Source organism: Agrobacterium vitis, from assembly GCF_037039395.1.
GTDB classification, from domain to species: Bacteria; Pseudomonadota; Alphaproteobacteria; order Rhizobiales; family Rhizobiaceae; genus Allorhizobium; species Allorhizobium vitis_E.
The window spans coordinates 170856-228526 of the sequence record NZ_CP146242.1; the positions used below are offsets into that span (position 1 = coordinate 170856).

Consider the following 57671-nt stretch of genomic DNA (forward strand, 5'->3'; position numbering starts at 1 on the left):
GGTCTTGAATTTGAAGAATCGCTGGCAGGCGAGTGCTGCAACGGCACCGCCCATGGTAAATCGGTCACCAATCGGTACGATGCCGATATCGGGCTGATGCAATTCGTTGATCAGCGCCATATCCGAGAAAATATCGGTATCGCCCATATGCAGCAGGGACGCTTCATCTTGGAAATGCAGCATCAACCCATTGGCATTGCCGAGCGCATGCGACACGCCATCCTCGGTGATCTGCGCGGAGGAATGTAGCGCATTGGTGAAGGTCGCGGTAAAGCCGCCGAGATCGATCGTGCCGCCCGTATTGCCCATTTCGATTTTGGACACACCCTTGGCGCCAAGCCAGGCAGCCAGATCGGCATTGGCCAGCACGGTTGCGCCGGTATCCTTGGCAATTGCCACCGTATCGCCGACATGGTCGCCATGACCGTGGGTCAGAAGAATATGAGTGACGCCCTTGGTCATATCCTTCATATCCAACCCGGAAAAGCTGGCATTGTGGGTGAGGAAAGGGTCGATCAGAATGGTGGCCTTGGCGGTTTCTAGACGAAAAGCCGAATGGCCGAGCCAGGTGAGTTTCATGGAATATCCTCTATGGATGAATGAAAATGGTTTGCCCGCCAAGACATATGGCATAAGCAGCGCAAGAAAAGACCAAATGGTGCGGATGCGTCCGCATCGGCATCATTTGGCATGAACACACTATTCACAGTTTGAGAAACAGTTATGGCGACCCTGGACATCGAAGAACTGGCGCAAAGCCTGCAACCAGGTCAAGCCGTGGCGGGGCTTGATCTCGGCACCAAGACCATCGGCCTTGCCATGTCGGATCTCGGGCGACGCTTCGCCTCACCGCGCACGGTGATCAAGCGGACGAAATTTACCAAAGATGCCGAGGTTCTGCTGGCTTTTGCCGCGAAGGAAAAAGTCGCCGCCTTCGTCATCGGCCTGCCAATCAACATGGATGGCTCTTCCGGGCCGCGTGTTCAGGCCACCCGCGCCTTTGTGCGCGCCATGGCCGAGAAAACCGACATTCCCTTCGTATACTGGGATGAGCGGCTATCGACGGTTGCGGCAACGCGGGCGCTGCTGGAAATGGACGTGTCGCGAGCCAAGCGTGCCGAACGGATTGATTCGGCCGCCGCCAGCTTCATTCTTCAAGGGGCGCTGGACAGGCTGTCCGGCCTTGCATCTCCGCTCTGAAGCTGGCGCGCTTTCCACCAGGCGGCAATCTGCTTGCGGCGGCGAAAAGCCACCAGGCTGAACAGGACAGTGCTATCGACGACGATGGCACGCATGACCAGCGGCGGAATGCTTTCCGGCGCGATGCCCAGAACATTGCCATAGATGGTAAAGACCAGATCATGGGTCTGGCGGGTCAGCATGAAAAAGCCGAAGCTCATGTCGTTGAGCGACAGATAATACCAGCTTCCCAAAAGCAGGATTGGCCCGGCCCAGAAAATCAGCAGGTATTTCATGCCAGCCTCCCCTTGACCGAGAGGGAGTGGGCCGAGACGGATTGACGCGACAGGAGATGGACGAAAAGATCATCCGGCGCCTTCAGCACCAGCCAATTGATCGCCGCCATGACAGACAGCACCAATGCCGGCACCGCAATATTCAATGCCAAAACGGCAAAAAACGCCATCATGACGCCCAGTGCCACATATTTCCGAAGGCCAGTCATCATTACCCGCCCCTATTGGTTGCATTCACCAGCAGAGTTAACGGTTAATGAATGCCGCACAACGTAAACCTTTTATTAAGGTTAATTTTTGGAGGTGGGGCTGTGGATAGATTTCTTGCGGACGAAAATCCAATCTCAAAAGCGCTTTTTCAGAAAATATTGCCCATGGGCTTTTTCGCCTGCCTCAAGCTCGCCGAACAACTTAAATCCAAGTTTTTCATAGAACGGACGGGCCTGAAAATCGAAAGTCTCCAGCCAGAGTCCTTCGCTTTCGTGGCGGCGGGCAATCAATTCGGCCTCTTCCATTAATCGGCGGCCCAAACCCTTTCCGCGGCAGACCTCGGGAACGATGAGAAGTTCCACAAAGGTCCATCCGTGATCCGTACGGCCATATAGGCCGCCGATGATTTCATCGCTTTCCGCGCTACGCAGAAGAATGGCGAATTCGATATAGACGACATGCCGGGCAGCAGCATTGTTATAAACCAGCAGTTTATCGAGAATCGATGCCTTTTGTTGCGAGGTTACGCCCTCTTCTACAATCTCAATGCGGGGCATCGACATCAGCGGCCTCTTTCAGAGTGGCACGGTAGAGGGTTTCTGTATTTTCCCTCAATCCACCGCCGGATACAGCAAATCGATCAGATACCGGCTGTCGAATCGGGCATCCAGCACGCCGTAGGTATTACGCCAGCCGCCTGTCAGGCGCGTCTCAAGAAAGGCGTCAGCAATCTTGCCTGCACCCATGCGGTAAAGCTCGGCGGCGGCGGCGGCGAGCGCCATTTGCTCGACCAGCAGGCGGGCAGCACCTTCGTCGCGTTCGCAGAGCGCCATGGCGGCGCGCAGCACTTCGACGGTCTTGCGGCCTGATGGGCCGAGGTCGCGTTCCAGCTCGGCAAACACCATTTCGAACAGGTCTTTGCCACGGGCCAGCACGCGCAACACGTCCAGCGCCATGACATTGCCGGAGCCTTCCCAGATGGCGTTAACAGGGGCCTCGCGGTAATGGCGGGCAATGGCGCGTTCTTCCACATAGCCACTGCCGCCGATGCATTCCATCGCTTCATAGATCAGCGGCGGTGCCATCTTGCAGACCCAGTATTTCACCACCGGCGTCATTACTCGTGCGTAAGCCGCATCGGCGGGATTGTCACGGGCACGGTCGAAGGCCTCGGCCAGCCGGAACGACAGCGCCGTAGCCGCCGCCACATCCAGTGCCATATCGGCCAGAACGCGGGTCATGATCGGCTGGTCCACCAGCTTCTTGCCGAATACGGAGCGGCCCCGCACATGGTGGACAGCCTCTGCCATCGAAGCGCGCATGATACCCGCAGAGGCCAGCGCGCAATCGAGCCGGGTCAGCGTTACCATTTCCAGGATGGTACGAATGCCGCCGCCCTGCTCGCCCAGCAGGAAGCCGAAAGCATCGGTAAATTCGACCTCCGACGAGGCATTGGACCGATTGCCGATCTTGTCCTTCAGCCGCTGGAACTGCAAGCCGTTGGCCGAACCGTCTTCCAATAGACGTGGCACCAGGAAACAGCCGACGCCCTCAGGCATCTGCGCCAGCATGACGAAACCATCGCTCATCGGCGCAGACATGAACCATTTGTGGCCAGACAGTCGGTAGATCCCCTCACCCACCCGTGTGGCGGTGGAGATATTGGCGCGCACATCGGTGCCGCCCTGCTTTTCCGTCATGCCCATGCCAATGGTAATGGCGGATTTCTGCATGGCGGGGCGGTTTGAACTGTCATATTTACGCGAAAGAATCTTCGGCGCCCATTCTTTCTGCACCCGGGGCGACCCCATCAGGGCGGCAACCGAGGCACTCGTCATGGTCAGCGGGCAGAGATGGCCGCATTCCAGCTGGGCGGTGAGGTAGAATCGCACGGCGCGGGCCTTGTGATCCTGGCCGCGTGCATCCGCTAAATTTTCCCAGACGGAGGAATGCAGGCCGGTCGCCATGGAGCGGCGCATCAGCGCATGCCAGGCCGGATGAAACTCCACCACATCAAGCCGCTCGCCGCGTGGCCCGTGGGTGCGCAGTTCCGGCGGATTGTGGTTGGCCATGCGGGCCAGTTCCTGCGCCTCATGCGAGGTCACATAGCGGCCAAGCGTATCATATTCATCGCGCAGGTTACGGCTGAGGCCATTGGTAATATCGACCACCAGCGGATCGGTGCGAAAGGCGTTCACGCCGGACCAGGGCCTTGGCTGATTGAGTTCCAGCAATTTGTCTTCCGTACGGCTCATCCGCGTTCCAATTTTTATCTTTAGTCTTACAGCAATGCCGCAAATCGATCTTTGTCGATGGTCTTTAACACGTTTGCGCGGATTTGCGACAGCATGGGTCCGGCCAACCGACCAAAACGGGGGACAAAGGCTTGCACGTCTCAAGCAGGCTTGCTCCTGATCATCGCAGTCTTTATAGACCGCGCGATCCCTTCGGAGTCCCTGGTTTCATCGTGAAACCGAAAAATTCTGAAGTCTTTTATTGTCGTTTGTCTTTCGGAAAACCGGTTGCCACTTTTCCCTGACAAACTCTAGGAGAACATGCGCATGGTCTTCTTTCCCCATCGCCATCTGATTGGCATCAAGGGCCTTACCGAATCCGATATTACCTATTTGCTCGATAAAGCTGACGAAGCGGTAAAAATCAGCCGCCAGCGCGAGAAAAAGACCTCGACCCTCCGCGGTCTGACCCAGATCAATCTGTTTTTCGAGGCCTCCACCCGCACCCAGTCATCCTTTGAGCTGGCGGGCAAGCGGCTGGGCGCCGATGTGATGAATATGTCGGTCGGCAACTCGTCGGTCAAGAAAGGCGAAACGCTGATCGATACGGCGATGACGCTGAATGCCATGCATCCGGACGTGCTGGTGGTGCGCCATGCCTCGGCCGGTGCCGCAGCCCTTCTGTCACAAAAGGTCGCCTGCGCGGTGATCAATGCCGGCGACGGCCAGCATGAGCATCCAACCCAGGCGCTGCTCGACGCGCTGACCATCCGGCGCGCCAAGGGCAAGCTGTCGCGGATCCTCGTCGCAATCTGCGGCGACGTCCTGCATTCGCGCGTGGCACGCTCCAATATTCTCCTGCTCAATGCCATGGGCGCGCGGGTCAGGGTCGTGGCGCCCGCCACGCTGCTGCCGTCGGGCATTGCCGATATGAGCGTCGAAGTCTTCCACGATATGAAGGAAGGCCTGAAGGATGCCGATGTCGTGATGATGCTGCGCTTGCAGCGGGAGCGCATGGCAGGGTCGTTTGTCCCCTCAATCCGCGAATATTTCCACTTCTACGGGCTTGATGCCGAAAAGCTGAAAGCCGCCAAGGAAGACGCCCTGGTCATGCATCCCGGCCCGATGAACCGGGGGGTGGAAATCGCCTCCGATGTGGCCGATGGGCCGCAAAGCGTGATCGAAAGCCAGGTCGAGATGGGTGTCGCCGTGCGCATGGCCGTGATGGAATCGCTGCTGATCTCTGACAATAACGGCCCGCGTAGCGAAGGAGTTGGCGCATGAACAAGCCGCTTGTCTTCAACAATGCCCGCATTCTAGACCCGTCGCGTTCGCTGGATGAGGTTGGCAGCATTATTGTCGGTGCCGATGGCCGCATTCTGGCTGCCGGTGCCGATGCCCGCAATCAGGGCGCACCTGAGGGTGCCGAGGTCAGGGACTGCAAAGGACTGGTCGCGGCACCGGGTCTGGTGGATGCGCAGGTGTTTGTCGGCGAACCCGGCGGTGAACACCGCGAAACACTGGCCTCCGCTGGCAAGGCCGCAGCGGCTGGCGGCGTGACCTCCTTCGTGATGATGCCGGATACCGATCCTGTCATCGATGACATTGCCCTGGTGGAATTCATCAAGAACGCGGCGCGGGAAAAATCGCCGGTCAATATCTATCCGGCAGCGGCCCTGACCCGTCGGTTGCGCGGCGAGGAAATGACTGAATTCGGCCTGTTGCAACAGGCAGGCGCCGTCTGCTTCACCAATGGCCGCCATGGGCTGGACGATACGCTGGTGCTGCGCCGGGCGATGACCTATGCGCGGGAATTCGGCGCGGTTATTTCGCTGGAACTGCACGAAAAATACCTCGGCAATGGCGTGATGAACGAGGGCCTGTTCGCCAGTTGGCTGGGCTTGTCCGGCGTGCCGAAGGAAGCCGAAATCATTCCGCTGGAACGCGATCTGCGCATCGCCGGGCTGACGCGGGCAAAATATCATGCCGCCAAGATTTCGGTGCCGGGCTCGGTGGAGGCCATCAAGCTTGCCCGCTCACGCGGCGCGAACGTCACCTGCGGCATTTCCATCAACAATCTGTCGCTGAACGAAAACGATATCGGCGAATACCGGACTTTCTTCAAGCTGGCGCCGCCGCTGCGGGCCGAGGATGATCGGGTGGCGATGGTCGAGGCCTTGGCAAGCGGCGATATCGACATCATCGTTTCAGCCCATGATCCGCAGGATGTCGATACCAAGCGCCTGCCATTTGCCGATGCCGCCGATGGCGCGGTCGGCCTGGAAACCTTGCTGGCAGCGGCTCTCAGGCTGCATCATGCCGGTCAGGTGCCGCTGATGCGGCTGATCGATGCGATGTCCACCCGGCCTGCCGAAATTTTCGGGCTGGATGCTGGCACATTGAAGCCCGGCGCAAAGGCCGATATCGTGCTCATCGATCTGGACGAGCCATGGTTGGTTGCCAAGGAGACGCTGTTATCGCGCTCCAAGAATACACCTTTTGAAGACGCCCGCTTCTCCGGCCGCGCTGTCGCCACCTATGTGGCAGGCCGTCCGGTGTTTTCTCTGTCTTGAACATATAGGAGCCGGCCATGCCCAGCCTCGATTACAGCCAGGTGACGATCACCGCCCTTATCGCCTCGCTGGCGATCGGCTATCTGCTCGGCTCCATCCCTTTCGGACTGATCCTGACCCGGATGGCGGGCCTGGGTGACGTGCGCAATATCGGTTCCGGCAATATCGGCGCCACCAATGTTCTGCGCACCGGCAATAAAAAGCTGGCAGCGGCCACCCTGCTGCTCGACGCGCTGAAGGCAACGGCTGCGGCGCTGATCGCCCAGAAACTGTTCGGCTCTGATACGGTGCATTTGCCGGGCCTGCTTGGTGGCTTTGCCGCCTTTATCGGCCATCTGTTCCCGGTTTGGCTGGGCTTCAAGGGCGGCAAGGGCGTGGCGACCTATATCGGCACGTTGCTCGGCATTTTCCCGTTGATGGTGCTGGTCTTTGCCATCGTCTGGCTATCGATTGCTTTCCTCAGCCGCTATTCCTCGCTATCAGCACTGGTTGCAACTCTTGTTATTCCGGTTGCATTGTGGATACTCGGTCAGCCGGAAGCTGCCATGATCACCTCTGCAATGACTGTGATCACCTGGGGCAAGCACAAGGCGAATATTGAAAGACTTATTTCAGGCACCGAGAGCAAGATCGGTAAAAAAGGATAGTACACCATGTCGGCAGGCGGTTCTGGACGCTCGGGGATCGCCCTGACGGAAAAACAAAGAACCGCCTGGCTGAGGTTAATCCGCTCCGACAATGTCGGCCCGGCCACCTTTCGCGATCTGATCAACAATTTCGGCACCGCCGAACGCGCCCTGGACATGCTGCCGGAATTGTCGCAGCGCGGCGGCGCCACTCGCTCCATCCGCATCGCCACGATTGCCGAGGCCGAACGCGAGCTGGAATTTGCCCGCAAATTCGGCGCGCGATTCGTCGGGATCGGCGAGCCGGACTATCCCCCTGCGCTGCGCCAGATCGACGCGGCACCGCCGCTTCTGGCCATGAAAGGCCAGGGCAGCACCGCCATCCGCCCCTCGATCGGCATCGTCGGCTCACGTAATGCTTCGATCAGTGGCGTGAAAATGGCAGCACTGCTGGCGCGCGACTGCGGCACAACCGGCTACACCATCACATCAGGCCTGGCGCGCGGCATCGATGCGGGCGCGCATCGGGCCAGCCTCGACACCGGCACGATGGCAGCTCTGGCCGGTGGGCTCGACCGACCCTATCCGCCTGAGAATGTCGATCTGCTGAAAGACATCTGGGATGGCAAGGGTGTGGCGATCAGCGAAATGCCGTTTGGATGGGAGCCCCGCGCCCGTGACTTCCCAAGACGCAACCGGCTGATTGCCGGCACGTCACTTGGGGTTGTGGTCATCGAAGCCGCCAGCCGCTCCGGCTCACTGATTACCGCGCGGCTGGCCGCCGATTTCGGACGGCTGGTGTTTGCCGTGCCGGGCTCTCCGCTCGATCCGCGCTGTCATGGTACCAATGGACTGTTGAAAAACGGTGCGACGATCACCACCGAGGCCCGGGATATTCTCGAGGCTCTATCCCCACTCAGCAGTATTGACTTGTTTTCCCAGCCGCAGGTGGAAGAGCCGGTCTATGAAGAAAGCGAGACCTTCAACCAGCCGCCGGGCGAACAGGATCGCAGCCGGATCATCGATGCGCTGGGCATAACGCCGGTCGAGGTCGATGATATCATTCGCCACACGCAATTGCCGCCATCGGCCGTCTATCTGGTGATGCTGGAACTGGATATCGCCGGTCGCCTGCACCGTCATCCCGGGGGGCTGGTTTCGATTGCGCCGCTGGATTAAAGTTGGTCTGCGCGCATTTTCGGCAAAAGCGTCTAGCGATCTTGCGTCTGGAAATGCGTGAAAACGAAAGAAGCGATGGCCTGTCTGATTCAATCTAAACCGGACAGACTGTCAATCTGAAGACTCGACGAGGCTCACACATCCGTGCCTTGAACGATTTTCAAAGCGATCTTTTGGCGTTTGAGATCATTCTTGGCGCTTTATGGCGGCGTTGAAGGTCGCCGGCCTCTTCAAAGGCCATCTCGATCAGGTAGCACAGCATCTGTGCCCCCTCCTTTTCGGCAACCAGCCGCAATTCGCCCAGCATCTGGCGCACATAGGCTATGCTTTCCCGGCTATGAAGTTCCGCTGCGCCACTGCCCGTCATTACGTGTTCCCGTCGTGGAAATACAACCTGAATATGTATAATTACTACCTATGCAACACAGGATACAGAAATGATTTATGATTGCAATACCATTTTCATAAACTTTTGGTTGTGTAAACGTGTAATGGATAAAATGCATGAGGGGACTTGACCCCGGCGCAATCCCTGTCCATGTCGAACCATCGATGCTTGAACCCTCGCCAGAATCGACGCCATATGCAACAAACGGGGCCATGTTCAGAGAAACAGAATGAATGTAGTCGTTGTCGAATCCCCTGCCAAAGCCAAGACGATCAACAAGTATCTCGGACCGGGATATAAGGTGCTCGCCTCCTTCGGCCATGTCCGCGACCTGCCTGCCAAGGACGGCTCGGTCCTGCCGGATCAGGATTTCGAAATGCTATGGGAAGTGGACACCGCCTCTGCCAAACGCATGAAGGACATTGCCGATGCGATGAAGGGGGCCGACGCCCTGTTTCTCGCAACCGACCCGGATCGTGAGGGTGAAGCGATTTCCTGGCATGTGCTGGATCTCCTGAAAAAGAAGAAGGTGATCGGCGACAAGCCGGTGAAGCGCGTGGTTTTCAACGCCATCACCAAGAAGGCCGTGCTCGACGCCATGGCCGCCCCGCGCGATATCGATGGCGATCTGGTCGATGCCTATCTGGCGCGCCGTGCCATGGACTATCTGGTTGGCTTCAACCTGTCGCCCGTCCTGTGGCGCAAGCTGCCCGGTGCCCGTTCGGCAGGCCGGGTGCAATCGGTTGCGCTGCGGCTGGTTTGCGACCGGGAAAACGAGATCGAACGCTTCGTCTCGGAAGAATACTGGAACCTGTCGGCGCTTCTGAAAACCCCACGCGGCGATGAATTCCTGGCCCGTCTGGTGTCTGCCGATGGCAAGCGCCTGCAAGCACGCAGCGTCGGCAATGGCGAAATGGCCAACCGGCTGAAAGACCTGCTCGACGGCGCAAACTATGTGGTGGAATCGATTGAGGCAAAGCCCGTCAAGCGCAACCCCTCACCACCCTTTACAACCTCTACGCTGCAACAGGCCGCCTCCTCCAAGCTCGGTTTTTCCGCATCGCGCACCATGCAGGTGGCCCAGAAGCTTTATGAAGGTGTTGATATTGGCGGCGAGACCGTCGGTCTGATCACCTATATGCGTACCGATGGCGTGCAGATGGCCCCGGAAGCCATTGAGGCCGCCCGCGCCGCGATTACCGAGCAATTCGGCCCGCGCTACATGCCGGAAAAGCCGCGCTTCTACTCCACCAAGGCGAAAAACGCCCAGGAAGCGCATGAAGCCATCCGTCCGACCGATTTCAACCGGACACCGGATCAGGTCCGCCGTTATCTCGACGCCGACCAGTTGCGCCTTTACGATCTGGTCTGGAAGCGCGGCATTGCCAGCCAGATGGCGTCTGCCGAAATCGAGCGGACCACCGCTGAAATCCTCGCCGACAAGGCCGGTGAAAAGGCCGGCCTGCGCGCCGTTGGCTCGGTCATCCGCTTCGACGGCTTTATCGCCGCCTATACTGATCACCGCGAAGAAGGTGAAAAGAGCGAGGACGACGATGAAGATGGCCGCCTGCCGGAGATCAACGCCCGTGAGGCGCTGGCCAAGCAAAAGGTCAATGCCACCCAGCATTTCACCGAGCCGCCACCGCGTTATTCAGAAGCGACCCTGATCAAGAAGATGGAAGAGCTTGGTATTGGCCGGCCTTCCACCTATGCCGCAACGCTGAAGACGCTCAGCGACCGCGAATATGTGACCATCGACAAGCGCAAGCTGATCCCCGAAGCCAAGGGCCGATTGGTGACGGCATTCCTGGAAAGCTTCTTCACCCGCTATGTCGAATATGATTTCACCGCCGATCTTGAAGAAAAGCTCGACAAGATTTCTGCCGGTGAACTGAACTGGAAAGACGTGCTGCGCGAGTTCTGGCAGAATTTCTTTGCCCAGATCGAAGGCACCAAGGAATTGCGCGTCACCAACGTGCTCGATGCCCTGAACGAGGCCTTGGCACCGCTGGTGTTCCCGAAGCGCGAAGATGGCTCGGACCCGCGCATCTGCCAGGTCTGCGGCACCGGCAATCTATCGCTGAAGCTCGGTAAATACGGTGCCTTCGTCGGCTGCTCCAATTATCCGGAATGCAATTTCACCCGCCAATTGTCAGCCGATGGTGGCACGGAAGCGGAAGCCGTCGGCAATGAGCCGAAAGCGCTGGGTGAAGATCCGACAACCGGTGAACAAATCACGCTGCGTTCGGGCCGTTTCGGCCCTTACGTCCAGCGCGGCGATGGCAAGGAAGCCAAGCGCTCGTCCCTGCCCAAGGGCTGGTCGCCGACCGACGTGGATTTCGATAAGGCACTGTCACTGCTGTCACTGCCGCGTGAAGTCGGTCTTCACCCGGAAACCGGCAAGATGATCACGGCAGGGCTTGGCCGATACGGACCTTTCGTGCTGCATGATGGCACCTATGCCAATCTCGACGGTATCGAGGACGTGCTGACCATCGGCCTCAACCGTGCCGTCACCGTTCTGGCTGAAAAGCAGGCCAACCCCGGTGGCCGTGGCCGCGCAGCACCTGCCGCCCTGAAAGAGATCGGCGATCATCCCGATGGCGGCGCAATCACCGTACGCGATGGCCGCTATGGTCCCTACGTGAATTGGGGTAAGATCAACGCGACCATTCCCAAAGGCATGGACCCGCAGGCCGTAACCATGGAAGAGGCGATTGCCCTGATCGTCGAGCGCGCCGCCAAGGAAGGCAGCGGCAAGACCAAGGCGAAACCTGCCGCGAAATCCGCGAGCGCAAAGAAGGCGCCTGCAAAAAAACCGGCTGCGAAAGCTGCCAAGGCCGATGCGGATGACGCAGCCGACGCCAAACCAAAGAAAGCAGCTGCCAAGCCGAAGGCGACGAAGCCCAAGGCAAAGCCCGCCACAAAAACAGAGAAAGCCTGACCTTGAGCAAATCCCCGCGACCCGACACCCGCAGCCTCACCAACAGAACGCGGAAAGCGGAGCTTGCGGCGCAAAAGGCAGCGGATAAGAACGAAACTGTCATCATTCACGGGGCGGTACCGCCCCGCGAAATCCTGATGCAGTTCATCACCGATAATCCCGACCGGGCCTCCAAGCGTGAAATTGCCAAGGCTTTCGGCCTGAAAGGCGAGGCCCGTGTCGAGCTGAAGGAAGCCTTGCGGGCGCTGGAAGAAGACGGACTGGTCAACAAGACCCGCAAGTCGCTGAGCCGCCCCGGTGCGCTGCCGCCCGTGACCCTTCTCGACATCACCACCCGCGACAAGGACGGCGACCTGATCGGGCGCCCCGCCGAATGGCCGGATGAACTGGGCGCCGCGCCTGCGGTCTCCATTCGTCAATCCAGCGCGGACCGTGCCAAGGGCAAGACGCCCGTCGGCGGGCTTGGCGACCGGGTTTTGGCGAAGATTTTCCCATCCAAGGACCGCGCCGGTCCGGCCTATACTGCCCGGATCATCAAGGTGATCGACAAGCGGCGTGGCGCGCTTTTGGGCGTTTACCGCGAAATGGCCGGAGATGGCGGCGGCAGGCTGATGCCGATTGAGCGGCGCGGCGAGGAAATGGTCATCGAAGCGTCAGATGTTGGTGATGCCCGTGACGGCGATCTGGTCGAGGTCGAAGTCGGGCGGCTCTCCAGCCGTCTGGGTCTTGCCCGCGCCAAGGTGCTGTCGGTGATCGGCTCGGTGGCCTCGGAAAAAGCGATCTCGATGATCGCCATCTACGCCCATGGCATTCCGCATATCTTCCCGCAATCGGTGCTGGACGAGGCCGATGCCGCCAAACCGGCCAGCATGGCGCATCGGGAGGATTGGCGCAGCTTGCCGCTGGTCACCATCGACCCGCATGACGCCAAGGACCATGACGACGCAGTCCACGCCGAACCGGACCCCTCGCCCGACAATCCGGGCGGCGTGATCGTCACCGTGGCGATTGCCGATGTGTCCTATTATATCCGCAGTAAGTCGGCGCTGGACCGTGAGGCGCTAAAGCGCGGCAATTCGGTCTATTTCCCCGACCGGGTCGTGCCGATGCTGCCAGAGCGGATTTCCAACGATCTCTGCTCGCTGCGCGAGGGTGTTGACCGGCCAGCACTGGCCGTGCGCATGGTCTTTTCCCATGAAGGTCGCAAGGCGGGCCATACCTTTCATCGCATCATGATGAAGAGCGCCGCCAAATTGTCCTACCAGCAGGCGCAGGCCGCCATTGACGGCAACCCGGACGACAAGGCCGGACCATTGCTGGAGCCGATCCTGAAGCCACTCTGGGCCGCCTATGCGATCCTGAAGCGTGGCCGCGACCGCCGTCAGCCGCTGGAACTGGACATGCCGGAGCGCAAAATCATCCTCAAAGCCGATGGCACGGTGGATCGGGTCTTCGTGCCCGAACGGCTGGACGCCCATAAGCTGATCGAGGAAATGATGATCCAGGCCAATGTGGCCGCCGCCGAGACGCTGGAAAAGAAAAAACAGCCGCTGGTCTACCGCATCCACGACACCCCGACATTGGCCAAGCAGGAAGTGCTGCGCGAGTTCCTGGCCACTATCGGCTTTTCGCTGGCCAAGGGCGGCAATCTGCGCTCCAATTCGTTCAATGGCATCCTCGCCAAGGCGCAGGACACGCCGCACCAGACCATCGTCAATGAAATGGTGCTGCGTTCGCAGAGCCAGGCGGTCTATAGCCCCGAGAATATCGGCCATTTCGGCTTGAACCTGCTGAAATACGCGCATTTCACCTCCCCCATCCGCCGCTACGCCGACCTGATCGTGCATCGGGCGCTGGTCGGCACGCTGGGGCTTGGCGAAGGCGGCATTACAACCGATGAAGAAGCGGCGCTGGCTGATGTCGCCGCCGAAATCTCCACCTTCGAGCGCCGCGCCATGGCGGCCGAGCGCGACACGATCAACCGGCTGATCGCTCACCATCTGGCAACACGGATCGGCGACGAATTCGACGGGCAGGTTTCCGGCGTCACCAAATCCGGCCTGTTTATCTCACTGCCGCAATATGGCGCCGATGGCTTCATTCCGGTCTCAACGCTTGGCCGCGACTATTTCATCTATGACGAGGCACATCAGGCACTGACCGGCGAAAAGACCGGGCTTGGCTATCAATTGGGCGACAGCGTCAGCGTCAAGCTGGTGGAAGCCGTACCGCTTGCCGGTGCCTTGCGGTTTGAGATTCTCAGCGAAGGCAAGAAAATGCCGACTGGCATCCGTTCCTTCCACAAGGCGACGCGGCGAGGACGACCCGGCCCCGGCAAGACACCGGGAACCAGGCCACCGCGCGGCAGGCGTTGAAACTGCGCGGCGCGTTCGTATATCTGGGCTTCGTATATGAAGCACACTGCATAATTCTTTAAACCGGAATCGGTTTGAAGAGAAAATTATGCAGCAAATATAAATCGCTACAGCGAACCTTTGGGCGCCATATATGGCGCACGGCGCTGTAGTCGAAGCACTTGTGCGCAAATGCCGCGATGAAATATCAACTTTCATGCCCCATCTTTGATCAAAGCCTATAGGATTTGATAGAAGTTCAGGAGGAACTGCATGTCTGTCAGCCAATCTCCCCCCGTGACCCGCTTCGGCGGCGGCAAGGATGCGGCTCGCCCGCTTGGACGCTCCATTCTGCGCGGCCTGATGTGTACCTGTCCGGCCTGCGGCTCCGGCCGCCTGTTCAAGGCCTTCCTGAAACCGGTTGATACCTGCGCGGCCTGCGGCGAGGATCTTTCCCACCAGAGAGCCGACGATCTGCCCCCCTATATCGTCATCATGATTGTCGGCCATGTGCTGCTGGGGGGCTATATGATGACCGATCTGGTCTTCGTGCTGTCGACCTGGGCGCATCTGGCAATCTGGACGCCGATTGCCGTCATCGTCTCCCTGCTGATCATCCAGCCCATCAAGGGCGGCGTGGTGGGGCTGCAATGGGCGCTGCGCATGCACGGCTTCGGGGAAGAACCAGAGGTGATTGAGGACTACGACGAGCGCTATCCGCCAAAGTGACGGTTTCAACGCGCCATGTCGGATAGAACAATCAAAGCAGACCAAGACAAATCTGGTCAGGCGACGTATTACAACAATCGAATAAGTAGTTTTTCTGCATGTTGGCTTAAACCGGTTTCGATTTTTGCCGTTATGGAGTAAAGCCCCGGAGGATCGCTGGCATATTATGAAATGTAATCGGCCTTTGTTGCCCTGGCATGACGCCTTGCGCCGTTATCCTTCACCGCGCATTGCGTGCATTTTCTTCTGAGGACCTTCCATGTCTGACACCAGAGACCCTGTTACCGGACACCGCGAAGAGATCCACTGGCCATCGCTGATTGCCGCAGTCTCGTCGATTTCCGCTGTTGGCATTGCCATCGGGCTGGGATTGCCGCTGCTCAGCATCATTCTGGAAAAACGCGGTATTCCCTCCACCCTGATCGGGCTGAATTCAGCCATGGCAGGGGTTGCGGCGATGATTGCCGCGCCGATCACCACCAGGCTTGCGCACCGCTTCGGGGTGGCGCAGACGATGATCTGGGCGGTGCTGTTGGCGGCGCTCAGTTCGCTCGGCTTCTACTACGCCGAAGCCTTCTGGATGTGGTTTCCCCTGCGGCTGGTGTTTCACGGCGCCACGACGACATTGTTCATCCTGTCGGAGTTCTGGATCAATGCCGCCGCCCCGCCATCGCGGCGCGGGCTGGTGCTCGGCATTTATGCCACCGTCCTGTCGGTCGGCTTTGCCGCTGGTCCCCTGCTGTTTTCAATTGTCGGCAGTGAGGGCGTATTGCCCTTTGCCATCGGCGCGGTTGCCATCCTGATGGCAGCGGTGCCGATCTTCGTTGCCCGCAACGAAAGTCCGGCGCTGGATGAAAAGCCGGAGATGCATTTCTTCCGCTACATCTTCCTGGTACCAACCGCCACAGCCGCCGTCTTCGTGTTCGGCGCGGTGGAAGTCGGTGGACTGTCACTGATGCCCGTCTATGCCACCCGTATCGGCTTCACAGAGGCTCAGTCAGCTTCTGCTGCTCACTGTCATGGGGGTTGGCAACATGGTGTTCCAGATCCCGCTTGGCATGCTCTCTGACAAGCTTAGGGATCGTCGCTTGCTACTCGGCGCCCTGGCGACGGTCGGACTGATCGGATCGCTGCTGCTGCCGCTGATTTCCCATAGCTGGATGGCGATGGCCGTCATCCTGCTGTTCTGGGGCGGCTGCGTCTCCGGGCTCTATACTATCGGCCTCAGCCATCTCGGCTCCCGACTCACAGGCTCCGACCTTGCCGCCGCCAATGCCGCCTTCGTTTTCTGTTATGCGGTTGGCACGGTGGCCGGACCACAAGTCGTGGGTGCAGCCATCGATATGGGCGGAAATGCCGGTTTTGCCTGGTCGATTGCCGGATTCTTTGCGTTATATGTGGTTCTTTCCGTCGCACGATTGTTTTTCAAGGGTGCGCGGGGTTGACTTTTCGGTGGCGATTTGTAGTTTCCGCCCAGATTTGCCGTGGGCCCTGAAGGTCGTCACGGCTTTGTGTTATTCATGTAAGGCAGGACGACCATGGCCAAGGCTACAACCATCAAGATCAAGCTGCTGTCGACAGCCGATACGGGTTTCTTCTACGTCACCACCAAGAACAGCCGTACGATGACGGACAAGATGACGAAGACGAAATACGACCCGATCGCTCGCAAGCATGTCGAGTTCAAGGAAACCAAGATCAAGTGATCCTGGTTCTTCGTGAGAAGATTGAAAAGCGCGCCCCATCCGGCGCGCTTTTTTTATACCTTTTTGAGGATGGGCCAGCACGCCACCCAGACCGACTCTAAAAGCCGAGCCAGATCCTGCCTGTGGCAATAGGCGTAAGGACGTTGTAGGGCGGCGCGAGGACAGTGACCCCACGCATAGGGGCGCGGGATAGAGTGCCGGAAACCATGCTGACCGTGAAACGCAAAACGCCGCCTCCTGGATAGGAAGCGGCGTTAGAATGGGGGTCGGCGGGCATGCAATAACGGCACGAGGAACCGCTTGATAATCGCACACCTGCCGACCAACCCCACGACCCAGGAGATGCGGCGGACCTGAGCACCATGGGGTATTGGTTAAACCTGTTATTCGTCAATTTTTACTGCGTAATTCCTTAGATCCACAGGGATCGAGGATATCTTTAAGCAGCTTATAAAAACGGCACTTATGAAGAACCATAGCGGTCGCGCAAACACAGCGTGCTATGGATGTATCGTAGTTGTACCAACTATGCGCATATGAAAGAAAAAATCAACATTTTCTTAACTGTTGCATCTTTTCGATGTCGGCATGGTTAAATTCTATTCATTTTCACTTCTTAAAAAGAAATAGAATTAACGCTCCAGAGAGGCAAGTATTTTCTCTGGAAAACTCTGGATATCGACGAAAAATCGTTGTTATCAACAATTCGAAAAACATAATTTTCTATTAAACCAATTTTTCTACCCAGATCAGAGTAAAAAAATGAAATTATACCCTTATCTATTTATGGTATATTTTTTCTTTTTTTATAAGAATATAGGCATATTTCGAGCACATCTACACGCTTTTGGAAAAATCCAGGCAAGCATGGCTTCCCTGTCAGGAGCAAATTTTTGCCAACCCGTATCCTTGAGCGCGCGCAAGGATGTAACGGAAAATCACGGCAGATGAATTTTTTGAAGACGCGGGAGAGCGGGCTCCCCGTGAACCAAAACACAAAGGCGCATCTGTGCTGAAATTAGTTTAGGCCGCCGCCGACACGACCCTGTTGCGGCCTTCAGTTTTGGCTTGATAGAGCGCGCGGTCTGCCTGTCTTAGCAAATGTTCCGGAGTGGCAATATCAATTCCTGCCGTGGCGATGCCAAGTGACGCCGTCACACTTAGTTCGCCGCCGGATTGCAAGCGAAACGGCTTTTTCTCTATCATCTCGCGCAAGCGCTCAGCGACCGTACCGGCCATCTCCTGCGACGTATCGGGCATCACGACCACGAATTCCTCACCGCCATAGCGGCAGGCAAGATCGGCGCCGCGCACGGTGGCGCGAATACGAGCGGCAAACTCCCGCAGGACGTCATCGCCCGCCTCATGGCCGTAGGTGTCATTGACCAGCTTGAACCGATCGATATCCACCAGGCATACCGAAAGCGGCTGCTTGCGCAGGCTGGAGCGCTCGAACAACACTTTGATATGGGTATCGAGATAGCGCCGATTGTGAAGTCCGGTGAGATCGTCCGTCACCGCCAGTTCGATGCTTTGCTGCACGCTGTTGCGCAGCCTGTCATTATACCGCTTGCGTCGAAGCTGGGTCAGCGTGCGTGCCAGCAGCTCATTGGTGTCGACGGGGCGCACGATGTAATCGTTGACGCCCAGATCCAACGCCCGCACGATCAAGTATTCCTCTCCCGGTTCGGCGATCAGCAAAATCGGAATGAAGCGGGTACGGTCCAGCGACCGCAATTGCGAACACAGGCGCAACGGATCGTAATCCTCCAGCGTGCCGTTGACGATGACCAGGTCGAAATTGCTTTCCGCCGCCTCAAACAGCGCGGCCTGAGCGTCGGACATCGCCACGACATCGGCCACAGGCTTCAACGCCTTGATGATACGCTCCTGCGAACTGGCGCGGCTATCGACCAGCAAGACCTGGCCGACCTCGTCCATACGTCCATCCCCAAGATAAACGTTGCTGTCTATGCCGATTTTCTGCGCCGTCTCGGCGCGAATGCGCAGCTCATCGGAGAGGGTTTTCAGGCGCACCAGGCTTTTGACCCGGGAGATCAGTTGCAGATCGTTGACCGGCTTGGTCAGAAAATCGTCAGCGCCAGCCTTCAATCCTCTCACCCGGTCTGAGGGCTGGTCCAGCGCCGTGACCATGACCACAGGAATATGGGCGGTGCGGGGGTTGGATTTCAGCCGCTCGCAAACTTCAAAACCATCAATGCCTGGCATCATGACATCGAGAAGAACGACGTCCACCTGGGTGCGGTCGCAGATGTCCAGCGCCTTCAATCCGTCTTCGGCCGTCAATACCTCGAAATATTCCGCCAGCAGCCGCGCTTCCAGCAGCTTCACATTGGCAGGAACATCATCAACAACCAGAATACGGGCTGTCATCAGCCATCACCCCTTGAAGCAAGCCTGGCGCACACACGCTACCGGCTCTGCATGGACATTGCGCCAACCCGACAGACTGGCGTTTTATATAGAATTCAGCGCGCCGCGGTCCGTCAGGCATTTGCCCAGGTCTCATCGGCAATCACCTATGGGTTTAAGACACCTGCGCCTCAGGCGTCTCCCAGATAGGTCTTGATCGTTTCCAGGAATTTCGGCACGGAAATCGGCTTCGACACATAGGCCTCGCACCCACCTTGGCGAATACGCTCTTCATCACCCTTCATGGCAAAGGCAGTCACCGCGATCACGGGAATGACGTGCAGCTCGCTATCCTGCTTCAGCCATTTGGTCACTTCCAGGCCGGAAACCTCCGGTAACTGTATGTCCATCAGAATCAGATCGGGATGATGTTTGCGTGCCAGTTCCAGCGCTTCCATGCCATTGCGGGTCTGGATGGTCGCATAGCCCGACGCTTCGATCAGATCACGAAACAGTTTCATGTTCAGCTCGTTATCTTCAACGATCATGACCTTTTTCGGCATTTTCAATCCTTGCTTTCCCGCCCTCCATGGTGGATGACAGGAGTAACAGACATAAAGATTCATTCTTTTGTGAAATAGATTTTAACGCGATTTGGTTGAGAAATAGGTAATTCCCCGGCACATTGCGACACAAGTCAGCCAAGACAATTTAACCGTGATAAACCGAAAATAACAACCGGTTTAAGCGAGTTGGCCGGGTAGAACGAGCTGCCGGACGAAACAAACTGAAATGGGCCTAGACTGTGCGAGACAAAGTGACGATCAAGACGGTTTCAGCAGAGCGCGCCGAACAAACGGCGATTGCCGTGCTGGGTTGGCTGGCGAGTGAGCCGGACATGCTGGGACGCTTTCTGTCCCTGACCGGCCTGGAGCCTCAGCAACTGCGCCTGGCCGTCAATGACCCGGAATTTCTGGCCGGACTTCTGGAGTTTCTCATGCAGCACGAACCGACCTTGCTGGAATTCTGCTCCGCCACACAGACCCGACCGGAAGATGTTATTGCAGCCTATCACGTCTATGTTCGGCCTGCACTTGATTCCGGTGAAATCTGATGGGCGAGATTGTCGACTTCAACCATGTTCGCCTGGCCGACCGGCCATTGCTGATCAGCGATGTCGACGACGTCGTGCTGGAATTCCTGGTGCCCTTCGAGGCCTATCTCGACAGCCTTGGCCATCGTCTATTGCCGAAATCCTTCCGACTGCATGGCAACATCGTGTCAGCCAAGGATCAGCTTGCGCTGGAAGATCAGATCGTCACGAATCTCCTGCTGACATTTTTCGAAAAACAGGAAGAGTGGCAGACCCCGTTTGGCGATGCCGTGGCCGTACTACAACGGATTGGCAAGATTGCAGATATTGTCTTTCTGACCGCCATGCCCCCCGCCTTTACCGCCCAGCGGCGCCGTCTGCTGGATCGGCTGGGGCTGGATTTTCCCTTGCTGGCCACGGAAAGCCCAAAGGGGCCTGTCGTCAAAGCCCTGCATCGCGACCGGCCCCTGCCCTTCGCCTTCATGGATGACATGGCCCACAATCTCCATTCCGTGGGAGAGCATGCGCCGGACTGCCTGCTGGTGCAAATCGGGCCGCAGTCAGAAATTCATCGCCATGCGCCGCCGCCTGGCCCCCATGTATTGCGTGCCGACGATTGGCACGATGCCAGCGAGCGGGTCCTCCGCCATTTCCAGGCGCGGATCTGATCCGCACCCGTCTTTTACATTTTCGGGGCTTGGGGATTAGCAAGGGTTCCCCTTGCAGGCCTTGAAAACCCGGCTTATGGTGGCGATGTTCAACTTATGTTCTCGCCCATGTCTGCTGCGCCGCCACTCCGCTCCGGCTTTTGTCGTGATTGCCTTTCGCTACAGGCGGAAGGCAAGCGGAGATGTACGGCTTGCGGCAGCCCTCGCCTCGTCTATCACCCTGAACTGTTTAAGCTGACATTGGCCCATATCGATTGCGATGCCTTTTATGCCTCAGTTGAAAAGCGCGACAATCCAGACCTGATCGACAAACCATTGATCATTGGCGGCGGTAAGCGCGGCGTGGTTTCCACCGCCTGTTACGTGGCCCGCATCCATGGTGTGCGCTCGGCCATGCCGATGTTCAAGGCGCTGGAAGCCTGCCCTGACGCCGTGGTCATTCCACCAAATATGGAAAAATATTCCCGCGTCGGCCGGCAAGTACGGGCAATGATGGAGGAGTTGACCCCTCTGGTGCAACCCTTGTCCATTGATGAGGCCTTTCTGGAATTGAAAGGCACCGAAACATTGCACCACGCGCCACCCGCTCTTGTGCTGGCACGGCTTGCCCGGCGTATCGAATGTGAAATTGGCATCACCGTTTCCGTTGGTCTATCCTATTGTAAATTTTTGGCGAAAGTGGCGTCCGACCTGCAAAAACCCCGGGGATTTTCTGTCATCGGCGAGGCTGAAGCGCTGGATTTTCTGGCGCCCCGCCCTGTCACCACCATCTGGGGCGTCGGCAAAGCCTTCGCCAGCACCTTGGAAAAAGACGGCATTCGCACCATCGGGCAATTGCAAACCATGGAGGAAAGCGACCTGATCCGTCGCTATGGCAGCATGGGCCAACGACTGGCACGGCTATCGAAAGGCATCGACGACCGGGATGTCCATACCAATGACCCGGCCAAAAGCGTCTCCGCCGAAACCACGTTCTTTGACGATATTTCCCGCCGGGAAGACCTTGTTCCCCATCTGCGCAAGCTCTCGGAAAAAGTCGCCTGGCGCTTGAAAAAGCAGGAGCTGGCTGGACACACCGTTATCTTGAAGCTGAAAAGCGCCGACTTCAAATTGCGCACCCGCAATCGGCGGCTGGACGACCCCACCCAGCTCGCCGACCGGATCTTTCGCACGGGCCTGCAATTGCTGGATAAGGAAGCCGATGGCACAAAGTTTCGGCTGATCGGTATCGGCGTCAGCGATTTTGCCGATCCAAGCCTGGCCGACCCACCGGATCTGGTCGATCCGGACGCCGCCCGCCGCGCCAAGGCGGAAGCCGCCATGGACCAATTGCGGATGAAATTCGGCAAGGGCATGGTCGAAACCGGCTTCACCTTCGGCAGCAATAAAAAATAGCAACGATCAAAACATTGCCCGTCAACTTTGTGTGAGCGGCCCTGCCGGGTAAGCAATCGTTAAAGATCAACGTTTATTTTAGGATTCGGCCCACACGCGACTGCATCCTTTGTGCGTTTTATAAAACGCACGGCGTTGTAGGCGTTTACCAACTGATTTCATGGCACATCGTTGCTCACATGATCAGGCGACCTTTTGAAGGCCCAGTTTTTCCCGGTTTACATAATGAGGGCACCATGACGGTCCGCACCATGTTTCGTTCGATGTTCCTGTCCGCTTCCGTGCTCGCGTTGAGCGCGACCCTATCGCAGGCCTCAGCCAGAGACGGCAGCGCATTGCAAATCATCGTGTCGAAACAGACGCAATCTCTCACGGTCTATGATGGAGACCGAATCGTCGCCTCTTCGAAGGTTTCAACTGGCAAGGAAGGTCATACGACGCCATCAGGCATCTTCTCGATCATCCAAAAGGCTAAATATCACGAATCCAACCTCTATTCGAATGCGCCCATGCCCTGGATGCAACGCATCACCTGGTCCGGCGTTGCCTTGCATGAATCAAGCAGCGTGCCAAACCGGCCAGCCTCACATGGCTGCGTGCGCCTGCCCGGCCAATTTGCACGTGAGCTCTATGGCATGACCCGGCTGGGTGCGCATGTGCTGATCAGCGATGCCCCGGTCGCGCCAGCTCCCATCGAGCATCCGTTTCTGTTCAGCCCGACGCAACAACAGCAAGGCCCCCAGATCCTGTCCGACGCGCGCCTGCGCGGTGCGGATGGCACCAGCAGCACAGAACCGGTGGAAGTGGCGATGGCCGATCTGCCCCGCCCCAAACCCCAGGCCGCAATTGCCAGCCAACCACCTTTGAGCCTGTTGATCACGTTTCGGGGTGAGACCGAAACCATCCATGACGCCCAACTTCTCTTGCAGGACATGGGATTTGAGACCGGCGGTCATGATGGTCTTGCCGGTCCCCTGACCCGCACGGCCATCCAGGGCTTTAAACGCTGGAAAGGCCTGCCCCTGAAGGGGCCGCTCATTACGCCGACATTCCTGAGCGCTCTCTATCAAAGCGCTGGCAAGCCGATGCCACCCTCTGGCCAAATCTATGTGCGCCAGGCATTCAAGCCGGTCTTCGACGCGCCTATTGTCATCGACCAGCCTCAAAAACCACTCGGCACGCATTTTTTCGCGGCAAATCTGGAAATTGCCAATGGGAAGGCTCATTGGCAGGTAACCAGCCTTCAGTCGGCTCCGGCAGTCTCAAATTCGTCGATTGTCATCATTGGCAAGGGGCAGCCAACCACCCCCGATGGGTTGGATACGGTTCTCAATCGCATTCACATCCCGGACGACATCCGCGAGCGTATTGAAACGACCATGACGACAGGCACCGTGATGACGATTACCGACCATGGGCTAGGCCAGGATACGGTTGACGGCACTGACTTCATCACCTACCTGCCGGGATAACGGCAATAGCGAAATAATCCATGTGGCCTGAGCACGTGCCGCAGTTTTGCGAGAGCGACGCCACAAAGAGTGGCTATACCAATTCAACATCCACCACGCCTGGCGCGGACCGCATGGCGGCGGCGATTTCGGGCGTGATGCGGAAACGTTGATTGAGTTCGACCTCGATTTCGCGGCGGCCATCCTCCTTGATCACCACGAAGGAAACCAGTCCATCGCCCTTGGTATTGAGATGGGCGGCCAGCGCCCGCAAGGGGCCGGAATCGCGCAGATAGACGCGCAGCGTCTTTTGCATCTGCAAGGATTTTTCTTCCAGAGATTGCGCCGTCTGGATACGAAGACCAATGCCTTCCGGTCGTTCTTCGGCAGCAACCGTGATCACCAGTGACTTGCCAGATTCGAGCAGGTCGCGATACTGATTCAAGCCCTCTGAAAACAGCACCGCCTCGAACTGGCCAGTGGCATCCGAGAACGTGACGATGCCCATTTTGTTTCCGGTTCGCGTCTTGCGCTCCTGCTTTGAAATCACCGTGCCGGCCAGCCGGCCAGCCGTGGCGCCCTGGCGCACAGCGCCGGAAAAGTCAGCGAAATTCTGCACGCGCATCTTTTCCAGCAGCGGTTTATAGGTGTCGAGCGGATGGGCCGAAAGATAGAAGCCCAGAACCTGAAACTCCCTCATCAGCTTTTCAGATGGCAGCCAGGGCGTATAGGTCGGAAAGGAAATCCGCTCCGGCCCTGTGGCGCCGCCAGAGCCGAACATATCCGACTGGCCGCTGACGGCATTTTCCTGGGCGCGCTGCGCATAGCCGATGATCCGGTCCATGCCAGCCAACAGTTCGGGACGGTCGCGGCCAAAACAATCGAAGGCACCGGCAAAAATCAGGCTTTCAAACACCCGACGATTGATCTGCTTCGGGTCGATCCGCAGACAAAAATCCTCGAGATCGGCAAAGGGCGTATCGGCGCGGACCGCCACGATATGCTCGACGGCTGCATCGCCAACGCCCTTTAGGGCGGCCAGCGAATAGTAAATCCTGTTCGGACCGGTCTGGAAGTGCCGGAACGACGTCTGCACCGAGGGCGGCACGACCTCGATACCGAGACGCCCGGCATCCTGGCGGAAATCCACCAGTTTTTCGGTATTGGCCATATCGAGGGTCATCGACGCAGCCAGAAACTCCACCGGATAATGCGCCTTCATATAGGCCGTCTGGTAGGAGACAATGGCATAGGCGGCGGCGTGGGATTTGTTGAAGCCGTAATTGGCAAACTTCGCCAATAGGTCGAAAATATTGTCGGCCTGGGGCTTTGAGACGCCATTCTTCACCGCGCCATCGACGAAACGGGCGCGCTGCTTGTCCATTTCCTCCTTGATCTTCTTACCCATGGCGCGGCGCAGAAGATCCGCTTCACCGAGCGAATAGCCCGACAGAACCTGGGCCACCTGCATGACCTGCTCCTGATAGACGATAACCCCTTGGGTTTCCTTCAGCAGGTAATCGATGGTCGGATGGATCGATTCGATCTCCTCCTCGCCATGCTTGCGGGCATTATAGACCGGAATATTCTCCATCGGGCCAGGGCGATAAAGCGCCACCAGCGCGATAATATCCTCGATACAGTCGGGCCGCATGCCGATCAGCGCCTTGCGCATGCCGGCACTTTCCACCTGGAACACCCCGACGGTCTCACCGCGTGACAGCATTTGATAGGTTTTTTCGTCGTCCAGCGGAATGGTCGCCAGATCGATCTCGATATCGCGCAGCCGGCAGAAATCCACCGCGGTTTTCAGCACCGTCAGCGTCTTCAATCCGAGAAAGTCGAACTTGACCAGCCCGGCCTGCTCCACCCACTTCATATTGAACTGGGTAACCGGCATATCCGAGCGCGGATCACGATACATCGGCACCAGCTTGGACAGCGGGCGGTCACCGATAACAATACCGGCAGCATGGGTGGAGGCGTGGCGATAAAGTCCCTCGATCTTCTGGGCGATATCCAGCAGACGGGCGACGACCGGTTCCTTTTCTGCCTCTTCCTGAAACTTTGGCTCTTCTTCGATGGCCTTGGACAGAGGGGTCGGATTGGCCGGATTGTTCGGCACCAGCTTGCAGATCCTGTCGACCTGCCCATAAGGCATTTCCAGCACGCGGCCAACGTCGCGCAAGGCTGCACGGGCCTGGAGCGACCCGAAGGTGATGATCTGCGCCACCTGCTCGCGCCCATATTTGCGCTGCACATAACGGATCACCTCTTCACGGCGATCCTGACAGAAGTCGATGTCGAAGTCGGGCATCGAGACGCGCTCAGGATTGAGAAAACGTTCGAACAGCAGGGAGAACCGCAGCGGATCGACATCGGTAATGGTCAAGGCATAAGCAACCAGCGAACCCGCACCGGAACCACGGCCGGGACCGACCGGAATATCCTGGCTCTTGGCCCATTTGATAAAGTCGGCAACGATCAGGAAGTAACCGGGAAATTTCATCCGCTCAATGACGCCGAGTTCGAAATCCAGCCGGTCTCGATATTCCTTTTCCTCATAGCCGGGTGCCATGCCAAGCTTCGCCAGTCGGTCGTCCAATCCCTCAATGGCTTGACGGCGCAATTCCCCGGCTTCGGCGCGCTCGGCCTCTTCCGGATCGTCACTACCACCAGTGAATCGCGGCAATATAGGGTTGCGAGTATCGAGAACAAAAGAACAGCGGCTGGCAATCTCAACCGTGTTTTCAAGCGCTTCCGGCAGATCCTTAAACAAGACCTGCATTTCCTTGCGGCTTTTCAGATAATGATCCGGTGTCAGGCGAAACCGCCGGTCGTCGGATACGATGGCATTATGGGCAACCGCCATCAGTGCGTCATGGGCATCATAATCGTCACGGCTGGGAAAGAAGGCCTCATTGGTGGCAACCAATGGAATATCGTGATCGTAAGCGAGCGCGATCATCCGGCTTTCATGCACACGGTCATAGCCTTGGTGGCGCTGCAATTCGATATAAAGCCGATCCCCGAACAGGGATTTGAGCGTCTGAAGCCGCGACAGCGCCTGGGCGTGATGGCCGTCCTTCACCGACAGATCGACCGGACCGCCTGATGCACCCGTCAGCGCGATCAGGCCATCCGTGCCGATCTCTTCCAGCCAGGAGGCGGTGATATGCACAGACTGACTATTATCGCCCTGGAGATAGGCACGGCTGACCAGATCCACCAGCCGCTCGTAACCGGCCGGATCGGCGGCCAGAAGCACGATAGCGGGATATTTGGCAAGTGAGCTATTGCCCCGCTTTTCCTCATTGGCGTCTTCCATATCGATGGACAATTGGCAACCAATGATCGGCTGCAAGCCATCGCCGAGCGCCTTCTGGGAAAACTCCAGCGCAATGAACAGGTTATTGGTATCGGTAATGGCAATGGCCGGTTGCTGGTCAGACGCAACCTTGCTTAGGATCTTCTTCAGCGGCAGCGCACCTTCCAGCAGCGAATAGGCCGAATGCACTCTCAGATGGACGAAACCTGGACCCGCCTTCACTACAGCCTGTCCGCTTGCGCCCATATCACTCATTGCATCCATCCTGCTTGCTTGTCGCCGCTACACACTGAAGACCGCCGCCATAAAACTTCTCGTTAAACCGAAATCGGCCCAAGGAAAAAGCAATGCAGCAGATGAAAGTGTTACCGCGTCCGATGTGCATTTAACAAAACGCACGGCGCTGTATGGAGGTTATTGTCCTAGGTTTGGCCCGCCATGTCCAGAAGGCATGCAGCCTCACTGCCACCTATCCCCTTAAAGCGACGTGTGCCTTTGGCAGGCCCATCCAGGTCAGATCGCGCCAGGACGATGCCCGGCATTTCAAAACGCCATCGCCAGAACAGACAAGCTGGCAATAAAAACAGCCAGCGATGCGAATGCGGCGATGTCATGCAGAATGTCACTCATAGCTCACTCCTGTCTGGTTATGTATTCACTTTGTTCTCCTTTTGTTTGTTCGTCAACAGAAATTTTTCCAATCATTTGTCTGCCGAAATCGGCTTCCCTTTTCTCTGACAAACTCTATGCGCCATACGAAAAGCCCGCCGATCAGGTGATCGACGGGCTTTGATATCTCTGATGTAAAAACTTCTTTCCAGACCCGTGGGCAATTACAAATCGAAATCGACGATTCTGCCGTCCTGAAGCGTGACGCAGCGGTCCATCCGCCGGGCGAGTTCATGATTATGGGTCGCGATCAACGCCGCAAGGCCAGACTGGCGCACCAGCGCTTCCAACGCGGAAAATACGTAAGCCGCAGTTTCCGGATCGAGATTGCCGGTCGGCTCGTCCGCCAACAACAACAGCGGCGCATTGGCGACAGCACGGGCAATGGCCACGCGCTGCTGTTCGCCGCCGGAAAGCTCGGCGGGACGGTGATCACCGCGATGGCCGATGCGCATGTAATCAAGCAGAGCCTTGGCGCGCTTGCTGGCTTCCGGAATGCTCAGGCCCGCGATCATCTGCGGCATCATGATGTTTTCAAGCGCCGAGAACTCCGGCAACAGGTGATGGAACTGATAGACGAAGCCAATGCTGGTGCGGCGCATGGCCGTGCGGCCTTCCTCGGACAATTCATTGCAACGGGTGCCGCCAATCAGCACGTCGCCTTCCGTCGGATGTTCCAGCAGCCCGGCAATATGCAGCAGGGTGGACTTGCCCGTGCCCGACGGAGCAACGAGAGCGACGGTTTCGCCTTCGTATAATTTTAGCCCGGCGCCTTTCAGAATGGAAAGCTTGGTTTCGCCCTCCCCATAGGTGCGCGAGACCTCCGAAATTTCAAGAACAGGGTTGTTCGCCATGGATCCGCTGTTCCTTATTCGTAACGCAGGGCTTGCACGGGGTCGAGCCGGGCTGCCCGCCATGCCGGAAAGATGGTGGCGATAAAGGACAAGGTCAGCGACATGATAATCACCGAAACCGTTTCACCAAAGCTCATATCCGCCGGCAATTTGCTGAGGAAATAGAGTTGCGGATCAAACAACACGGTACCGGAGACCCAGGAGAAGAAATTCCGGATCGATTCGATGTTCAGACAGACCAGCACGCCCAGTCCGACGCCGGCGAAGGTGCCAGCGATGCCGATGGCCGCACCTGTCATGAAGAAGATCCGAAGGATCGAGCTTGAACTGGCGCCCATGGTCTTCAGAATGGCGATATCGCTGCTCTTGTCCTTCACCAGCATGATCAGGCCGGAGATGATGTTCAGCGCCGCGACAATGACGATCAATGTCAGGATCATGAACATCACATTGCGCTCCACCTGCAAGGCGGAGAAGAAGGTCTGGTTGCGCTGGCGCCAATCGCTGATGAACACCTGCCGGCCCGCGGCCGCCTCGACCTTGGGGCGCAGCTCATCGATGTCGTCAGGATTGGTGACGAACAATTCGATGGATTGCACCACGCCTTCCGCGTTGAAATAGAGCTGCGATTCTTCAAGCGGCATATAGATGATCGAAGAATCATATTCCGACATGCCGATCTCGAACGTGCCGGAAATCTTGTAGGATTTGACCCGCGGGTTGACACCCATCGGGGTCACGTCCCCCTCTGGCGAGACCAGGGTAATGGAATCGCCCGCCTGCAAGCCGAGATCGTTGGCCATGCGCGAACCGATCAGCACGCCCTGGCCGGATGTGAAACCAACCATGTCGCCAGTCTTGATATTTGCCGCCACTTCCTTGAGCTTCAACAGGTCGTCCGGACGGATGCCGCGCACCAGCGCACCGGTGCCAGCACCGCCCTTGCCGGAAGCCAGCGTCTGGCCTTCGACCAGCGGCAGCGCCATAGTGACACCGGGCACGGCGGAGAATTTCTTGGCAAGATCGGCAAAGTCGGTGAAGGGACTATCGACCGGCTGAACGATCATATGCCCGTTTATGCCGAGGATGCGAGAAATCAACTCGGTCCGAAAACCGTTCATGACAGCCATGACGATGATCAGGGTCGCAACCCCCAGCATGATGCCGACGAAGGAGAAGCCGGCAATAACCGAAATTACCGCCTCCTTGCGCCGGGCGCGCAGGTAGCGCCAGGCCACCATGCGCTCGAATGCGGAAAACGGCTTTGCGGATGACGGCACTGCGGTATCGCCTGCCGCAGAGCTTCCGGTTTCACTGCTCAATCTTGCCTCCTGGCGTCGCTCAACCGGCAAGACGGTTGATGGCGGCCTCGATGGTCATGGTTTCACGCTCGCCGGTTTTACGGTTCTTCAGCTCAACTTCGCCATTGGCGACCGACCTCGGACCGACGATCACCTGGTAGGGAACGCCGATCAGATCCGCGAGTGCGAATTTCGCACCGGCGCGATCATCGGTATCGTCGAGAAGAACATCCTTGCCGGCCTTGGTCAGCGCCCCGTACACGGTGTCGCATGCGCCATCGCAACCGGCATCCCCAGCCTTCATGTTGATGATGATAGCATCGAACGGCGCGACGGAAGCCGGCCAGATAATGCCATTTTCATCATGGGAAGCTTCGATAATGGCCGGAACAAGGCGGGTCGGCCCTATACCGTAGGATCCCATGTGGACAAGATGTTCCTTACCGTCAGGTCCCTGCACCTTGGCGCCCATCGGCTCGGAATATTTGGTGCCGAAATAGAAGATATGACCGACCTCGATACCACGGGCGGAAATCTTCGCGTCATCCGGCATGGCACCGTAAGCTGCCTCATCATGCATTTCAGAGGTGGCGGCATAGTGCGATGTCCAGTCGTCGAAAATCGCCTGAAGGCCAGCAACATCATCGAAATCGGTATCGGCAGCCGGAATGGCTCGATCCAGGAAGCTCTTGTGGCAGAACACTTCCGATTCACCGGTATCGGCGAGAATGATGAATTCATGGCTGTGATTGCCGCCGATCGGGCCGGTATCGGCGCGCATCGGAATGGCCCGCAGACCAAGCCGGTCGAACGTCCGAAGATAGGCGGCAAACATCTTGTTATAGGAGTGAATGGCGGCTTCCTTCGTCAAATCGAAGGAATAGGCGTCTTTCATCAGAAATTCGCGCGACCGCATCGTGCCGAAGCGCGGCCTGATCTCATCACGGAATTTCAATTGTATGTGATAGAGGTTCAGCGGCAGGCTCTTGTAGGACTTCACATAGGACCGGAAGATGTCCGTGACCATTTCCTCATTGGTGGGACCGTACAGCATGGGCCGGTCCTGCCGATCCTTGATCCGCAGCATTTCCTTGCCATAGTCGTCGTAGCGACCGCTTTCCTGCCAAAGCTCAGCCGATTGCAGCGTCGGCATCAGCAATTCAACCGCCCCTGCCCGGTTCTGCTCCGCACGAATGATCGCATTGACCTTGTCCAGCACGCGCTTACCCAGCGGCAGCCAGGAATAGATGCCCTGCGACTGCTGCCGGATCATGCCGGTGCGCAGCATCAGCCGGTGAGAAACGATTTCCGCTTCCTTGGGATTTTCCTTCAGGATGGGCAAAAAATAACGGGAGAGACGCATACCGACTTCCATTGGTGAGGCGAGCCGCATTTCGTGCGGAATCAGCCATATATCTGGTTTTTCTTGAAGCCTTCTAACCGTTTCGCACGCGGAAGAAAACCCGCCCCGTCCTTTTGTTCACGGCGGCGAAGGATAACATGGTCCGTGACCAAATCTGCCTCATGCAGAGACATCTTGAAGATAGGCGCGTTCTGGCTGGTTCATGACTGGACACCGGGCAAAAGAACCGAGACCCACCTCTAAAATCGGGGCAAATCACTCACGCCTGAGCATTCGCTCATGGTCCAACCATGTCAAAATATTGACAAATCAGCAAAAATTTCCAGCTCAATTTCTTTTTTTAGAAAGCTGTAACAAAAATGCAAAAAGTTGATGACAAGTCTGCCTTGTTGAGCTAGTTTACGCTCACAAAACAGGCAGAAAGCTTAAATTTCTGCCGATTTCGCGGTTAAAGTCTTGGGAGGATCAGATCTTAGGCGCGGTCATTCGCAGCCCCTTAATTGGTGAAAGGTCACGCGACATTTCAATAACAAGGTCTTCGGGCCTTGTTTTTTTTTGCCCTTATGGTGTGTCCGCTTACAGGACACACCCATGCTTAGCGAATATCGGGCTTAGCGAATATCGAGACTCAGCGAATATCGGGCATGACGTGCGGCAGATCGGAAAAACTGAAACCGAAATAGCCGGACACAAAATTCCAGCCAAAAAAGATGACGGCGGCAACAATCGTCGTGGTGCCCATCACCCGCCAGAAGCGGAAGCCTGCTGGGGCGCTGGCCACAGTGCCAGGAACGATGTCGCTTTCTTCGTCCTGCGTCCGCACTCCAAAGGGCAGGACAGCAAACAGCGTGACCCACCAGAGAATGAAATAAATCGCTCCACCGGTAACCCAGGACATCACTCTTCCTCCCCGAAATGCACCCGAACGCAGTAACAAGCGTGCAATCTACAGCATCAGGCCAAAAAGTGGAAACCGGTTCTGGGGAAAACCCGAGCCTATCGGCAGCACCTTCACACCGTGATTCTACAATCCGGCAGCTTTGGCAAACCAATCAAAGTGGATTGCGAAGCAGGCCTTCAGCCATGGCGCGGAAAGCCTCGACCGCCTTTGGCAAGACATTTTCCGGATCGTCGCTGGCCGCAATCCAAAGTGCCGCATCAAGGGCCGCCCCGCTCAGAAGCCGTGCGGCGGCTTCCGCATCAACAGGCTTTAGGACTTCCTGAGCAATAAGGCTCTCCAAGGCCCGCCGGGTTATCTGAAGACAAGTGTTCTGGCTTGGCCATTTAGAGGGGTCACCCAACACTGCGGGGCCGTCAAGCAACACGATACGCTGCACCTCCGGCTCCATTGCCATTTCGATATAGGCCACGCCCTCAGCCAGCAGGCGCTGCCAGTCCGTCGCGGCATGAGAACCGATTTGCTGGGCGCGCGCGGCCATTTCCGAATCGATCTGGTCGACAACCGCCGCCAGCAGACCACGCTTGTCGCCAAAGTTATGATACAGCGCACCGCGCGTCAGCCCCGCGTCGGCGGTCAACTCGTCCATGGACGCAGCCGAATATCCCTTTTCAGCAAAGGCTTTTCGACCAGCCGCAATCAATTTGACGCGGTTTTCCTCCATGGTTTCTCGTCTGGACTTTGCCATTCAGACCTCACTTAATATACGAGATGTATGTGAATTTGACATACGGCTCGCATATGGTTACTTTATATACGAGTCGTATATGAAATACCGGCTGCATTTTGAAATGTCATGCGGACCCACTCGCATTGTCATCCGCTCCCCAAAAAAGAGAGAAAAATGGCTGAACACGAAGCAATCTTTCCTGCCAACCGACATGCTCTTTACGAAAAACACGGATATTCCGCCGCTATCCGCTCCGGCGACCTGTTGTTTGTCTCAGGTCAGGTCGGCAGCCGTGACGATGGAACGCCTGAACCCGATTTCAAGCGTCAAGTCCAACTGGCTTTTGAAAATCTCAAGGCCGTCTTGGGTACAGCGGGGTGCGGCGTAGAGGATATCGTTGATGTAACGACGTTTCACACAGATCCCGAACACCAGTTTCCAATCATAATGCCTGTCAAGCAGGAGATCTTTCACAGCGCACCCTATCCGAACTGGACGGCTGTTGGGGTCACCTGGCTTGCCGGTTTCGATTTTGAAATAAAGGTCATTGCCCGTATTCCAAAAATTCATTGAAACCGAACAGTCAAAGGGATCAGGGATGAGCTAAAGTTGCTCGAGTTCGATCAATGTTCCAGTAAAATCCTTGGGATGCAGAAAAAGCACGGGCTTGCCATGCGCGCCGATTTTCGGCTCGCCATCTCCCAAAACGCGGGCACCTTTGGCAATCAGGCGGTCTCGCGCGGCGTAAATATCATCCACCTCATAGCAAATATGGTGCATGCCACCATTGGGTGATTTTTCCAGAAAGGCTTTGATCGGAGAATGATCGCCAAGCGGCTCCAGAAGTTCGACCTTGGTATTTGGCAGTTCGACAAAAACCACCGTCACACCATGCTCCGGCAAGGCTTGAGCAGCGGAAACCGTCGCGCCAAGCGTGTCAGCGTAAGTCTCCACCGCAGAGCCAAGATCTGGCACAGCGATGGCAATATGGTTGACCCGGCCCAGCATACGCTTCTCCCATGTCTGCGCAGAAAAAGCGCCATCATCACGAGATGAATGGCGCTCCATGTCTGTTTATAACTGACCTATTCCGGCTCCAGAAATATCCCTTGCCAGCGGCTCCGGCAATCAGACCTTGGTCACAAAAACCGTAACGACCGGCTTCTTGCCCCAGCATTCATTGGCCGTAGAGCGCACAGCGCGACGAATACTTTCACGCAGGGCGCCAAGATCCTTGCGCCGTGTGCGCGGAATGCTCTCGACGGCGCTCAGCACGGCGTCATAGAGAATGTCCTCCATGTCATCACCTTCCAGATCTTCCGCTGGCAGGCCATGGGCAACCACTTCTGGATCGTCGCGGAACTCGAAGCGTTCGTCCAGGAGGACGCTGACCGAGACATGGCCTGCAAAAGACAGCTTACGCCGCTCACCAATGCCCATCTGCTCGAAATCGCCCAGCAGTTTGCCATCCTTGAAGACCCGGCCATACGGCGCTTCACCGATGACTTCAGCAGGACCTGGCGCCAGCCGCAGGATGTCGCCATTGCGCACTTTCGGCACCTGCGCAATCCCGGCTTCCAGAGCCAGTTTCTGCTGCGCCGTCAGGTGGGCCGCCTCACCATGAACAGGGACAAGAATTTGCGGGCGCGTCCATTGGTACATCTGCAAAAGTTCGTTGCGCCGTGGATGACCGGAGACATGTACCAGCGCGTCGCTATCGGTAACGATGGTGACGCCCTGCTCGATCAGACCATTCTTGATATCGTTGATCGGCTTTTCATTGCCCGGAATTGCGCGAGACGAGAAAACCACCGTGTCGCCCTTGGTCAGCGCCACATTACGCATTTCATCGCGTGACAGCTTGGCAAGTGCCGCGCGTGATTCACCCTGGCTACCAGTCAGGATCACCACGACCTTGTCGCGGGGAATGTAACCATATTCGTCCTCGGCGATAAAAGACTGTACGCCTTCCATCAGCCCGACATCGCGCGCCACACCCACGACCCGCTTCAAGGAACTGCCCAGCAGCAGCACTTCGCGCCCAGCAGCTTCGGCCGCCTTGGCAATCGAGCGGATACGTCCAACATTGGAGGAAAACGTGGTGATTGCGACGCGCCCTTCCGCTGTCTGGATGATCTTGCGCAATCCTTCCGAGACTTCCTGCTCGGAGGGGGAAACGCCCTCGCGCATCGCGTTGGTGCTATCGCACATCACCGCCAGCACGCCCTCGTCGCCAAGAGCGCGGAACCGCGCCTCATCGGTCAGCGGGCCAAGCGACGGCGCATGATCGATCTTCCAGTCACCGGTATGGATGACATTGCCAAGCGGCGTGCGAATAACAAGCGACATCGGCTCGGGAATCGAGTGATTGACATCCGAAGCCTCAACAACGAAAGGACCGACATGGACCTTGTCGCCTGGCTTGAAGGGCGTTACCGGAATTTCAGCCCGGGTTCCCTCATAATTGCGCTTGGCTTCCAGCATGCCGGCGGTAAAACCCGAGGCATAGACCGGTACATTCAGGCCCGGCCAGATATCGTTCAATCCGCCATAATGATCTTCATGCGCGTGGGTGATGAAGATAGCCTTGAGCCTGTTTTTCTGCGAGAGAACGAAGCGGATGTCAGGCAGAACCAGATCCACGCCCGGCAGATCGGGACCAGGGAAGGTCACGCCGCAATCCACCATGATCCATTCCCGGTTCTTCGGCGGGCCAAAGCCGTAAAGCGCCAGGTTCATGCCAATTTCACCTACGCCGCCAAGCGGCAGAAATACCAGTTCGTCTGTCTTTGTCATTCTTTCCTTGGCCCATTCGGCTCGAAAAACACATCTCCCGCCGCAACTGGCGTGATGCCTAGCGAGCCCCGGTCGAGCAATAATATCCCTTTATCATCGATTCCTGAAAACACACCGGAAATCGACCGATCCGGGAGATTGACGGTGATTTTCTCACCAACCCCACACGCCACCTGCCGCCAGCGCTGCATCACTGCCTTGACGCCGAGACCCCGATCCCAAAGCGCCAGGGCATCGGCCATGGCGGCAAAAAGATGCGTGAAAAGCTCATCAGGTGTAACGGCTGCGCCATGCTCGGCGAGGGAAGCCGTGGGATACGGCGTTTCAGTGGGCTTGAAACGAAGATTGATGCCGATACCGATGACCAGGGCGTTGCGGCCATCCGGCGTCCGCTCGGCTTCCAGCAGAATGCCGGAGGTCTTGGCACGACCGATCAGCACATCATTCGGCCATTTGATTTCCAAAGGCGGCGCACCCGGCGGCAACACGACGCCAATCGCATCATGCACGGCCACGGCCACGGCCAGCGGCAGCGAAGCCAGATCGGCCAAAGGCGCCGGATCGATCAATAAAAGAGAACTATAGAGATTGCCGGGCTCCGAGGCCCAAGGCCTGCCACGACGACCTCGGCCGCCTGTCTGGCGGTTGGCCGTGATCCAGAGATCTCCCGGATCACCGTCACGGGCCCTGATCAGGCATTGCTGGTTGGTGGAATCCACCTCGTCCAGTGCAATATGTCGGAAGGCGTCGAGCGCCTTCCGACGATGTGTGGAATAGTCGCTCAACGGAACAAGGTCGCTGCCGCTGCCGACGCCGCACTGCCGATCGGTCCGCCGATCAACACATAGGCAATGACGAACAGACCGGACAGGCCAAAGACCACCCGCAACGTGCCAGACGTCGCAGCAAACTCGATCTTGGCATCGTCGAACCACATGACCTTGACGAGGCGCAGGTAGTAGTAGGCGCCGATAACCGAGGCCAGAACACCGATGATCGCCAGGGCATAGAGATGTGCCTCGATAGCGGCCAGGAAGACGAAATACTTCCCGAAGAAGCCAGCGAGCGGCGGAATGCCGGCCAACGAAAACATCAGTGCCGTCAGAACGAAGGCCATGAACGGACGGGTCTGCGACAGACCAGCCAGATCATCCACTGTTTCGAGCGCCTCGCCCTCCTTGGTCCGCATAGCCATGATGCAGGCAAAAGTACCAAGATTCATGATCAGGTAGATCAGCATATAGAGCAGAACGCCCTCGATGCCCTGCTTGGAGCCAGCGGCCAGGCCGACCAGAGCGTAACCCATATGACCAATGGAGGAATAGGCCATCAGGCGCTTGATATTGCGCTGGCCGATGGCGGCAACCGAGCCCAGAACCATCGAGGCAATCGCGATGAACACGACGATCTGCTGCCATTCGGCGGTGATCGGCTGGAAGGCGTCGATAACGATGCGCACCAGGATCGCCATGGCGCCCACCTTTGGGGCGGCAGCAAGAAAGGCCGTGACGGGGGTCGGCGCACCTTCATAAACATCCGGTGTCCACATGTGAAATGGCACGGCAGAAATTTTGAAAGCAAGACCGGCCAGCACGAAGACCAGACCGAAAATAAGTCCGAGATTGGTGTGACCAGCGGCCAGGACGGCAGCGATCTTGTCGAACTCGACATTGCCGGTAAAGCCGTAGACCAGAGACATGCCGTAGAGCAACATGCCCGACGACAGGGCACCAAGCACGAAATATTTCAGGCCAGCTTCCGAAGACCGCGCGCTGTCGCGGTTCATGGCGGCGATGACGTAGAGCGCCAGAGACTGGAGTTCCAGCGACATATAAAGAGAGATCAGGCTATTGGCCGAGATCATCAAGAGAATGCCGAGGGTCGCCAGCACCAGCAAGACCGGAAACTCGAACTTGTCGAGATCGTTGGCTCGTGCCTGACCGAACGCCATCACCATGGTGGTGATGGAACCGATCAGGGCCAGGACCTTCATGAAACGGCCATAGCCGTCGGAGATATAGGCACCGCCGAAGGCGACGCCATCGGCGGGCATCAACAGGATCCACGCGCAGGCAACGGCGAGAAGCGCCACCGCCAGGCCCGTCACCAACGAGGTCTTGTTGGTGAACACGCCGATCATCAGCAATACCAGCGCGCCAACCGCAAGCAGAAGCTCCGGCGTGGCGAGATGCAGGCTTGCAAGGAGAGTTTCAGCATTCATGTCCAATGATCCTGTCGTCAGTTCACCAGGAGCGCAACATTTTGCGCAGCCTGCAGAGCAGCGGTGTAGTTATTCAAAAGCGCATCCACCGAGGCCGTTGTCACGTCGAAGATCGGGGCCGGATAGACGCCGAACAGGATGGTGAGCGCGATCAACGGATAAAGCGTGACCTTTTCGCGGAAGGACAGATCGAGAAGCGCTTTCAGGCTCTCCTTGTCCAGCGCCCCGAAAACGACCCGGCGATAGAGCCAGAGCGCGTAGGCCGCCGACAGGATAACGCCGGTGGCGGCAAACAATGCCACCCAGCTATTGGCCCGGAATGCACCGATCAGCGTCAGGAATTCGCCGATAAAGCCCGAGGTGCCAGGCAGGCCGACATTGGCCATGGTGAAAATCATGAAGGCCAGCGCGTATTTCGGCATATTGTTGGCGAGACCGCCATAGGCGGCGATTTCGCGGGTATGCATGCGGTCATAGATCACGCCGACGCAGAGAAACAGGGCGCTTGAGACAAAGCCGTGGCTGATCATCTGGAAAACCGCACCCTGCAAGCCTTGGGTATTGGCAGCAAAGATACCCATCGTCACATAGCCCATGTGAGCAATGGAGGAATAGGCAATCAGCTTCTTCATATCCTCCTGCATCAGCGCCACAAGCGAGGTGTAGATGATAGCAATAACGGAGAGCGCAAAGACCGCCGGTGCGAAATAGTCGGAGGCAAGCGGGAACATCGCCAGCGAAAAGCGGATGAACCCATAACCACCGAGCTTTAGCATGATGCCCGCAAGAATGACCGAACCAGCGGTCGGCGCCTGGACGTGCGCGTCGGGAAGCCAGGTGTGGACAGGCCACATCGGCATCTTCACCGCAAACGAGGCGAAGAAGGCCAGCCATAGCACCATCTGCAGATGCGGCGGGAATTTATGAGCCAGAAGCGCTGCGATATCGGTCGTGCCGGCATCCCAGTACATCGCCATGATCGCCAGCATCATCAGCACGGAGCCGAGCAGCGTATAGAGGAAGAACTTATAGGAAGCGTAGACGCGATCCTTGCCACCCCAGACACCGATGATGATGAACATCGGGATCAGGCCAGCTTCGAAGAACACGTAGAACAGCACGATATCGAGCGACACGAACACGCCGACCATCATCACTTCAAGGATGAGGAAGGCGATCATGTATTCCTTGATCCGCTTCTGGACCGAGGTCCAACTGGCGAGCACGCAGAATGGCATGAGAAACGCCGTCAACACCACGAACAGCATCGAAATGCCATCGACGCCGAGGTGATAGGCGATGCCGGTGCCGAGCCAGGGATGATTTTCCACCATCTGGAAGCCTGGATTGGCGTTATCGAAGCCGATCCAGATGAACAGCGAAACAATGAAGGTCGCGACCGTCGTCAACAACGAAATGTTGAGAACGTTCCGGCGTCCGGATGGGGTGTCGCCATTCATCAGCAGCAGCAGGGCAACCCCGACTAGCGGCAGAAAGGTGACCGTTGAAAGAATTGGCCAATCGGTCATCAGATCGAACTCCCGAGCATCATCCAGGTAATAAGCGCTGCAATTCCAAGCAGCATTGCGAACGCATAGTGGTAGAGATAGCCGGATTGCAGCCGGACAACCCGCTGCGTCAGACCTGCGACCCCGGCGGCAACGCCGTTCGGGCCGTAGGCATCAATGGTGGCAACATCGCCCTTCTTCCACAGGAACCGTCCAAGAGCCTTGGCCGAGCGTACGAAGAGAAAGTCATAGAGCTCGTCGAAATACCACTTGTTGAGCAGGAATTGGTAGAGAAGCCACTGGCTTTGCGCCAGCTTCTTCGGTGTTTCCGGCGACTTGATATACATGTACCAGGCCGTGACCAGACCAACGAGCATGGCAACGAACGGGCTGAGCTTCACCCAGGTCGGAACGTGATGGACCTCGTGGAGGACTTCATTATGCGCACCGGTAAACAGCGCGCCCTTCCAGAACTCGGCATAAGCTTCGCCGAAGAAATAGTCATGGAAGATAAAGCCTGCGAACAAGGCTCCTGCGGTCAGAAGGTAAAGCGGCACCAGCATGACCTGAGGCGATTCATGCACATGATGCATGACTTCGTGCGAGGCGCGCGGCTTGCCGAAGAAGGTCATGAACGCCAGGCGCCAGGAATAGAAGCTGGTGAACAGGGCGGCAATGACCAGAAGCACGAAGGCAAAGGTTGAAACGCCTGTGCCCGCGGCAAAAGAGGATTCGATAATCGCATCCTTCGAGAAGAAGCCTGCCGTACCGATCATCGTTCCCGGAATGCCGACACCTGTCAGCGCCAGATTGCCGATGGTCATCGCCCAGAAGGTCACTGGGATATGCTTGCGCAAGCCACCCATGTGACGCATGTCCTGTTCGCCATCCACGGCATGGATGACCGAACCGGCACCAAGGAACAACAGGGCCTTGAAAAAAGCGTGCGTGAACAGGTGGAAAATGGCCGCGCCATAGGCACCGACGCCAAGCGCCACGAACATGTAGCCAAGCTGCGAGCAGGTCGAATAGGCAATCACCCGCTTGATGTCGTTCTGCACGAGACCGACAGTTGCAGCAAAGAAGGCCGTGATCGCACCGACGATGGTGACGACCGTCAGGGCATCCGGCGACAATTCGAAGACCGGCGACATGCGGGCGACGAGGAAGACACCAGCGGTGACCATGGTTGCCGCGTGGATCAGAGCCGAAACCGGTGTCGGCCCCTCCATCGCATCCGGCAGCCAGGTATGCAGCAGGAACTGTGCCGACTTACCCATGGCGCCCATGAACAGCAGCAGGCAGGCTGCGGTTACCGCATGGCCCTTGTCGAGATGCATACCGAACAGATTGATGACAGCGTCACCGGCAGGTGCGCCTTCGGCTGGCAGATATGTCTGGGCCGAAGCGAAGATCGTCTCGAAATTGATCGAGCCAAACAGCACGAACAGCGTGGCGATGCCGAGAATAAAGCCGAAGTCGCCGACACGGTTGACGATGAAGGCTTTCATGGCCGCAGCCGTTGCCGAAGGTTTCTTGAACCAGAAACCGATCAGCAGATAAGAGGCCAGACCGACGCCTTCCCAGCCGAAGAACATCTGCAGCAGATTGTCTGAGGTGACCAGCATCAACATTGCGAAGGTAAACAACGACAGATAGCTGAAGAAGCGCGGACGATGCGGATCGTGATGCATGTAGCCGATGGAATAGAGATGAACCAGCGTCGAGACGCTGTTGATGACGACCAGCATGACCGCTGTCAGCGTGTCGATCCTCAACGCCCATTCGACGTCGATGCCACCGACCTGGATCCAGCGCAGCACAGGGACCTTGATCAATTCCGAATGACCGAAACCGACCGAAATGAACACGTACCAGGACAGGGCAGCAGTCAGCACCATGAAGCCGGTGGTGATGAATTCCGATGCCTTGGCGCCGATCTGGCGACCGAACAGGCCGGCGATGAGCGCGCCAAGCAGCGGAAGAAAGACGATTGTCTTATACAATAGCATAGCCGTATCAGCCCTTCATCATGTTGACGTCTTCAACGGCGATCGATCCGCGGTTGCGGTAGAAGACAACGAGGATAGCAAGGCCGATCGCGGCTTCCGCAGCCGCGACGGTCAGGATAAACAGCGCGAAAACCTGGCCGACGATGTCATTGAGGAATGACGAGAAGGCCACCATGTTGACGTTTACCGCCAGAAGAATGAGTTCCACCGACATCAGGATAACGATGATGTTCTTTCGGTTGAGGAAGATACCGAAGACGCCCAGCATGAACAGGATCGCGCTGACGGTGAGATAATGGGAAAGTCCGATTTCCATTGTTCGTTTCCTTGAGATCCCTTGCCTTCAGCTCAGATGCCCTGGCCGGGCTTGACCTTGACCACCTTGATGGCGGTCGCCGGTCCACGTGCAACCTGGTGTGCAATATTCTGCCGCTTGATGTGCTGGCGGTGGCGCAGCGTCAGCACAATCGCGCCGATCATGGCCACCAGCAGCACAAGGCCGGCAATTTGGAAGAAGAAGACATAATTGGTATAGAGCACATCGCCGAGTGCCGCCGTGTTCTGACGGTCCGCCAGCGCCGGGATCGGCATGGTGATCGCCTGCTTGGCCGCAGGCGAAATCACTGAGCCGCCGATCACGAAGATCAGTTCAGCTGCAACGATGGCGCCGATCAAGGCCGCTAGCGGACCGTATTTCGAAGCCCCTGCCCTCAATTCCGTGAAGTCGATGTCCAGCATCATCACCACGAACAGGAAGAGCACCGCAACCGCGCCGACATAGACGACCAGCAGGATCATCGCCAGGAACTCGGCGCCCGTCAGCATGAACAGACCAGCCGCGTTGACGAAGGTGAGGATGAGGAACAAAACCGAATGAACCGGATTGCGTGACGAAATAACCATGAACGCCGACGCAATCGCGACAAAGGCGAAAAGGTAGAAAAAGATTGCCTGAAGACCCATGATGGTGCCTTTTCATCTTCCTCAGGAGCGCGGCGCGGCCGTGTCCCATGAAATGCCAGTGGCCCGGGCCGGGCCAGCCATGCATTTCGTTTCAATTTCAAACCGGGACGGACAGGATCTTGCCCAACCGCCATCGGTTTCCTCAAAAGACGATCTCAGCGGTAGGGAGCATCCTGCGCAAGATTGCGCGCAATTTCCCGTTCCCACCGATCTCCATTGGCCAGAAGCTTGGCCTTGTCGAAATAGAGTTCTTCGCGTGATTCCGTCGAGAATTCGAAATTCGGACCTTCGACGATCGCATCGACCGGGCAGGCTTCCTGGCAGAAGCCGCAATAGATGCATTTTACCATGTCGATATCGTAACGAACCGTGCGGCGCGTGCCATCGTTGCGGCGCGGGCCGGCTTCGATGGTGATCGCCTGGGCCGGACAGATCGCCTCGCATAATTTGCAGGCAATGCAACGCTCTTCCCCATTTGGATAACGGCGCAACGCATGCTCGCCGCGAAAGCGCGGGCTGACAGGGCCTTTCTCAAACGGATAGTTCACGGTCGCCTTCTGCTTGAAAAAGTAACGCATCGACAGGAAAAATGCGTTGACGAACTCTTTCAGAAACAGCGAGCGGACAGCCTGGGAAACACTTGCCATCTTCAAACTCCAATTCTGCCGAAATCTGCGGGGTGAAGGCTCATGCCCAGCCCCCCAGTTTCAACACGAATGCAACAATAACCACCATGGCCAGCGACAGCGGCAGGAACACTTTCCAGCCCAGGCGCATCAACTGGTCATAACGGTAGCGTGGAACGATCGCCTTGGTGATGCCGAACATGAAGAACACCAGCGTCGCCTTGAGGATGAACCAGATAATGCCCGGCACCCAGTTGAGTACGGCAATGTCGAGCGGCGGCAACCAGCCACCCAGAAACAGGATGGTGGTCAGCGCGCACATCAGCACGATGGCCGCATACTCGCCCAGCATGAACATCATGTAAGGGGTCGATCCATATTCCACCATGAAGCCGGCAACCAGTTCGGATTCCGCTTCCGGCAGGTCGAACGGGGGGCGATTGGTTTCCGCCAGGGCCGAGATGAAGAAGATCACGAACATCGGAAACAGCGACAACCAATGCCAGTCCAGCAGCGAGGACGGCATGCCCATCATCGTGCCGAGACCATGGTTCTGGGAATTGACGATGTCGGTGAGGTTCAGAGATCCCGCACACAGCAGCACAGTGACGATGACAAAGCCGATCGACACTTCGTAGGAGACCATCTGCGCCGCCGAGCGCAGAGCACCGAGGAATGGGTATTTCGAGTTGGACGCCCAGCCCCCCATGATGATGCCGTAGACTTCCAACGAGGAAATCGCAAACACATAGAGAATGCCGACATTGATATTGGCAATCACCCAGCCCTGGTTGAGCGGAATAACCGCCCAGGTCGCCAGCGCCAGCGTCACGGCGACAAGCGGCGCCAGCAGGAAAACGCCCTTATTGGCGCCGGCCGGAATGATCGGCTCCTTGAACACGAATTTCAAAAGGTCGGCGAAGGACTGGAAAAGCCCCCAGGGGCCCACCACATTCGGACCACGGCGCAATTGCACCGCTGCCCAGATCTTGCGGTCTGCCAACAGGATATAAGCAATGAACACCAGCAGGCAGACCAGCAGCAGCAGGGACTGGCCGATCATGATGGCCGCCGGCCACACATAGGTAGAAACGAAACTGTCCATGGTCCCTTGCCCTTACTCTGCCGCAGCCTTGAAATTATTGCGGGCCAATGCCGAACACTCGGCCATCACCGCAGACGCGCGTGCAATCGGGTTTGTCAAATAGAAGTCTTTGATCGGAGACGCAAACCCGGATTGGGTCATGTTCCCGCCTTTTTTCGCCAAGGCGTCGATTTCCGCCGGATTGCCTACGGCAATCTCGTCCAGCGCGGCAAAATGTGGATAGGCCTGATAGAGCTTCTGGCGCAGTTGCGACAGCGAATCGAACGGCAGCTTCTTGCCGAGCACGTCCGAAAGCGCGCGCAGCACAGCCCAGTCCTCGCGGGCTTCGCCCGGCGCGAAACCAGCGCGATTGCCAAGCTGGACGCGACCTTCCGTATTCACCCAGGTGCCCGACTTTTCCGTATAGGCGGCAGCCGGCAAGATAACATCGGCATTCTGGGCGCCGTTATCGCCATGCGAACCGATATAGATCGTCAGTTTGGCCGTCTTGGCCGACAGATCCAGTTCATCGGCACCAAGCAGGAAGAGAACATCCATTGCACCAGGCATTTCAGCAGCCGTCTTGCCCCCCTGCCCCGGCACAAAGCCGAGATCGAGGCCACCGACGCGTGAGGCTGCGGTATGCAGAACACCGAAGCCATTCCAGCCTTCGCTGACAGCACCGACGGCAACAGCAAGCGCTGCGACCTGAGCCAGCACGGCAGCGCTGTCGCCACGGATCAAGGCGCCCTGGCCGATGATGATCAAGGGCTTGGCCGCCGTCTTCAATGCGTCGAAGAAGCTGTTCTTGCCAGAAGCCAGATCGGCAAGCGTATCGGTGCCCGCACCCAGATAGCTATAGTCATAGCGCAGGTCGGCGTTCTCGCCGATTACGCCAATCGGGAAGCCACCACGGCGCCACCGCTTGCGGATACGCGCATTCATGACCGCCGCTTCAAGGCGCGGATTGCAACCGATCAACAGCAGCGCGTCGGCGTCCTCGATGCCCTCGATGGTCGAGTTGAGGATATAGGACGAACGTCCGAGAACCGGATCGAGCGCCGTGCCGTCCTGGCGACAATCGTAGCTGGTCGAACCGAGTGAGGTCAGCAGTTCCTTCAGCGCATACATTTCCTCGACCGAGGCCAGATCGCCAGCAATCGCGCCAATCTTCGAGCCATTGGTGGCCGAAACGGCTGTCTTGATTTCGGCGAAGGCTTCCGGCCAGGTTGCAGGCTGGAGACGTCCATTGCGCCGCACATAAGGCCGGTCCAGACGCTGGGTCTTCAATCCGTCCCAGATGAAGCGGCTCTTATCGGAAATCCACTCTTCATTGATGCTGTCATTGACGCGCGGCATGACACGCATCACTTCACGACCGCGCGTATCGACGCGGATCGCCGAACCGAGCGCATCCATCACATCGACCGATTCGGTCTTGCCCAATTCCCACGGACGGGCCGTGAAGGCGAAGGGCTTGGACGTCAGCGCGCCGACCGGGCAGAGATCAACAACATTGCCCTGCAATTCCGAGGTCATCGCCTGTTCGAGATAGGTGGTGATTTCGGCATCTTCACCGCGACCGATCAGGCCAAGTTCGGCAATGCCAGCCACTTCGGTGGTGAAGCGGACACAGCGCGTGCAGTGGATGCAACGGTTCATCACTGTCTTGACCAGCGGTCCGATATATTTGTCCTCGACGGCACGCTTGTCCTCGCCATAGCGGGAACTGTCGATACCGAAGGCCATGGCCTGGTCCTGCAAGTCGCATTCGCCGCCCTGGTCGCAGATCGGACAATCGAGCGGATGGTTGATGAGGAGGAACTCCATCACCCCTTCGCGCGCCTTCTTGACCATCGGCGTATTGGTATAGACTTCCGGCAGCTCGCCATTCGGGCCACCGCGGATATCGCGCACGCCCATGGCGCATGAGGCTGCCGGCTTTGGCGGACCGCCCTTCACCTCGACAAGGCACATACGGCAATTGCCGGCTACCGAAAGCCGCTCGTGGAAACAAAAACGCGGAACTTCGGCACCCGCTTCCTCGCACGCCTGAAGCAGCGTGAAATGATCGGGAACCTCGATCTCCTTACCGTCGACTTTCAGCTTTGCCATATTCGCCTTCCTGTCTCACGTCCATCGCAGCCGCCGCTTGTTCAGTCCGGCCAGGAAAATCGCACAGGATTTTCCGCTACGCATGTCTCAGTTCTCGACCGCTCGCCTGCTTTGTATCCCATCATTCAAAATGGGATGCATGGCGGCAGAGCGCCCTCAATTCATCCAATAGGCCTTCGCCTATCTTTTCCGTGCCGTGCTTCATACATGAGACACAAAACACGTCGTAACACATTCTATCTCAATCACAATTCCTAAACCGACGCCGGTACATCCGCCTAATCAAGCACCGGTCAGCTTGCGGGCCTGTCCGATCCAGTCATCACGCAGGATGCGACCGTCGAGACCAAGCTCCGCATCAATCCGTGCCGCATCTTCAGGCGTCCAGGTGGCGATATCATCAAGGCCATGAACACCCAGTTTACTGAGCATTTCCTGAACCTTCGGCCCGACACCGCCGATTGCCTTCAGATCAACCTTCTTGCCGCGCCGCCGGGTAGGCTTGACGGCAACAGACGCGGCCTTCACTTCGGGTTCCGCTACAGGCGTCACAGGCGCGGCTATCGGTTTTTTTGCCGAACGCACTGCCGGGCTTTTTACCGGCTTAGCAGCCTGCGGCTTGCTCTTTGCTTTTGCAACGGGACGGCGCGCAGGTGCCACTTTGGGCAGTGCCACAGCATCCGAAACCGGAGCCTCGACTGATTTCGGCGCCTGCGTTTCAGGCTTCAGGCTGACCTCAGATGCACCAGATGCGGGAACAGCCTCAGGCTTATCTTCCAGCACATCTTCCTTCGTCCGACGAGCAGGCTTGTCCATCATCGTCTGCATGGAACCGAGCATCACACCGGTCATCTGGGTGGCAAAACCGAAACCCAGCACCGTGGCAGCCGCAAAGGCAGCCATCGGATTGGCCATCAAGGCATGCAATGACGATCCGGCCATCTCAGCGCCGCGGCTGGTGTCAGCCGGCTTTGCCGATGCATCCGTTCCCGTCCGTTTTGAAGCCTCAACCATTGCATCACCTTTGTTACTCGGCACCATTATAACCGGAGCCTTCGTTACTCAGCCGCTTCCATGACCGCGCCATGGTCCATGGCCTTGCGGGTATATTCATCGATCCTGGCCTCGATCTCAGGCCGGAAATTACGGATCAGACCCTGGATCGGCCAAGCAGCCGCATCGCCAAGCGCGCAGATCGTATGACCTTCGATCTGCTTGGTGACCTGGAACAGCATGTCGATTTCACGCTTCTGGGCATTGCCCTTCACCATGCGCTCCATCACCCGCCACATCCAGCCGGTCCCTTCACGGCACGGCGTGCATTGGCCACAGCTCTCATGCTTGAAGAACTGCGACAACCGTGCAATCGCCTTGATGATATCGGTGGACTTGTCCATGACGATAATCGCTGCCGTACCGAACGAGGATTTCACATCACGCAGCCCATCGAAATCCATGGGGACGTCAATAATATCTTCCGCCTTGACCACTGGACAGGACGCGCCGCCGGGAATGACGGCCAGAAGATTGTCCCAACCGCCGCGAATGCCGCCAGCATGCCGCTCGATCAGTTCGCGGAACGTGATCCCCATGGTTTCTTCAACCGTGCAGGGCTTGTTCACATGACCGGAGATCATGAACAGCTTGGTGCCGACATTGTTCGGGCGGCCAAAGGACGAGAACCAGCCAGCGCCACGACGCAGGATGGTCGGTGCGACCGCAATCGACTCGACGTTGTTGACCGTCGTCGGGCAGCCATAGAGACCCATATTGGCCGGGAACGGCGGTTTCAGGCGTGGCTGGCCCTTCTTGCCTTCAAGGCTTTCCAGCAAAGCCGTTTCCTCGCCGCAGATATAGGCCCCTGCGCCATGATGAACGTAAATGTCATAATCCCAGCCGAGCTTGTTGTTTTTGCCCAGCAATCCGTATTCGTAGCACTCGTCGATTGCCGCCTGAAGCGCTTCGCGTTCGCGCATATATTCGCCGCGCACATAAATATAGGCAGCGTGGGCACCCATGGCGAAACCAGCGATGACGCAGCCTTCCAGCAGCGTATGCGGGTCATGGCGCATGATTTCCCGGTCCTTGCAGGTGCCGGGCTCGGATTCATCGGCATTGACGACCAGATAATGCGGGCGGCCGTCGCTTTCCTTCGGCATGAAGGACCACTTCAGACCCGTCGGGAAGCCTGCGCCACCGCGCCCGCGAAGACCGGAGGCCTTCATCTCATTGATGATCCAGTCGCGTCCCTTTTCCAGGATCTGCTTGGTCCCGTCCCAGTGGCCGCGGCTCATCGCGCCTTTCAGGGACTTGTCCTTGAGGCCGTAGATATTGGTGAAAATGCGGTCCTTATCCTGTAACATCTCTCACCCCTTGGCCTTGTCGGCATTGTCGCCGGAGACTTTCGCATTCTCGCTCGCTGCCGGTTTGTCGGTGGCGGGCGTCTTCAGCTTCGGATCGGTGACCGGCGTATCGGTGGTCGCGCGGGCCGCGTTGGACGGCGGAACCGTTGCCGCATCCTCGCCAGATTGCCCCTCGCCCCAGCGGACCGGAGTGATCTCTTCCGTCAGGCTGGTCAATCCGCCTTCAGGAGCGGAAAACACCCGGTCGATCTGCGGGCCAGTCTTGACTTCGGCACCCTTGCCGGCTTCGAAAGCATCGATGATGTCCTCAAGACGCTCGGGCGTCAGATCCTCATAGGCATCCTTGAAAATGATCACCATCGGCGCGTTGACGCAGGCACCCTGACACTCGACTTCTTCCCAGGACAGCGTCCCTGTCGCATTACGCTCCAGAGGCTCCGGATGGATCTTTTTCTTGCAGATTTTCATCAGCTCTTCCGAGCCGCGCAGCATGCAGGGTGTAGTACCGCAGACCTGGATATGGGCTTTGGTGCCGACCGGCTTCAACTGGAACTGGGTATAGAAGGTCGCCACTTCGAGCACGCGGATATAGGGCATGTCGAGCTTGTCCGCGACGAATTCGATCGTCGCCTTGGTAACCCAGCCGTCCTGCTCCTGCGCCCGCATCAACAGCGGGATGACAGCGGATTGCTGACGACCCTCCGGATATTTGCGGATGGTGGCTTCGGCCCAAACGGCATTCGCCTCGCTAAAAGCGAAGGATGCGGGCTGGAATTGATCTTCGGCTAAACGACGAACGGACATACTTCCTCACGCCTTATCTCAGTTTTTGAACAGAAGACCTTGATGCGTCGCCATGACGACATCCCGGCCTGCGTTCAGATTGTCCTTCTCGCGGACGCTGACGAGCAATGCGGCAGAAAGCCCGATTGCCGCCTGCAGAGCAGACGGCCTGGCGGGACAGTGCCGGTCGGTCCCAACGGACTGCAATGCGTAGCGCCAACCTGCAACCGACGTTGCAAGAGGAGCACCACACTGCCGATCCGAAAGGATAAGCTGCATCAACGATCCACCTCACCAAACACGATGTCGAGAGACCCCAGCACCGCTGTAACGTCAGCAAGCTGATGACCGCGCGACATGAAGTCCATGGCCTGCAAATGCACGAACCCAGGAGCGCGGATCTTGCAGCGATACGGCTTGTTTGTGCCGTCCGCCACCAGATAGACCCCGAATTCGCCCTTCGGCGCTTCGACGGCCGCATAGACTTCGCCAGCGGGAACGTGGAAGCCTTCAGTATAAAGCTTGAAGTGATGGATGAGCGCCTCCATCGACCGCTTCATTTCACCCCGTTTCGGCGGTACGACCTTGCCATCGACAGATGAAACCGGACCAACGCGCGCATCGCCGAGCAGGCGATTGACGCATTGCTTCATGATCTTCACCGATTCGCGCATTTCCATCATGCGGATCAGATAGCGGTCGTAGCAGTCGCCATTCTTACCAACCGGAATGTCGAATTCCATATCGGAATAGCATTCGTAAGGCTGCGAGCGGCGCAAATCCCAGGCAGCACCCGAACCGCGAACCATCACGCCGGAGAAGCCCCATTTCCAGGCATCTTCCAGGCTAACGACGCCGATATCGACATTGCGCTGCTTGAAAATCCGGTTCTCGGTCAACAGACCTTCGATGTCATCGAGAACTTTGAGGAACGGATCACACCAGGCACCGATATCCTCGACCAACTGGGCCGGAATATCCTGATGAATGCCACCGGGACGGAAATAGGCGGCATGCATGCGCGCGCCAGAGGCCCGCTCATAGAACACCATCAATTTTTCGCGCTCTTCGAAGCCCCAGACCGGTGGCGTCATCGCACCGACGTCCATCGCCTGCGTGGTGACGTTCATGATATGCGACAGGATACGGCCAATTTCGGAATAGAGCACCCGGATCAACTGGCCGCGGATCGGAATTTCCAGGCCGAGAAGCTTTTCGACCGCCAGGCAATAGGCGTGCTCCTGGTTCATCGGCGCGACATAGTCCAGCCGGTCGAAATAGGGCAATGCCTGCAAATAGGTCTTGGCTTCGATCAGCTTTTCGGTGCCACGGTGCAAGAGGCCGATATGCGGATCGACACGCTCGACGATTTCGCCGTCCAGCTCCAACACGAGACGCAAAACGCCGTGCGCGGAAGGATGTTCGGGGCCGAAATTGATCGTGAAGTTACGGACGGAATGTTCAGTCATGGTCTCGCCTTCCGTTCCCTTACTTCGCGGCTTTTTCATCGCCGGGCAGCACGTAATCCGTGCCTTCCCAAGGCGAGAGAAAGTCGAAATTACGGAATTCCTGCTTCAACTCAACCGGTTCATAAACCACCCGCTTGACTGTGTCATCATAGCGGACTTCAACAAAGCCTGTCAGCGGAAAATCCTTGCGCAGCGGATGACCTTCAAAGCCGTAATCGGTCAGCAGGCGACGCAGATCCGGATGGCCGGTAAACATCACGCCATAGAGATCCCAGGCCTCGCGCTCAAACCAGTCGGCACCCGGAAACAGCGGACAGATCGACGGAACCGGCTTGTCTTCGCTGGTGGAAAGCTTGACGCGGATGCGCTGGTTCTGCTTCGGCGCCAGGAAGTGATAAACAACCTCGAAACGCTCGACGCGCTCGGGATAATCCACACCGCAGATGTCGATGATATTGATGAAGCCGCAACGGGCGTCGTCACGCAGGAAAGTCACCAGCGCGTAAATATTTTCGACGGTCGTGGTGACCGTCAGTTCACCAAAGGCAACGGTGCTCGACAAAGCGAGACCACCGCTGTTTTCGGTGATGTGGGATGCCAGCACTTGCAGGGCTTCACTCATCTTGTCGGTCCCTCGCCTTAGCGCTCGATCGTGCCGGTGCGGCGGATTTTCTTCTGAAGCAGCAGGACGCCATAGAGCAGCGCCTCTGCCGTGGGGGGACAGCCCGGCACATAGATGTCGACAGGCACGACCCGGTCACAACCCCGAACCACGGAGTAGGAATAGTGATAGTAGCCGCCGCCATTGGCACAGGAGCCCATGGAGATCACATAGCGCGGCTCCGGCATCTGGTCATAGACCTTACGCAAGGCAGGCGCCATCTTGTTCGTCAGGGTTCCAGCGACAATCATCACGTCCGACTGGCGCGGAGATGCGCGCGGCGCGACGCCGAAGCGTTCCATGTCGTAACGCGGGCCGGACGCCTGCATCAGACCTTCAACGGCGCAGCAGGCCAAACCGAACTGCATCCACATCAAGGAGCCGGTACGCGCCCAGGTGATCAGAGCCTGGGTTGAGGTGACCAGGAAACCCTTGTCGGCCAGCTCATCATTGATCTCGCCGAAAAACGTGCTGTCATTGCCAACCGGTTTGCCGGTGGCAGGGTCCAGAATACCCTTCGGCTGCGGCGCAACCAGGGTCTGGTGATCGCTTTGGCTCACTCCCATTCCAGGGCTCCCTTCTTCCATTCATAGATAAATCCGATGGTCAACACGCCGAGAAACACCATCATCGACCAGAAACCGAACCAGCCGATTGCACCGAAGGAAATCGCCCACGGAAACAGGAAGGCAACTTCTAGATCGAAGATGATGAAGAGAATCGAAACGAGGTAGAATCGGATATCGAACTTGATGCGGGCATCATCAAAGGCGTTGAAGCCGCATTCATAGGCCGAAAGCTTTTCCGAGTCGGGCGCCTTGAATGCCACGGCAAACGGCGTCACCAGAAGGGCGATGCCGATAACCATCGCTATTCCGACGAAAACCACGATCGGAAGGTAGGAACTGAGGAGTTCAGTCATCGTATCCATCCTTGCTTGTCAAAACGCCGAGCGACGTCCACGGCGATGAGCCGACAAGCCAAAAAGACTGTTGCAACGAGCCGTTGGTTAGCGCAGCCAGCGCCCGTGCGCAAGTGCGCTTCCCGCATTTCGCACATGCACACAAAGACTTTAACACCAAGAGCGAAGGCCGGTATAGAGCGCTTCTCAATTCACACAAAATAACGGCTTGGAAAGAAGAGAAATGGCGCGAGTGACGGGGCTCGAACCCGCGACCTCCGGCGTGACAGGCCGGCACTCTAACCGACTGAGCTACACCCGCGCATTGACGATGCCGTGTCAAAGGCATCTGAATGGAAAGCCATTCACTTTTAGTACCAGGATGGCGCGAGTGACGGGGCTCGAACCCGCGACCTCCGGCGTGACAGGCCGGCACTCTAACCAACTGAGCTACACCCGCAATTTCCTGGTGGGAAGCTTGCTTCCCCGCTTATCGAGCGTCATGTGCCGTTCGATGAGCGGCTAACTAAGTTGTTCGTCGGTGGGTGTCAAGCAGCATTGAAAACAAAATCGTGACAGAGTGATTTTTCCTTGTTGATGGGTAGAAAACACCGGCGATTGCGCACCGGCACATCGGTCGACATAAGCAGGAAGAACCCGCAGGCCGAACCGCGCTGCACTTATCCACCGCCTGCCCCACCCCTGCGACATACAGACAGTCGCGCCCTTAACAGTCCTTCTCAGCCCCAATCCAGACATCAAGCCAAACAGGAAGCCCCCCGGAAAATCCTGACCTGTTGATAACAGAGACCCCTTAAGCCCGGAACTGCGGGATTTTTTATCCAGCCGTCATCTTGCCGTCGCAAAAAAAGAAAAAAAATCAAAAAACCCTCTTGCGGTTTTTTCAGCGACCGAATAGATCACAGCCACCGACGCGGCGGGCACGACCCGATGACGCGAAGGGCGATTAGCTCAGTTGGTAGAGCGCCTCGTTTACACCGAGGATGTCGGGAGTTCGAGTCTCTCATCGCCCACCATTCTTCCCCATTGAAATCATTGGAAGACCTTGCGCAGTAAGGTGTTTGTCCCATATTGACGTCACAAATCGCGTCACAAAATGGGTTTTCTAATGGCTGGCAAGCCGCAGCACTGGAAAGAACGTAACGGCAGGTATTCGGCCCGAGTCGTCATCCCTCCCCAACTTCGACCATATCTCGACAATCGAGCAGAACTCGAAATTCAGCTTGGCGGTGATCGGCGGACAGCCCTTCGCAATCATGCCGCAGCGGTCGCTTCCATCCAGCGGCAAATCGGCATCGCTCGCCAGAAGCATGAGGCAACAACCGGTCGCCAGCCTAAAGCAGCACCTTATCCCCTTACGGCCCAGCAGATTGCTTTGCGGGAGTATCAAAGCCAGATTGATTTCGATTCTGAGATACGGCAGCACGATCACCGCTATGCTCAGTTTGATCCTGACCCAGATGATGCCCGCATGTTTCGCCACGGCTTTGCAGGGCTGCTTTCAGACGACCAGTTAGAGCAGTTGGTCGGCCATAGAATCGAGGGTGCAAGGCTCGCCGGGAATACCGATGCCATCAAAGGCACCAGCGAGTGGCGTATATTAGCGCAAGCTCTCTGCGTTGCGTTCTACGAGGCCATGGGGCGCGAAGTGGAACGTAACGATGGGGATTTCACTGGAAATCCGACTCACCCCCTACTAACGGATGTTTCGGCAATAGAAGATGAGGCGACTCCTGTCACCTTCGACAATATAATAGACGACGAGGTGAAGCGCCGGGCGCGTGGCAAGAATGCAAAGCCATTGCCGGATCGAACGGTGAAGAAATATCGCGACCATTGTGCCGCATTCTCCAGGTGGCGAAAGAACAAGAATGCCCTCACCGTGACGGCAGCCGAAGGGAAGAGCTGGATCGAATCATTGCAAGACGCGGGTGAACTCGGCAACCGCACCGTCAAAGCTATGCTTCAGAATGTCCGCACCGTCATGAATTGGGGAAGGCAGAACGACCCAACAAGCTTCTTTCCTGCTGGCAATCCGCTTAACGGCATCAAAGCCCCCGACTACACCACCCTACCCTCTTATCTCCGTGCCTTCACGATGGATGAGGCCAAGCTTGTGCTTGCCGTCGCGCGGAAGGAGGAAAAGGCAATGTTCCGTTGGATACCCTGGCTTTGCGCATATTCTGGAATGCGCGTTAGCGAAGCCGGAAACCTTCGCAAGGAAGACTTCTTTGAGGTCGGAGGCCGATGGTTTTGGAAAGTGACGACCGTCGGCGCTCGTTCTCTGAAGACAGCTAGCAGTGAGCGCCGCATCCCGGTCCACATGGCGCTGTTAGATGAAGGCTTGATTGATTTCGTGAACGCCGCGAAGCCGGGCCGGCTGTTTAAGGGAGGCACCAAGGACGCCGTTCTTATCCAACCTCGTATCAGCACATGGGTTCGCGGCTTCATTTCCTTCGACAAACGCCCGGAACTCTCTCCGAACCATGGTTGGCGTCACCTATTCGAAGACCTATGCCGTCGCGATCATATGCCCGAAGATGCGCGAAACTACATCACGGGAAGAACAGACGGTGGATCGCAAGAGCATATGTGGACACCCCCTCGGTCAAGCCTTTCTTCTGATCTTTTTGAACCCGGCTGGCTGCTCGCATATGTCCGGCCTCTCTGATGATCGGCCGAACGGCCGCGGGCCTTGATGAAATCCGCGGATCATGGTCCCAATCAAAAAAGCGCATTCTGCAGATGCAGTCTCGCGAACGGGTTGTCCTGATCCCCGGCGGAACCGGTATTCATCACGATCGTCTGGCAGGCCCTCCGAACTCGGTGACGCTGGTGCGTCGGTTTCTATGCGATGGCGTTTGTGTATACCGTCTGCCGAGTCATCACGGCCCATGCGATCCGCGCCATCTTGTTCGCCAGCGCCACGGTCGTCAGGCGCGGGGGCTTCGTTAACAACAATTTCCTGACCCACTCGATGAGCGGCCCGTGCATCTTATGCCTGACATGCCTGAGGACGGCTGTCGCGCCGACGATCAGCAGCGTTCGCAGATATCGGTTCCCGGCCTTCGTGATCCTGCCGAGGCGCTCTTTTCCTCCAGACGAATTCGATCGTGGCGTCAGCCCGAGCCATGCGGCAAATTCTCGCCCCGACCTGAAGACTGACGCATCAGGCACCGTCGCCGCCAGTGCTGTGGCAGTGATGACGCCGACGCCCGGGATCGTCGCAAGCCTGCGGCCTGCTTCGCTCGTTCGTTGCCATTCGCGTATCTTGGCTTCAAGTGTCCTGACCTCGGCGGTCAGGGAGTCGATTTGCCTGGCCAAGGATACGACAATGTCAGTCACGAGCGGCGGAACGTCCAGCTCTGTCGGCTCGTGTGCGAGCACCCGCTCGACGAGCTCTGCCGTTCTTTCGATCCCGACCGGCGCCACGATGCCGATCTCGGTGAGATGGCCTCGTAAGGCGTTCACCAGCATGGTCCTCTGCCGGATGAGGAGAGCACGCGACTTGTGCACCATCAGGATCGACTGCTGCGACGCGGTTTTGATTGGAACGAACCGCATGGTCGGCCGGGTCACAGCCTCGCAGATCGCCTCGGCATCCACCATGTCGTTCTTCCCCCGCTTCACGTACGGCTTCACATAAGCCGGCGCCATCAGCTTGACCTCATGGCCCATGCCTGTCAGTTCGCGAGCCCAGTGATGCGCGGAGCCGCACGCCTCCATGCCGATCAGACTCGGCTCCAGCTTGGCAAAGAATGCAAGAAGGTGTGTGCGCCGGAGTTTCTGAGCGATCACGACACGACTGCTGTCATCAATGCCGTGAACCTGGAAGACATTCTTTGCAAGGTCGATTCCGATTGTCAGCCTGGACATCCCGTTTCCTTTCCAACGTTTGATTGGTCCCTGCCGATATTCTCGGCGGTAGTGGTGGGGGTGTCCACATCATCAATATGGCCGTAGTGATGTGATGCTTCCCGGCCTCGCGCTGGCAATGGATAGAATCGTTCCAATCGACGTGAGCAGCCTGAATATGAAATAATACCTATTATTTAGGATTATTTTCATTAAAAGGCTTCACTCAAGATTCCAGGCGTGAGACAATGTTCCCAGATTGAATTTCCGGGAACATTTGATGAAGCTCACGTCGGCAATTGGTAAAGTTGTGAAAGCCGTCGGGCTTCGGCAAGAACAGAAGGCGTATTCCTTTTCTGATGCCGGAATTCATGCCATTGTTGGCATGGTTCCAACCGCTTCTGGTGTTTCCGTTACTGGATTCTCAGCGTTACATGTTCCCGCAGTGCTTCACGCGGTTCGGTTGATCTCCGAAACTATCGGTTCTCTTCCTTGCAAGCTTTATCAAGAAGCCGAAGAAAGTAAGGAAGCCGCGAAGGATCACAACGCCCATAAGATCACCCATAGCCGCGCAAACGAATGGACCAGTGCCGGGCAGCTTCGTGTCGACCTAACTGTTGACGCCCTGCTTCACGGTGCTGGTTATGCGAAGGTAGCACGCGCGTCTGATGGTCGCCCCCTCGAGCTTCACCGCCTTGACCCGTCGAATGTGCAGCAAAAGTGGGAGGACGACGGCGAACCCTTCTATCTGATTTCGTCCGAACGCGGACAGGTGCGGCTTTCCTATCGTGACGTTCTCTATATCCCTGCCTTCGGTGGCCTCTCGCCGGTCAAACTAGGCCGCGAGGCCATTGGCATCGCCTCGCTGCTTGAAAAACATGCAGCGCAATTGTTTGGCAGCGGAGCACGCCCGGCTGCGATGATCTACAATGAAGGCAAGGCGCTCGTCGGCGAAGACAACGGCGCGAAGACCATCGGCAATATTTTCAAGTCGTGGCGCACCGCTTTCAGCGGCAGTAAGCAAACAACCCCACTCATTTTAGACGCCGGTTGGAAATATCAGCAAATCGCTCTGACCAGCACCGACGCGCAGTTCATCGAAAACCGCCTGGAGCAGATCAACGAGATCGCTCGCATTTTCGGTGTTCCACCTTCCATGCTCTACCAACTGGAAAGGGCGACCTGGAGCAACGCGGAACAGATGGCGGCAAGCTTTCTCCAGCTCTGCCTTCGGCCTTGGCTGGACAAATGGCAGGATGCCTATGCGACCGTGCTTCTCACCGACGAAGAGCGCGACGATCGTTATTTTGAATTCGTCATTGATGATCTTCAGCGCGCCGATGCCGCAGGTCGCGCCGAAATCTTCGGCAAGCTGGTCGCTATGCGCGCGATGACCCCGAACGAGGTCCGCGCCGCAATGAATCTGCCGGCACTACCGGGCGGTGATGAACTTGCAAATCCCTACACCACGACAAACGCGAGCGGCCCTACAAATCGCCAGTCGCCGAAGGAAGCAGCATGATTTCCCATACCGCCTATTTTGGTGACGGAGAGAAGACCTTCACCCTCACGTCACCAATGATTGACGAACTGCAACGCAAGACCGGCGTTGGCGTCGGCGCACTCTATGCCCGCTTCATGCGGCAAGATTTCCACTTTGCCGACATCGTTGAAATCATCCGCACCGGCCTAGTCGGTGGCGGGTCGTCGCCAGCGGAAGCGCAGGCTCTTGTCGATACCTATGCAAAGCCA

The 57671-nt window shown here is 57.4% G+C and carries 50 protein-coding genes, 3 tRNA genes and 1 pseudogene (2 of these 54 cut by a window edge); 19 read left to right on the forward strand and 35 right to left on the reverse strand.

What is annotated here, in order from left to right; all coding sequences use genetic code 11:
* On the reverse strand, nt 1-579 hold the 5' portion of the coding sequence (locus V6582_RS03370; protein WP_156633434.1) for a metal-dependent hydrolase. 126 nt of this gene lie to the left of the window's left edge; the window shows 579 of its 705 coding nt (coding positions 1-579); the start codon lies at nt 577-579; its stop codon lies beyond the left edge, outside the window.
* A 144-nt stretch (nt 580-723) separates the two neighbouring features.
* Between V6582_RS03370 and ruvX the strand changes: the two genes are divergently transcribed.
* Entirely contained in the window at nt 724-1200 is a 477-nt protein-coding gene (gene ruvX / locus V6582_RS03375) for a Holliday junction resolvase RuvX (protein ID WP_156633433.1), read from the forward strand.
* On the opposite strand, the gene V6582_RS03380 is transcribed toward ruvX, so the two are convergent.
* The 4 genes from V6582_RS03380 to V6582_RS03395 form a co-directional block, all read right to left on the reverse strand.
* A complete protein-coding gene (locus tag V6582_RS03380; RefSeq protein WP_060715737.1) occupies nt 1155-1475 on the reverse strand; it encodes a DUF6105 family protein in 321 nt (106 codons plus the stop codon). The two genes, ruvX and V6582_RS03380, sit on opposite strands and share 46 nt — an antisense overlap.
* Nucleotides 1472-1687, reverse strand: coding sequence for a hypothetical protein (locus tag V6582_RS03385; RefSeq protein ID WP_156633432.1), 216 nt, complete (start codon nt 1685-1687; stop codon nt 1472-1474). Before V6582_RS03385 ends, V6582_RS03380 begins: the two co-directional genes overlap by 4 nt.
* A 132-nt stretch (nt 1688-1819) precedes the next feature.
* The gene (locus V6582_RS03390) at nt 1820-2248 is read right to left on the reverse strand and encodes a GNAT family N-acetyltransferase (RefSeq protein WP_156633431.1); all 429 of its coding nucleotides are present in this window, start codon (nt 2246-2248) and stop codon (nt 1820-1822) included.
* 48 nt (nt 2249-2296) lie between these two features.
* Nucleotides 2297-3940: an acyl-CoA dehydrogenase family protein gene (locus V6582_RS03395; RefSeq protein WP_015915688.1), complete on the reverse strand. Its 1644-nt coding sequence runs from the start codon at nt 3938-3940 to the stop codon at nt 2297-2299.
* Between the two features lie 306 nt (nt 3941-4246).
* Here V6582_RS03395 and V6582_RS03400 point away from each other — a divergent pair, with 306 nt between their 5' ends.
* The 4 genes from V6582_RS03400 to dprA are packed head-to-tail and all read left to right on the forward strand — an operon-like array spanning nt 4247 to nt 8297.
* Nucleotides 4247-5203 carry an aspartate carbamoyltransferase catalytic subunit gene (locus tag V6582_RS03400; RefSeq protein ID WP_156633430.1) on the forward strand — a complete coding sequence of 319 codons (957 nt, stop codon included), beginning with the start codon at nt 4247-4249 and terminating at the stop codon, nt 5201-5203.
* On the forward strand, nt 5200-6492 hold the full coding sequence (locus V6582_RS03405; RefSeq protein WP_156633429.1) for a dihydroorotase: 1293 nt from the start codon (nt 5200-5202) through the stop codon (nt 6490-6492). The genes V6582_RS03400 and V6582_RS03405 overlap by 4 nt, the downstream gene beginning before the upstream one ends.
* A gap of 17 nt (nt 6493-6509) precedes the next feature.
* A complete protein-coding gene (gene plsY / locus V6582_RS03410) occupies nt 6510-7139 on the forward strand; it encodes a glycerol-3-phosphate 1-O-acyltransferase PlsY (protein ID WP_070150376.1) in 630 nt (209 codons plus the stop codon).
* 6 nt (nt 7140-7145) lie between these two features.
* Nucleotides 7146-8297, forward strand: a complete 1152-nt coding sequence (gene dprA, locus V6582_RS03415) for a DNA-processing protein DprA (protein WP_156633428.1) — start codon at nt 7146-7148, stop codon at nt 8295-8297.
* A gap of 160 nt (nt 8298-8457) precedes the next feature.
* Here the strand turns inward: dprA and V6582_RS03420 are convergent, their stop codons facing one another.
* Nucleotides 8458-8664 carry a hypothetical protein gene (locus V6582_RS03420; protein ID WP_087727785.1) on the reverse strand — a complete coding sequence of 69 codons (207 nt, stop codon included), beginning with the start codon at nt 8662-8664 and terminating at the stop codon, nt 8458-8460.
* 250 nt (nt 8665-8914) lie between these two features.
* Between V6582_RS03420 and topA the strand changes: the two genes are divergently transcribed.
* The 5 genes and pseudogenes from topA to rpmG all read left to right on the forward strand — a co-directional run bounded on the left by topA (nt 8915) and on the right by rpmG (nt 16418).
* Complete coding sequence (gene topA / locus V6582_RS03425; RefSeq protein ID WP_156633427.1) at nt 8915-11629, forward strand: type I DNA topoisomerase; 2715 nt, start codon at nt 8915-8917, stop codon at nt 11627-11629.
* A 101-nt stretch (nt 11630-11730) separates the two neighbouring features.
* A complete protein-coding gene (rnr, locus tag V6582_RS03430; RefSeq protein WP_337739345.1) occupies nt 11731-14004 on the forward strand; it encodes a ribonuclease R in 2274 nt (757 codons plus the stop codon).
* A gap of 252 nt (nt 14005-14256) precedes the next feature.
* A complete protein-coding gene (locus V6582_RS03435) occupies nt 14257-14712 on the forward strand; it encodes a DUF983 domain-containing protein (protein WP_156633425.1) in 456 nt (151 codons plus the stop codon).
* A gap of 259 nt (nt 14713-14971) precedes the next feature.
* Nucleotides 14972-16157 (forward strand): annotated as a pseudogene (locus V6582_RS03440) (MFS transporter).
* Between the two features lie 93 nt (nt 16158-16250).
* Nucleotides 16251-16418, forward strand: coding sequence for a 50S ribosomal protein L33 (rpmG, locus tag V6582_RS03445; RefSeq protein ID WP_015915679.1), 168 nt, complete (start codon nt 16251-16253; stop codon nt 16416-16418).
* Between the two features lie 1023 nt (nt 16419-17441).
* Here the strand turns inward: rpmG and V6582_RS03450 are convergent.
* Nucleotides 17442-18812 carry a PleD family two-component system response regulator gene (locus tag V6582_RS03450; RefSeq protein WP_156633424.1) on the reverse strand — a complete coding sequence of 457 codons (1371 nt, stop codon included), beginning with the start codon at nt 18810-18812 and terminating at the stop codon, nt 17442-17444.
* 170 nt (nt 18813-18982) lie between these two features.
* Nucleotides 18983-19354 carry a response regulator gene (locus V6582_RS03455; protein ID WP_015915677.1) on the reverse strand — a complete coding sequence of 124 codons (372 nt, stop codon included), beginning with the start codon at nt 19352-19354 and terminating at the stop codon, nt 18983-18985.
* A gap of 254 nt (nt 19355-19608) precedes the next feature.
* Between V6582_RS03455 and V6582_RS03460 the strand changes: the two genes are divergently transcribed.
* From V6582_RS03460 to V6582_RS03475, 4 genes are all read left to right on the forward strand, one after another.
* The gene (locus V6582_RS03460; protein ID WP_337739344.1) at nt 19609-19905 is read left to right on the forward strand and encodes a DUF3572 domain-containing protein; all 297 of its coding nucleotides are present in this window, start codon (nt 19609-19611) and stop codon (nt 19903-19905) included.
* Nucleotides 19905-20552: a hypothetical protein gene (locus V6582_RS03465; protein ID WP_156633423.1), complete on the forward strand. Its 648-nt coding sequence runs from the start codon at nt 19905-19907 to the stop codon at nt 20550-20552. Before V6582_RS03460 ends, V6582_RS03465 begins: the two co-directional genes overlap by 1 nt.
* A gap of 108 nt (nt 20553-20660) precedes the next feature.
* Nucleotides 20661-21947, forward strand: a complete 1287-nt coding sequence (locus tag V6582_RS03470) for a DNA polymerase IV (RefSeq protein WP_156633456.1) — start codon at nt 20661-20663, stop codon at nt 21945-21947.
* A 236-nt stretch (nt 21948-22183) separates the two neighbouring features.
* The gene (locus V6582_RS03475) at nt 22184-23419 is read left to right on the forward strand and encodes a L,D-transpeptidase family protein (protein ID WP_156633422.1); all 1236 of its coding nucleotides are present in this window, start codon (nt 22184-22186) and stop codon (nt 23417-23419) included.
* 73 nt (nt 23420-23492) lie between these two features.
* Here the strand turns inward: V6582_RS03475 and dnaE are convergent, their stop codons facing one another.
* The 6 genes from dnaE to V6582_RS03505 all read right to left on the reverse strand — a co-directional run bounded on the left by dnaE (nt 23493) and on the right by V6582_RS03505 (nt 32559).
* Nucleotides 23493-26981, reverse strand: coding sequence for a DNA polymerase III subunit alpha (gene dnaE, locus V6582_RS03480; RefSeq protein WP_156633421.1), 3489 nt, complete (start codon nt 26979-26981; stop codon nt 23493-23495).
* A gap of 578 nt (nt 26982-27559) precedes the next feature.
* Nucleotides 27560-28249, reverse strand: coding sequence for an ABC transporter ATP-binding protein (locus V6582_RS03485; protein ID WP_156533286.1), 690 nt, complete (start codon nt 28247-28249; stop codon nt 27560-27562).
* Between the two features lie 14 nt (nt 28250-28263).
* Nucleotides 28264-29571 carry a lipoprotein-releasing ABC transporter permease subunit gene (locus V6582_RS03490; protein WP_015915670.1) on the reverse strand — a complete coding sequence of 436 codons (1308 nt, stop codon included), beginning with the start codon at nt 29569-29571 and terminating at the stop codon, nt 28264-28266.
* Between the two features lie 19 nt (nt 29572-29590).
* Nucleotides 29591-30913: a proline--tRNA ligase gene (proS, locus tag V6582_RS03495; protein WP_156633420.1), complete on the reverse strand. Its 1323-nt coding sequence runs from the start codon at nt 30911-30913 to the stop codon at nt 29591-29593.
* 628 nt (nt 30914-31541) lie between these two features.
* Entirely contained in the window at nt 31542-31811 is a 270-nt protein-coding gene (locus tag V6582_RS03500; protein ID WP_060715757.1) for a DUF1467 family protein, read from the reverse strand.
* Nucleotides 31812-31965: 154 nt separating this feature from the next.
* Complete coding sequence (locus V6582_RS03505) at nt 31966-32559, reverse strand: TetR/AcrR family transcriptional regulator (RefSeq protein WP_156633419.1); 594 nt, start codon at nt 32557-32559, stop codon at nt 31966-31968.
* A 156-nt stretch (nt 32560-32715) separates the two neighbouring features.
* Between V6582_RS03505 and V6582_RS03510 the strand changes: the two genes are divergently transcribed.
* Complete coding sequence (locus V6582_RS03510; RefSeq protein ID WP_156633418.1) at nt 32716-33114, forward strand: RidA family protein; 399 nt, start codon at nt 32716-32718, stop codon at nt 33112-33114.
* 30 nt (nt 33115-33144) lie between these two features.
* On the opposite strand, the gene mce is transcribed toward V6582_RS03510, so the two are convergent.
* The 20 genes from mce to V6582_RS03610 all read right to left on the reverse strand — a co-directional run bounded on the left by mce (nt 33145) and on the right by V6582_RS03610 (nt 52503).
* Nucleotides 33145-33549: a methylmalonyl-CoA epimerase gene (gene mce, locus V6582_RS03515; RefSeq protein WP_156633417.1), complete on the reverse strand. Its 405-nt coding sequence runs from the start codon at nt 33547-33549 to the stop codon at nt 33145-33147.
* Nucleotides 33550-33669: 120 nt separating this feature from the next.
* Nucleotides 33670-35337, reverse strand: coding sequence for a ribonuclease J (locus V6582_RS03520; RefSeq protein WP_156633416.1), 1668 nt, complete (start codon nt 35335-35337; stop codon nt 33670-33672).
* Nucleotides 35334-36122: a biotin--[acetyl-CoA-carboxylase] ligase gene (locus tag V6582_RS03525; protein WP_156633415.1), complete on the reverse strand. Its 789-nt coding sequence runs from the start codon at nt 36120-36122 to the stop codon at nt 35334-35336. Before V6582_RS03525 ends, V6582_RS03520 begins: the two co-directional genes overlap by 4 nt.
* Nucleotides 36119-37558 (reverse strand): NADH-quinone oxidoreductase subunit NuoN, encoded by a 1440-nt coding sequence (gene nuoN / locus V6582_RS03530; protein WP_156633414.1) that lies wholly within the window; start codon nt 37556-37558, stop codon nt 36119-36121. The genes V6582_RS03525 and nuoN overlap by 4 nt, the downstream gene beginning before the upstream one ends.
* A gap of 17 nt (nt 37559-37575) precedes the next feature.
* Nucleotides 37576-39087 carry an NADH-quinone oxidoreductase subunit M gene (locus V6582_RS03535; protein ID WP_156633413.1) on the reverse strand — a complete coding sequence of 504 codons (1512 nt, stop codon included), beginning with the start codon at nt 39085-39087 and terminating at the stop codon, nt 37576-37578.
* Nucleotides 39087-41078, reverse strand: a complete 1992-nt coding sequence (nuoL, locus tag V6582_RS03540) for an NADH-quinone oxidoreductase subunit L (RefSeq protein WP_156633412.1) — start codon at nt 41076-41078, stop codon at nt 39087-39089. The genes V6582_RS03535 and nuoL overlap by 1 nt, the downstream gene beginning before the upstream one ends.
* Nucleotides 41079-41085: 7 nt before the next feature.
* On the reverse strand, nt 41086-41394 hold the full coding sequence (gene nuoK / locus V6582_RS03545; protein WP_015915659.1) for an NADH-quinone oxidoreductase subunit NuoK: 309 nt from the start codon (nt 41392-41394) through the stop codon (nt 41086-41088).
* Nucleotides 41395-41426: 32 nt separating this feature from the next.
* Entirely contained in the window at nt 41427-42041 is a 615-nt protein-coding gene (locus tag V6582_RS03550) for an NADH-quinone oxidoreductase subunit J (protein ID WP_156633411.1), read from the reverse strand.
* Nucleotides 42042-42196: 155 nt separating this feature from the next.
* Nucleotides 42197-42688, reverse strand: a complete 492-nt coding sequence (gene nuoI / locus V6582_RS03555; RefSeq protein WP_015915657.1) for an NADH-quinone oxidoreductase subunit NuoI — start codon at nt 42686-42688, stop codon at nt 42197-42199.
* A 40-nt stretch (nt 42689-42728) separates the two neighbouring features.
* Entirely contained in the window at nt 42729-43772 is a 1044-nt protein-coding gene (gene nuoH / locus V6582_RS03560; RefSeq protein ID WP_156633410.1) for an NADH-quinone oxidoreductase subunit NuoH, read from the reverse strand.
* 12 nt (nt 43773-43784) lie between these two features.
* Nucleotides 43785-45866: an NADH-quinone oxidoreductase subunit NuoG gene (gene nuoG, locus V6582_RS03565; RefSeq protein ID WP_156633409.1), complete on the reverse strand. Its 2082-nt coding sequence runs from the start codon at nt 45864-45866 to the stop codon at nt 43785-43787.
* 282 nt (nt 45867-46148) lie between these two features.
* Nucleotides 46149-46880 (reverse strand): 5' DNA nuclease, encoded by a 732-nt coding sequence (locus V6582_RS03570; RefSeq protein WP_156633408.1) that lies wholly within the window; start codon nt 46878-46880, stop codon nt 46149-46151.
* Between the two features lie 44 nt (nt 46881-46924).
* The gene (nuoF, locus tag V6582_RS03575) at nt 46925-48229 is read right to left on the reverse strand and encodes an NADH-quinone oxidoreductase subunit NuoF (protein ID WP_060715770.1); all 1305 of its coding nucleotides are present in this window, start codon (nt 48227-48229) and stop codon (nt 46925-46927) included.
* 3 nt (nt 48230-48232) lie between these two features.
* Nucleotides 48233-49033, reverse strand: coding sequence for an NADH-quinone oxidoreductase subunit NuoE (gene nuoE, locus V6582_RS03580; RefSeq protein WP_156633407.1), 801 nt, complete (start codon nt 49031-49033; stop codon nt 48233-48235).
* A 257-nt stretch (nt 49034-49290) separates the two neighbouring features.
* Entirely contained in the window at nt 49291-50481 is a 1191-nt protein-coding gene (locus V6582_RS03585) for an NADH-quinone oxidoreductase subunit D (RefSeq protein ID WP_071204609.1), read from the reverse strand.
* Between the two features lie 19 nt (nt 50482-50500).
* Nucleotides 50501-51103, reverse strand: a complete 603-nt coding sequence (locus tag V6582_RS03590) for an NADH-quinone oxidoreductase subunit C (RefSeq protein ID WP_156633406.1) — start codon at nt 51101-51103, stop codon at nt 50501-50503.
* A 17-nt stretch (nt 51104-51120) separates the two neighbouring features.
* Nucleotides 51121-51708 carry a NuoB/complex I 20 kDa subunit family protein gene (locus V6582_RS03595; RefSeq protein WP_015915649.1) on the reverse strand — a complete coding sequence of 196 codons (588 nt, stop codon included), beginning with the start codon at nt 51706-51708 and terminating at the stop codon, nt 51121-51123.
* The gene (locus tag V6582_RS03600; protein ID WP_156633405.1) at nt 51699-52064 is read right to left on the reverse strand and encodes an NADH-quinone oxidoreductase subunit A; all 366 of its coding nucleotides are present in this window, start codon (nt 52062-52064) and stop codon (nt 51699-51701) included. Before V6582_RS03600 ends, V6582_RS03595 begins: the two co-directional genes overlap by 10 nt.
* Nucleotides 52065-52288: 224 nt before the next feature.
* Nucleotides 52289-52365: transfer RNA gene (locus V6582_RS03605), tRNA-Asp, on the reverse strand.
* A 61-nt stretch (nt 52366-52426) separates the two neighbouring features.
* Nucleotides 52427-52503: transfer RNA gene (locus V6582_RS03610), tRNA-Asp, on the reverse strand.
* 501 nt (nt 52504-53004) lie between these two features.
* Between V6582_RS03610 and V6582_RS03615 the strand changes: the two genes are divergently transcribed.
* A tRNA-Val gene (locus tag V6582_RS03615) sits at nt 53005-53080 on the forward strand.
* A gap of 92 nt (nt 53081-53172) precedes the next feature.
* Nucleotides 53173-54735 carry an integrase gene (locus V6582_RS03620; protein WP_234889788.1) on the forward strand — a complete coding sequence of 521 codons (1563 nt, stop codon included), beginning with the start codon at nt 53173-53175 and terminating at the stop codon, nt 54733-54735.
* 176 nt (nt 54736-54911) lie between these two features.
* Here V6582_RS03620 and V6582_RS03625 read toward each other — a convergent pair whose 3' ends face one another.
* Nucleotides 54912-55940: an IS110 family transposase gene (locus V6582_RS03625; protein ID WP_060718548.1), complete on the reverse strand. Its 1029-nt coding sequence runs from the start codon at nt 55938-55940 to the stop codon at nt 54912-54914.
* A gap of 259 nt (nt 55941-56199) precedes the next feature.
* On the opposite strand from V6582_RS03625, the gene V6582_RS03630 reads away from it, so the two are divergent.
* Entirely contained in the window at nt 56200-57441 is a 1242-nt protein-coding gene (locus V6582_RS03630) for a phage portal protein (RefSeq protein WP_156632267.1), read from the forward strand.
* Nucleotides 57438-57671, forward strand: partial view of a gene transfer agent family protein gene (locus tag V6582_RS03635; RefSeq protein WP_156632268.1) — the 5' portion only. It continues 84 nt past the right edge of the window; the window shows 234 of its 318 coding nt (coding positions 1-234); its start codon is at nt 57438-57440; the stop codon falls past the right edge of the window. The genes V6582_RS03630 and V6582_RS03635 overlap by 4 nt, the downstream gene beginning before the upstream one ends.

Coding starts and splice junctions, on each gene's coding strand:
- ruvX (WP_156633433.1), top strand. CDS start 724: ATGGCGACCCTGGACATCGAAGAACTGGCGCAAAGCCTGCAACCAGGT.
- V6582_RS03380 (WP_060715737.1), bottom strand. CDS start 1,475: ATGAAATACCTGCTGATTTTCTGGGCCGGGCCAATCCTGCTTTTGGGA.
- V6582_RS03385 (WP_156633432.1), bottom strand. CDS start 1,687: ATGATGACTGGCCTTCGGAAATATGTGGCACTGGGCGTCATGATGGCG.
- V6582_RS03390 (WP_156633431.1), bottom strand. CDS start 2,248: ATGTCGATGCCCCGCATTGAGATTGTAGAAGAGGGCGTAACCTCGCAA.
- V6582_RS03395 (WP_015915688.1), bottom strand. CDS start 3,940: ATGAGCCGTACGGAAGACAAATTGCTGGAACTCAATCAGCCAAGGCCC.
- V6582_RS03400 (WP_156633430.1), top strand. CDS start 4,247: ATGGTCTTCTTTCCCCATCGCCATCTGATTGGCATCAAGGGCCTTACC.
- V6582_RS03405 (WP_156633429.1), top strand. CDS start 5,200: ATGAACAAGCCGCTTGTCTTCAACAATGCCCGCATTCTAGACCCGTCG.
- plsY (WP_070150376.1), top strand. CDS start 6,510: ATGCCCAGCCTCGATTACAGCCAGGTGACGATCACCGCCCTTATCGCC.
- dprA (WP_156633428.1), top strand. CDS start 7,146: ATGTCGGCAGGCGGTTCTGGACGCTCGGGGATCGCCCTGACGGAAAAA.
- V6582_RS03420 (WP_087727785.1), bottom strand. CDS start 8,664: ATGACGGGCAGTGGCGCAGCGGAACTTCATAGCCGGGAAAGCATAGCC.
- topA (WP_156633427.1), top strand. CDS start 8,915: ATGAATGTAGTCGTTGTCGAATCCCCTGCCAAAGCCAAGACGATCAAC.
- V6582_RS03435 (WP_156633425.1), top strand. CDS start 14,257: ATGTCTGTCAGCCAATCTCCCCCCGTGACCCGCTTCGGCGGCGGCAAG.
- rpmG (WP_015915679.1), top strand. CDS start 16,251: ATGGCCAAGGCTACAACCATCAAGATCAAGCTGCTGTCGACAGCCGAT.
- V6582_RS03450 (WP_156633424.1), bottom strand. CDS start 18,812: ATGACAGCCCGTATTCTGGTTGTTGATGATGTTCCTGCCAATGTGAAG.
- V6582_RS03455 (WP_015915677.1), bottom strand. CDS start 19,354: ATGCCGAAAAAGGTCATGATCGTTGAAGATAACGAGCTGAACATGAAA.
- V6582_RS03465 (WP_156633423.1), top strand. CDS start 19,905: ATGGGCGAGATTGTCGACTTCAACCATGTTCGCCTGGCCGACCGGCCA.
- V6582_RS03470 (WP_156633456.1), top strand. CDS start 20,661: ATGTCTGCTGCGCCGCCACTCCGCTCCGGCTTTTGTCGTGATTGCCTT.
- V6582_RS03475 (WP_156633422.1), top strand. CDS start 22,184: ATGACGGTCCGCACCATGTTTCGTTCGATGTTCCTGTCCGCTTCCGTG.
- dnaE (WP_156633421.1), bottom strand. CDS start 26,981: ATGAGTGATATGGGCGCAAGCGGACAGGCTGTAGTGAAGGCGGGTCCA.
- V6582_RS03485 (WP_156533286.1), bottom strand. CDS start 28,249: ATGGCGAACAACCCTGTTCTTGAAATTTCGGAGGTCTCGCGCACCTAT.
- proS (WP_156633420.1), bottom strand. CDS start 30,913: ATGCGTCTCTCCCGTTATTTTTTGCCCATCCTGAAGGAAAATCCCAAG.
- V6582_RS03500 (WP_060715757.1), bottom strand. CDS start 31,811: ATGTCCTGGGTTACCGGTGGAGCGATTTATTTCATTCTCTGGTGGGTC.
- V6582_RS03505 (WP_156633419.1), bottom strand. CDS start 32,559: ATGGCAAAGTCCAGACGAGAAACCATGGAGGAAAACCGCGTCAAATTG.
- V6582_RS03510 (WP_156633418.1), top strand. CDS start 32,716: ATGGCTGAACACGAAGCAATCTTTCCTGCCAACCGACATGCTCTTTAC.
- mce (WP_156633417.1), bottom strand. CDS start 33,549: ATGCTGGGCCGGGTCAACCATATTGCCATCGCTGTGCCAGATCTTGGC.
- V6582_RS03520 (WP_156633416.1), bottom strand. CDS start 35,337: ATGACAAAGACAGACGAACTGGTATTTCTGCCGCTTGGCGGCGTAGGT.
- nuoN (WP_156633414.1), bottom strand. CDS start 37,558: ATGAATGCTGAAACTCTCCTTGCAAGCCTGCATCTCGCCACGCCGGAG.
- V6582_RS03535 (WP_156633413.1), bottom strand. CDS start 39,087: ATGACCGATTGGCCAATTCTTTCAACGGTCACCTTTCTGCCGCTAGTC.
- nuoL (WP_156633412.1), bottom strand. CDS start 41,078: ATGCTATTGTATAAGACAATCGTCTTTCTTCCGCTGCTTGGCGCGCTC.
- nuoK (WP_015915659.1), bottom strand. CDS start 41,394: ATGGAAATCGGACTTTCCCATTATCTCACCGTCAGCGCGATCCTGTTC.
- V6582_RS03550 (WP_156633411.1), bottom strand. CDS start 42,041: ATGGGTCTTCAGGCAATCTTTTTCTACCTTTTCGCCTTTGTCGCGATT.
- nuoI (WP_015915657.1), bottom strand. CDS start 42,688: ATGGCAAGTGTTTCCCAGGCTGTCCGCTCGCTGTTTCTGAAAGAGTTC.
- nuoH (WP_156633410.1), bottom strand. CDS start 43,772: ATGGACAGTTTCGTTTCTACCTATGTGTGGCCGGCGGCCATCATGATC.
- nuoG (WP_156633409.1), bottom strand. CDS start 45,866: ATGGCAAAGCTGAAAGTCGACGGTAAGGAGATCGAGGTTCCCGATCAT.
- V6582_RS03570 (WP_156633408.1), bottom strand. CDS start 46,880: ATGGTTGAGGCTTCAAAACGGACGGGAACGGATGCATCGGCAAAGCCG.
- nuoF (WP_060715770.1), bottom strand. CDS start 48,229: ATGTTACAGGATAAGGACCGCATTTTCACCAATATCTACGGCCTCAAG.
- nuoE (WP_156633407.1), bottom strand. CDS start 49,033: ATGTCCGTTCGTCGTTTAGCCGAAGATCAATTCCAGCCCGCATCCTTC.
- V6582_RS03585 (WP_071204609.1), bottom strand. CDS start 50,481: ATGACTGAACATTCCGTCCGTAACTTCACGATCAATTTCGGCCCCGAA.
- V6582_RS03590 (WP_156633406.1), bottom strand. CDS start 51,103: ATGAGTGAAGCCCTGCAAGTGCTGGCATCCCACATCACCGAAAACAGC.
- V6582_RS03595 (WP_015915649.1), bottom strand. CDS start 51,708: ATGGGAGTGAGCCAAAGCGATCACCAGACCCTGGTTGCGCCGCAGCCG.
- V6582_RS03600 (WP_156633405.1), bottom strand. CDS start 52,064: ATGACTGAACTCCTCAGTTCCTACCTTCCGATCGTGGTTTTCGTCGGA.
- V6582_RS03620 (WP_234889788.1), top strand. CDS start 53,173: ATGGCTGGCAAGCCGCAGCACTGGAAAGAACGTAACGGCAGGTATTCG.
- V6582_RS03625 (WP_060718548.1), bottom strand. CDS start 55,940: ATGTCCAGGCTGACAATCGGAATCGACCTTGCAAAGAATGTCTTCCAG.
- V6582_RS03630 (WP_156632267.1), top strand. CDS start 56,200: ATGAAGCTCACGTCGGCAATTGGTAAAGTTGTGAAAGCCGTCGGGCTT.